This window comes from Streptosporangium sp. NPDC001559 (assembly GCF_042893955.1).
GTDB lineage: Bacteria > Actinomycetota > Actinomycetes > Streptosporangiales > Streptosporangiaceae > Streptosporangium.
This window is the reverse complement of record NZ_JBIAVG010000011.1, coordinates 224016-277370: the sequence shown is the minus strand read 5'-3', so window position 1 is coordinate 277370 and position 53355 is coordinate 224016. Positions and strand designations below refer to the sequence as shown.

The 53355-nt window shown below is 70.3% G+C and carries 60 protein-coding genes and 1 pseudogene (2 of these 61 running past the window's edge); 34 read left to right on the top strand and 27 right to left on the bottom strand.

The annotated features are described in order from the left end of the window. The 4 genes in view from ACFYY8_RS25210 to ACFYY8_RS25195 are tightly spaced (each overlapping or abutting the next) and all read left to right on the top strand, a layout consistent with a single transcriptional unit that may run on beyond the window. Positions 1 to 1048, top strand: the 3' portion of a protein-coding gene (locus ACFYY8_RS25210; protein WP_390044884.1) for an acetyl-CoA carboxylase biotin carboxylase subunit family protein. The gene continues 206 nt to the left of window position 1, outside the view; only the last 1048 of its 1254 coding nucleotides appear in the window; its start codon lies off the left edge, out of view; its stop codon occupies positions 1046 to 1048. Then, entirely contained in the window at positions 1045 to 2874 is a 1830-nt protein-coding gene (locus ACFYY8_RS25205; protein WP_390044882.1) for a phenylacetate--CoA ligase family protein, read from the top strand. Before ACFYY8_RS25210 ends, ACFYY8_RS25205 begins: the two co-directional genes overlap by 4 nt. Then, positions 2871 to 4226, top strand: coding sequence for a hypothetical protein (locus ACFYY8_RS25200; protein ID WP_390044880.1), 1356 nt, complete (start codon positions 2871 to 2873; stop codon positions 4224 to 4226). Before ACFYY8_RS25205 ends, ACFYY8_RS25200 begins: the two co-directional genes overlap by 4 nt. Then, on the top strand, positions 4223 to 5488 hold the full coding sequence (locus ACFYY8_RS25195; RefSeq protein ID WP_390044878.1) for an MFS transporter: 1266 nt from the start codon (positions 4223 to 4225) through the stop codon (positions 5486 to 5488). The genes ACFYY8_RS25200 and ACFYY8_RS25195 overlap by 4 nt, the downstream gene beginning before the upstream one ends. Before the next feature lie 27 nt (positions 5489 to 5515). On the opposite strand, the gene ACFYY8_RS25190 is transcribed toward ACFYY8_RS25195, so the two are convergent. After that, a complete protein-coding gene (locus tag ACFYY8_RS25190; RefSeq protein ID WP_390044876.1) occupies positions 5516 to 6142 on the bottom strand; it encodes a DUF1772 domain-containing protein in 627 nt (208 codons plus the stop codon). 17 nt (positions 6143 to 6159) lie between these two features. Beyond that, positions 6160 to 6987, bottom strand: a complete 828-nt coding sequence (locus tag ACFYY8_RS25185) for an NAD(P)H-binding protein (protein WP_390044874.1) — start codon at positions 6985 to 6987, stop codon at positions 6160 to 6162. Positions 6988 to 7137: 150 nt separating this feature from the next. On the opposite strand from ACFYY8_RS25185, the gene ACFYY8_RS25180 reads away from it, so the two are divergent. Next, positions 7138 to 8034 carry a LysR family transcriptional regulator gene (locus tag ACFYY8_RS25180; protein ID WP_390044872.1) on the top strand — a complete coding sequence of 299 codons (897 nt, stop codon included), beginning with the start codon at positions 7138 to 7140 and terminating at the stop codon, positions 8032 to 8034. A gap of 1 nt (position 8035) precedes the next feature. On the opposite strand, the gene ACFYY8_RS25175 is transcribed toward ACFYY8_RS25180, so the two are convergent. Beyond that, on the bottom strand, positions 8036 to 8716 hold the full coding sequence (locus tag ACFYY8_RS25175) for an FMN-dependent NADH-azoreductase (RefSeq protein WP_390044870.1): 681 nt from the start codon (positions 8714 to 8716) through the stop codon (positions 8036 to 8038). A gap of 78 nt (positions 8717 to 8794) precedes the next feature. On the opposite strand from ACFYY8_RS25175, the gene ACFYY8_RS25170 reads away from it, so the two are divergent. Further along, the gene (locus tag ACFYY8_RS25170; protein WP_390044868.1) at positions 8795 to 9685 is read left to right on the top strand and encodes a sigma-70 family RNA polymerase sigma factor; all 891 of its coding nucleotides are present in this window, start codon (positions 8795 to 8797) and stop codon (positions 9683 to 9685) included. Positions 9686 to 10100: 415 nt separating this feature from the next. Further along, positions 10101 to 11711: an RICIN domain-containing protein gene (locus tag ACFYY8_RS25165; protein ID WP_390044866.1), complete on the top strand. Its 1611-nt coding sequence runs from the start codon at positions 10101 to 10103 to the stop codon at positions 11709 to 11711. A gap of 114 nt (positions 11712 to 11825) precedes the next feature. On the opposite strand, the gene ACFYY8_RS25160 is transcribed toward ACFYY8_RS25165, so the two are convergent. The 4 genes from ACFYY8_RS25160 to ACFYY8_RS25145 all read right to left on the bottom strand — a co-directional run bounded on the left by ACFYY8_RS25160 (position 11826) and on the right by ACFYY8_RS25145 (position 17734). Next, complete coding sequence (locus tag ACFYY8_RS25160; RefSeq protein WP_390044864.1) at positions 11826 to 13004, bottom strand: FAD-dependent monooxygenase; 1179 nt, start codon at positions 13002 to 13004, stop codon at positions 11826 to 11828. A 67-nt stretch (positions 13005 to 13071) separates the two neighbouring features. Then, positions 13072 to 16107, bottom strand: a complete 3036-nt coding sequence (locus ACFYY8_RS25155) for a BTAD domain-containing putative transcriptional regulator (RefSeq protein ID WP_390044862.1) — start codon at positions 16105 to 16107, stop codon at positions 13072 to 13074. A 132-nt stretch (positions 16108 to 16239) separates the two neighbouring features. Then, positions 16240 to 17004 carry an SDR family NAD(P)-dependent oxidoreductase gene (locus ACFYY8_RS25150; RefSeq protein ID WP_390044860.1) on the bottom strand — a complete coding sequence of 255 codons (765 nt, stop codon included), beginning with the start codon at positions 17002 to 17004 and terminating at the stop codon, positions 16240 to 16242. A 169-nt stretch (positions 17005 to 17173) separates the two neighbouring features. Beyond that, the gene (locus tag ACFYY8_RS25145; protein ID WP_390044858.1) at positions 17174 to 17734 is read right to left on the bottom strand and encodes a CGNR zinc finger domain-containing protein; all 561 of its coding nucleotides are present in this window, start codon (positions 17732 to 17734) and stop codon (positions 17174 to 17176) included. A gap of 85 nt (positions 17735 to 17819) precedes the next feature. Here ACFYY8_RS25145 and ACFYY8_RS25140 point away from each other — a divergent pair, with 85 nt between their 5' ends. Together ACFYY8_RS25140 and ACFYY8_RS25135 are read left to right on the top strand one after the other, a co-directional pair. Continuing rightward, a complete protein-coding gene (locus tag ACFYY8_RS25140; RefSeq protein ID WP_390044856.1) occupies positions 17820 to 18695 on the top strand; it encodes an alpha/beta fold hydrolase in 876 nt (291 codons plus the stop codon). Beyond that, entirely contained in the window at positions 18686 to 19486 is an 801-nt protein-coding gene (locus tag ACFYY8_RS25135) for an MFS transporter (RefSeq protein WP_390044854.1), read from the top strand. The genes ACFYY8_RS25140 and ACFYY8_RS25135 overlap by 10 nt, the downstream gene beginning before the upstream one ends. Here the strand turns inward: ACFYY8_RS25135 and ACFYY8_RS25130 are convergent. Then, positions 19416 to 19877, bottom strand: a complete 462-nt coding sequence (locus ACFYY8_RS25130) for a carbamoyltransferase N-terminal domain-containing protein (protein WP_390044850.1) — start codon at positions 19875 to 19877, stop codon at positions 19416 to 19418. The genes ACFYY8_RS25135 and ACFYY8_RS25130 overlap by 71 nt on opposite strands. Before the next feature lie 141 nt (positions 19878 to 20018). Between ACFYY8_RS25130 and ACFYY8_RS25125 the strand changes: the two genes are divergently transcribed. Together ACFYY8_RS25125 and ACFYY8_RS25120 are read left to right on the top strand one after the other, a co-directional pair. Further along, positions 20019 to 20408 carry a hypothetical protein gene (locus tag ACFYY8_RS25125; RefSeq protein ID WP_390044849.1) on the top strand — a complete coding sequence of 130 codons (390 nt, stop codon included), beginning with the start codon at positions 20019 to 20021 and terminating at the stop codon, positions 20406 to 20408. Positions 20409 to 20501: 93 nt separating this feature from the next. Continuing rightward, entirely contained in the window at positions 20502 to 21176 is a 675-nt protein-coding gene (locus ACFYY8_RS25120) for a DUF6766 family protein (RefSeq protein WP_390044847.1), read from the top strand. 5 nt (positions 21177 to 21181) lie between these two features. On the opposite strand, the gene ACFYY8_RS25115 is transcribed toward ACFYY8_RS25120, so the two are convergent. The 5 genes and pseudogenes from ACFYY8_RS25115 to ACFYY8_RS25095 form a co-directional block, all read right to left on the bottom strand. Then, complete coding sequence (locus ACFYY8_RS25115) at positions 21182 to 21340, bottom strand: hypothetical protein (protein WP_390044845.1); 159 nt, start codon at positions 21338 to 21340, stop codon at positions 21182 to 21184. Positions 21341 to 21497: 157 nt separating this feature from the next. Beyond that, positions 21498 to 21950: a DUF6789 family protein gene (locus tag ACFYY8_RS25110; RefSeq protein ID WP_390044843.1), complete on the bottom strand. Its 453-nt coding sequence runs from the start codon at positions 21948 to 21950 to the stop codon at positions 21498 to 21500. After that, positions 21947 to 22900 (bottom strand): LLM class F420-dependent oxidoreductase, encoded by a 954-nt coding sequence (locus ACFYY8_RS25105; protein WP_390044841.1) that lies wholly within the window; start codon positions 22898 to 22900, stop codon positions 21947 to 21949. The genes ACFYY8_RS25110 and ACFYY8_RS25105 overlap by 4 nt, the downstream gene beginning before the upstream one ends. A 121-nt stretch (positions 22901 to 23021) precedes the next feature. Continuing rightward, positions 23022 to 23312, bottom strand: coding sequence for a hypothetical protein (locus ACFYY8_RS25100; protein WP_390044974.1), 291 nt, complete (start codon positions 23310 to 23312; stop codon positions 23022 to 23024). A gap of 118 nt (positions 23313 to 23430) precedes the next feature. After that, positions 23431 to 23691, bottom strand: a pseudogene (locus ACFYY8_RS25095) (MFS transporter); the annotation flags it as partial. A gap of 299 nt (positions 23692 to 23990) precedes the next feature. On the opposite strand from ACFYY8_RS25095, the gene ACFYY8_RS25090 reads away from it, so the two are divergent. Next, positions 23991 to 25286 carry an amidohydrolase family protein gene (locus tag ACFYY8_RS25090; protein WP_390044839.1) on the top strand — a complete coding sequence of 432 codons (1296 nt, stop codon included), beginning with the start codon at positions 23991 to 23993 and terminating at the stop codon, positions 25284 to 25286. A 378-nt stretch (positions 25287 to 25664) separates the two neighbouring features. Beyond that, a complete protein-coding gene (locus ACFYY8_RS25085) occupies positions 25665 to 25871 on the top strand; it encodes a cold-shock protein (protein ID WP_352015001.1) in 207 nt (68 codons plus the stop codon). Between the two features lie 259 nt (positions 25872 to 26130). On the opposite strand, the gene ACFYY8_RS25080 is transcribed toward ACFYY8_RS25085, so the two are convergent. Together ACFYY8_RS25080 and ACFYY8_RS25075 are read right to left on the bottom strand one after the other, a co-directional pair. Then, positions 26131 to 27048, bottom strand: coding sequence for an aminoglycoside phosphotransferase family protein (locus ACFYY8_RS25080; protein WP_390044836.1), 918 nt, complete (start codon positions 27046 to 27048; stop codon positions 26131 to 26133). Between the two features lie 46 nt (positions 27049 to 27094). After that, complete coding sequence (locus ACFYY8_RS25075) at positions 27095 to 27691, bottom strand: CGNR zinc finger domain-containing protein (protein ID WP_390044834.1); 597 nt, start codon at positions 27689 to 27691, stop codon at positions 27095 to 27097. 62 nt (positions 27692 to 27753) lie between these two features. On the opposite strand from ACFYY8_RS25075, the gene ACFYY8_RS25070 reads away from it, so the two are divergent. Then, a complete protein-coding gene (locus tag ACFYY8_RS25070) occupies positions 27754 to 28143 on the top strand; it encodes a RidA family protein (RefSeq protein ID WP_390044832.1) in 390 nt (129 codons plus the stop codon). 6 nt (positions 28144 to 28149) lie between these two features. On the opposite strand, the gene ACFYY8_RS25065 is transcribed toward ACFYY8_RS25070, so the two are convergent. Continuing rightward, the gene (locus ACFYY8_RS25065; protein WP_390044830.1) at positions 28150 to 28917 is read right to left on the bottom strand and encodes a helix-turn-helix domain-containing protein; all 768 of its coding nucleotides are present in this window, start codon (positions 28915 to 28917) and stop codon (positions 28150 to 28152) included. A gap of 130 nt (positions 28918 to 29047) precedes the next feature. Here ACFYY8_RS25065 and ACFYY8_RS25060 point away from each other — a divergent pair, with 130 nt between their 5' ends. From ACFYY8_RS25060 to ACFYY8_RS25045, 4 genes are all read left to right on the top strand, one after another. Further along, on the top strand, positions 29048 to 30220 hold the full coding sequence (locus ACFYY8_RS25060) for an agmatinase family protein (protein ID WP_390044828.1): 1173 nt from the start codon (positions 29048 to 29050) through the stop codon (positions 30218 to 30220). Continuing rightward, the gene (locus tag ACFYY8_RS25055) at positions 30220 to 30777 is read left to right on the top strand and encodes a hypothetical protein (protein WP_390044826.1); all 558 of its coding nucleotides are present in this window, start codon (positions 30220 to 30222) and stop codon (positions 30775 to 30777) included. Before ACFYY8_RS25060 ends, ACFYY8_RS25055 begins: the two co-directional genes overlap by 1 nt. Positions 30778 to 30797: 20 nt before the next feature. Further along, positions 30798 to 31286, top strand: a complete 489-nt coding sequence (locus ACFYY8_RS25050) for a hypothetical protein (protein ID WP_390044824.1) — start codon at positions 30798 to 30800, stop codon at positions 31284 to 31286. A 73-nt stretch (positions 31287 to 31359) separates the two neighbouring features. Then, positions 31360 to 31749, top strand: a complete 390-nt coding sequence (locus ACFYY8_RS25045; protein ID WP_390044822.1) for a nuclear transport factor 2 family protein — start codon at positions 31360 to 31362, stop codon at positions 31747 to 31749. Between the two features lie 27 nt (positions 31750 to 31776). On the opposite strand, the gene ACFYY8_RS25040 is transcribed toward ACFYY8_RS25045, so the two are convergent. From ACFYY8_RS25040 to ACFYY8_RS25030, 3 genes are all read right to left on the bottom strand, one after another. After that, positions 31777 to 32583 (bottom strand): SAM-dependent methyltransferase, encoded by an 807-nt coding sequence (locus tag ACFYY8_RS25040; RefSeq protein WP_390044820.1) that lies wholly within the window; start codon positions 32581 to 32583, stop codon positions 31777 to 31779. 75 nt (positions 32584 to 32658) lie between these two features. Next, entirely contained in the window at positions 32659 to 33126 is a 468-nt protein-coding gene (locus ACFYY8_RS25035) for a hypothetical protein (protein WP_390044818.1), read from the bottom strand. Next, complete coding sequence (locus ACFYY8_RS25030; protein ID WP_390044816.1) at positions 33123 to 33605, bottom strand: cupin domain-containing protein; 483 nt, start codon at positions 33603 to 33605, stop codon at positions 33123 to 33125. Before ACFYY8_RS25030 ends, ACFYY8_RS25035 begins: the two co-directional genes overlap by 4 nt. Positions 33606 to 33735: 130 nt before the next feature. On the opposite strand from ACFYY8_RS25030, the gene ACFYY8_RS25025 reads away from it, so the two are divergent. Then, entirely contained in the window at positions 33736 to 34635 is a 900-nt protein-coding gene (locus ACFYY8_RS25025) for a LysR family transcriptional regulator (protein WP_390044814.1), read from the top strand. A gap of 5 nt (positions 34636 to 34640) precedes the next feature. Here the strand turns inward: ACFYY8_RS25025 and ACFYY8_RS25020 are convergent, their stop codons facing one another. The 8 genes from ACFYY8_RS25020 to ACFYY8_RS24985 form a co-directional block, all read right to left on the bottom strand. Next, entirely contained in the window at positions 34641 to 35396 is a 756-nt protein-coding gene (locus tag ACFYY8_RS25020; protein WP_390044812.1) for a PIG-L deacetylase family protein, read from the bottom strand. A gap of 3 nt (positions 35397 to 35399) precedes the next feature. Next, complete coding sequence (locus ACFYY8_RS25015) at positions 35400 to 36587, bottom strand: ROK family transcriptional regulator (protein WP_390044810.1); 1188 nt, start codon at positions 36585 to 36587, stop codon at positions 35400 to 35402. After that, positions 36587 to 37417: a carbohydrate ABC transporter permease gene (locus ACFYY8_RS25010; protein ID WP_352014991.1), complete on the bottom strand. Its 831-nt coding sequence runs from the start codon at positions 37415 to 37417 to the stop codon at positions 36587 to 36589. Before ACFYY8_RS25010 ends, ACFYY8_RS25015 begins: the two co-directional genes overlap by 1 nt. Position 37418: 1 nt before the next feature. Beyond that, positions 37419 to 38324 (bottom strand): carbohydrate ABC transporter permease, encoded by a 906-nt coding sequence (locus tag ACFYY8_RS25005; protein WP_390044806.1) that lies wholly within the window; start codon positions 38322 to 38324, stop codon positions 37419 to 37421. Positions 38325 to 38327: 3 nt separating this feature from the next. Then, positions 38328 to 39737, bottom strand: a complete 1410-nt coding sequence (gene ngcE, locus ACFYY8_RS25000; protein ID WP_390044804.1) for an N-acetylglucosamine/diacetylchitobiose ABC transporter substrate-binding protein — start codon at positions 39735 to 39737, stop codon at positions 38328 to 38330. Positions 39738 to 39822: 85 nt separating this feature from the next. Beyond that, positions 39823 to 40773 carry an N-acetylglucosamine kinase gene (locus tag ACFYY8_RS24995; protein ID WP_390044802.1) on the bottom strand — a complete coding sequence of 317 codons (951 nt, stop codon included), beginning with the start codon at positions 40771 to 40773 and terminating at the stop codon, positions 39823 to 39825. Next, entirely contained in the window at positions 40767 to 42017 is a 1251-nt protein-coding gene (locus tag ACFYY8_RS24990; RefSeq protein ID WP_390044800.1) for a 6-phospho-beta-glucosidase, read from the bottom strand. The genes ACFYY8_RS24995 and ACFYY8_RS24990 overlap by 7 nt, the downstream gene beginning before the upstream one ends. Before the next feature lie 414 nt (positions 42018 to 42431). Further along, complete coding sequence (locus tag ACFYY8_RS24985) at positions 42432 to 42950, bottom strand: SgcJ/EcaC family oxidoreductase (RefSeq protein ID WP_390044798.1); 519 nt, start codon at positions 42948 to 42950, stop codon at positions 42432 to 42434. A 66-nt stretch (positions 42951 to 43016) separates the two neighbouring features. Between ACFYY8_RS24985 and ACFYY8_RS24980 the strand changes: the two genes are divergently transcribed. The 15 genes from ACFYY8_RS24980 to ACFYY8_RS24910 form a co-directional block, all read left to right on the top strand. Then, a complete protein-coding gene (locus ACFYY8_RS24980; RefSeq protein WP_390044796.1) occupies positions 43017 to 43481 on the top strand; it encodes a MarR family winged helix-turn-helix transcriptional regulator in 465 nt (154 codons plus the stop codon). A 116-nt stretch (positions 43482 to 43597) separates the two neighbouring features. Beyond that, positions 43598 to 44161, top strand: coding sequence for a hypothetical protein (locus tag ACFYY8_RS24975; RefSeq protein WP_390044794.1), 564 nt, complete (start codon positions 43598 to 43600; stop codon positions 44159 to 44161). Positions 44162 to 44510: 349 nt separating this feature from the next. After that, positions 44511 to 45089, top strand: a complete 579-nt coding sequence (locus ACFYY8_RS24970; protein WP_390044792.1) for a TetR/AcrR family transcriptional regulator — start codon at positions 44511 to 44513, stop codon at positions 45087 to 45089. After that, positions 45086 to 46264, top strand: a complete 1179-nt coding sequence (locus ACFYY8_RS24965) for an FAD-dependent monooxygenase (RefSeq protein ID WP_390044790.1) — start codon at positions 45086 to 45088, stop codon at positions 46262 to 46264. Before ACFYY8_RS24970 ends, ACFYY8_RS24965 begins: the two co-directional genes overlap by 4 nt. Before the next feature lie 97 nt (positions 46265 to 46361). Further along, positions 46362 to 46691 (top strand): PadR family transcriptional regulator, encoded by a 330-nt coding sequence (locus tag ACFYY8_RS24960; RefSeq protein ID WP_390044788.1) that lies wholly within the window; start codon positions 46362 to 46364, stop codon positions 46689 to 46691. Between the two features lie 2 nt (positions 46692 to 46693). After that, entirely contained in the window at positions 46694 to 47092 is a 399-nt protein-coding gene (locus ACFYY8_RS24955; protein ID WP_390044786.1) for a DUF1048 domain-containing protein, read from the top strand. Continuing rightward, on the top strand, positions 47092 to 47856 hold the full coding sequence (locus ACFYY8_RS24950) for an ABC transporter ATP-binding protein (RefSeq protein ID WP_390044784.1): 765 nt from the start codon (positions 47092 to 47094) through the stop codon (positions 47854 to 47856). The genes ACFYY8_RS24955 and ACFYY8_RS24950 overlap by 1 nt, the downstream gene beginning before the upstream one ends. Positions 47857 to 47865: 9 nt before the next feature. After that, the gene (locus ACFYY8_RS24945) at positions 47866 to 48627 is read left to right on the top strand and encodes an ABC transporter permease (protein ID WP_390044782.1); all 762 of its coding nucleotides are present in this window, start codon (positions 47866 to 47868) and stop codon (positions 48625 to 48627) included. Positions 48628 to 48983: 356 nt separating this feature from the next. Next, positions 48984 to 50189 (top strand): cytochrome P450, encoded by a 1206-nt coding sequence (locus ACFYY8_RS24940; protein ID WP_390044780.1) that lies wholly within the window; start codon positions 48984 to 48986, stop codon positions 50187 to 50189. Between the two features lie 63 nt (positions 50190 to 50252). Next, the gene (locus ACFYY8_RS24935; RefSeq protein WP_390044778.1) at positions 50253 to 50759 is read left to right on the top strand and encodes a methylated-DNA--[protein]-cysteine S-methyltransferase; all 507 of its coding nucleotides are present in this window, start codon (positions 50253 to 50255) and stop codon (positions 50757 to 50759) included. Positions 50760 to 50769: 10 nt separating this feature from the next. Continuing rightward, on the top strand, positions 50770 to 51261 hold the full coding sequence (locus tag ACFYY8_RS24930) for an RNA polymerase sigma factor (protein WP_390044776.1): 492 nt from the start codon (positions 50770 to 50772) through the stop codon (positions 51259 to 51261). Continuing rightward, on the top strand, positions 51258 to 51857 hold the full coding sequence (locus ACFYY8_RS24925; RefSeq protein ID WP_390044774.1) for a methylated-DNA--[protein]-cysteine S-methyltransferase: 600 nt from the start codon (positions 51258 to 51260) through the stop codon (positions 51855 to 51857). Before ACFYY8_RS24930 ends, ACFYY8_RS24925 begins: the two co-directional genes overlap by 4 nt. Next, positions 51854 to 52573, top strand: coding sequence for a 2OG-Fe(II) oxygenase (locus ACFYY8_RS24920; RefSeq protein ID WP_390044772.1), 720 nt, complete (start codon positions 51854 to 51856; stop codon positions 52571 to 52573). Before ACFYY8_RS24925 ends, ACFYY8_RS24920 begins: the two co-directional genes overlap by 4 nt. After that, positions 52570 to 53019 (top strand): hypothetical protein, encoded by a 450-nt coding sequence (locus ACFYY8_RS24915; protein WP_390044770.1) that lies wholly within the window; start codon positions 52570 to 52572, stop codon positions 53017 to 53019. Before ACFYY8_RS24920 ends, ACFYY8_RS24915 begins: the two co-directional genes overlap by 4 nt. After that, positions 53016 to 53355, top strand: partial view of an alpha-ketoglutarate-dependent dioxygenase AlkB family protein gene (locus ACFYY8_RS24910; protein ID WP_390044768.1) — the 5' portion only. 314 nt of this gene lie beyond the right edge of the window; only the first 340 of its 654 coding nucleotides appear in the window; its start codon is at positions 53016 to 53018; the stop codon falls past the right edge of the window. The genes ACFYY8_RS24915 and ACFYY8_RS24910 overlap by 4 nt, the downstream gene beginning before the upstream one ends.

The following is a 53355-nucleotide window of genomic DNA, read 5'->3' as shown; positions in this document are numbered from 1 at the left end:
GTTCGAGCAGCTGCTGTCGCTGTCGGAGGACGGTGTCCTGCTGGCCTGGCGGGTACGGCGCCACCTCGGGATCGAGGGCCCCTCCCTCGACCGGCTGCGCCGGGTGCGCGACAAGGTCAGCATGAAGGAGGCGCTCGAAGGCTCGGGGGTGCGTCACCCGCGTTTCGTGGCGGCCGACGCCGTATCCGGTTCGCTGCCGTGGAGCGGCAGGACCGTCCTCAAACCCCGGCAGGGCGCCTCAAGTCAGGAGGTCGTCATCCACGAGACGGCCGAGGCGGCGCTGACCGCCTGCCGCGCGCTCGGCGACCCCGGCGGGTTCGAGCTTGAGGAGTACGTGGACGGCGACGTCCTGCACGCCGACGGGCTGGTCCAGGACGGCGAGCTGGTCGACGTCGTGTTCAGCAGGTGCGTGCGGACGCCGCTGGACTTCGCGCAGGGGACGCCGATCGCCTCGCACCAGATCCAGCACGACGAACGCCACCGGGTCTTCGCCGAACGGGCGCTCAAGGCACTGGAGATCGACACCGGCTGCGTCCACCTTGAGTTCTTCGAGACCAAGGAGCAGGAGCTGGTCTTCCTTGAGGTCGCCAACCGGCTCGGCGGCGCGGGCATCGTGACCTCGCACCTGCGCCACACCGGGGTGCACCTGCCCTCGCACGAGATCGCCATCCGCCTCGGCTGGCCCAGGCCGCGACCGAGGCCGGCGAGCGGGCGCTACCACGGCTTCGCCATCTTCCCCGGACACCACCTGAAGCCGGCGGAGGGCTACACGGTGGAGGTGCCCGACCACATCAGGAACCACCCGTGGGTGGACAAGGTGCACAGCCTGGACGGCAGGCAGTCGCTGCCCGACCACATCTCCTACCAGGAGTGGGAGATCCCCGTCTTCATCGAGGCCTCGCACCCCGACCCCGGCGTGCTCAGGCAGATCCTCGGCGAGTTCGTCCTGGCCCCCCTCGTGAGACCGGGAGGCCCTTCCACCGGGCGGGAAGGCCGGCTCGTCAGGCCGGGGGGCGCGGAGCTCGTCAGGCCGGAGGGCGCGCGGTGAGGCACTATCCGACCGACCTGCTGCTGGCCGTCGAACACGCGGAACGCCATCCCGTGGAGGCGCTCGCCGAGCACGGGCTGACCGGCCTGCTGAACGGCACCGCGCTCACCGAGGCCCTCGACGAGTTGTTCGACGGCCTCGGCCGGTATCCGTGGCGGCCCCTGCCCGACGGCGACGTCGAGGAGTTCGCCCCCGTCGGCACGGTGCCGCTGGACGACGAGGAACCGCGGGCCACCCTGCGCGGCCTGCTGTACGGCCTGGCCACCGGCAACCGGGTCGTCGTGCGCACCGGGCGCCGGGACCTGTGGCTCGCGGTGACCGGCCTGCTGACCGGGGCGGGCGTGCCCCTGCCCGACGTCACGGTGACGGACCGGGACGACCGTACGGCGGGGCCGCCCTTCGAGGTCCCGCCGCCCCGGGTCCGGGGCGACTTCCCCACCGAGGCCGCCAGGCAGGCCGCCGAACTGGCCGCCGACGCCAGGGCCGGGTGGGTCGGGCGGCTGTTCACCCGCGACCACCTGGCCGGTGTCTCCCTGGCCGTGGCCCGGGGCCGGGACGTGGCCGAGGAACCAGGACGGATCGGGGCGAAGCTCCGCTACCTGGCTGGGCGGGCCCGCCGTACCCGGTACTACCGGGACCTGCCCGCCGTCACCGGGCGGCAGGACCTGACCCGGCTGCCGATCCTGGACAAGGCGGTTCTCGACGCCCACACGCCGCCGGTCAGCCGGGACATGTCCAGTGACGCGCCGCCGAGCGGCGAGATCCTGCGCAGCGGGGCGACCACCGGGGAGCCGCGCTACATCGTCTACTCCCTCACCGACTGGTCCAACATGGTGCGCGAGGCCGTGCCCATGCTGTACGGCGTCGGCCTGGAGAAGGGGGACCGGCTGGTCAACGCCCTGTTCGGCGGCAGCCTCTACGGAGGCCTGATCACCAGCAGCTGCGAGCTGTCGCGGATGCCGATCGAGTGCTACACGACCGGCCAGCACATCACGGTCGACGACCTGCTCGCGCTGGTGCGGAACTTCTCCGTCAACGCCGTCGTCGGCCAGCCCGCGCTGATCCTGCCCCTGCTGCGTGAGGCCGCGACCCGCGATCCCGGCCTGCGCCTGGAGAAGGTCGTCTACGGCGGCACCGCGATGACCGAGACCGACAAGGCGTGGCTGCGCGAACGGCTCGGGGTCCGGGTGATCTCCAGCATCCTCGCGGCCAACGACGGCGCCCAGCTCGGCTACCAGTGCCCCGGCCTCGACGGCACGCTGCACCACCTGTGCGACGACTACAACCTGATCGAGGTGGTGGACGAGGAGGGTCGCCCGGTGCCGGACGGCGAACCCGGCCACCTGCTCGTCACCGCCCTGCAGAAGTTCGAGGGGCCGCTGATCCGCTACCGGATCGGCGACGTCGGCCGCGTCCTGCCCGGCCGTGACTGCGGCTGCGGGATCCCCGGCAGGATCCTGGAGTATCTCGGCAGGTCGGACGGCCTGATCAAGGTCAAGGCTCGCACGGTGCTGTACGACGAGATCCTCACCGCGCTGGCGGTCTTCCAGGTCTCCCGGCTCCAGGTCGAGATCACCTCGAGCGACGGCACGGACACGGTGGTCGTCCGTACCGAGTCACCGCTCGACCTCGACCCGGAGAAGGTACGGCACCTGCTGGGGAGCGAGTTCGAGGCACTGAGCGACCGGCACGCCTTCGGCGACGGGCTTGAGGTGTTCCGGCTGCTCGTCGAGTGCCATCCCGAGGGAGGCCTGCCGAGGAACCCGGTGAGCGGGAAGGTCAGACCGGTGATCGACCGGCGCGTCGGATCCGGAGCGACCTCATGACCAACCGCGTCACGGAGCTGTACAACGAGGAGCTGTTACGCGGCGGCAGTCCCCTCGCGGAGATCGACCTGCACGACGAGGAGCGCTTCCCGTACCTGGCGGGCATCGACCGTCAGTATCTGAACCGGCCTGTCTTCGTCGGGGAGGGGGAGCTGAACCGGTTCGCCGACGACACGGTCCGCGCCGTGGACATCCTCATGTCGCTGCCAGAACGGCTCTACGACGGAGACCTCGACCGGCTCTGCCGGACTCTGGGCATCGAACCGCGCAGGGCCCGGCTCATGCGCCGGCTCGGCGGGGTCAGGCCGTACCGCTTCGGCCGGATCGACGCCTACCACGACGGCGAGTCGTTCAAGATCCTGGAGTTCAACGCGACCAGCGAGACCGGCGGCCTCGAATGGGTCGGCCCCGCGACCAGGGCCATGCTCGACCACGACGCGCTGCGCGCCTTCGCCGAACGGCACCGCCTCGGCTTCACCGACGCCCCGGAGAAGGTGGCCGAGGCGCTGCGCGAGGCGGGCGCGGCCGTCACCGGGGGCCGGGATCCGGTGGTCGCCCTGATCGAGGGGGAGGGCGGGCTGGCCGACTACGGCGTGGCCTGGCGCCCGCTGCACCGGCTCCTGCGCGACTTCGGCCTCGACTGCCATCTGGGTGAGATCGCCGACCTGAGCTTCGGGAACGGCCGGGTCCTGTTCCGCGGCACCCCGGTCGACGTGGTCTACCGCGTCTTCGAGGTGGACCAGGTCGTCGACCATCCCGAGGGTCTCCGGCTCACCGAGCGGCTCCTGGCCGCGCACGAGGAGGGGAGCGTGGTCGTCTGGACCCCGCTGGAGACGGAGATCTACCGGCAGAAGGCCTGCATGACGCTGCTGTCCGATCCCGGACTCGGGGTACGGCTCTCCGCCGAGGAGCGGGAGCTGATCGACCGGGTGCTGCCCTGGACCCGATCCCTGGGCGCTTCGGACTCGCTCGACGAGTACGTGGAGCGCAGGGAGCGCCTCATCGTCAAACCCAACGACGCCTACAGCGGGCGGGGCATCACCGCGGGCTGGGAGGTCGGCGAACGCGAGTGGCTGCGGGCCCTGCGGGACGGGGCGGAGACGGGCGCGATCGTGCAGGAGCGGGTCGTGCCGCGCCACGAACCGGTCGTCGATCCGGTGACCGGCCGCGTCGAGCCGTGGGAGGCCTGCTGGGGGCTCTACTACACCCCGGCCGGGGGGTACGCGGGCGGCGGCTGCCGCTTCCAGAAGGTCGGCCAGGTGGACATCAGGGCGCTGGGTCCCGGCACGAAGACCAAGGTCGCGGGCGTCTTCACCTACCCCGACGCGGTTGAGGGGGCCGGCTCGTGGTGACCGAGGACACGGCCGTACGGCGGGCCGGAGGGGGTCTGGGCCGCAACTTCAACTACCTCCTGACGGCCTACTCGATCCAGACGCTCGGCGAGGGCGTGGTGATCGCGGCCCTGCCGCTGCTGGCGAGCAAACTCACCGACGACCCCCGGCTCATCTCCTGGGTGCCGCTGGCCACCGAGCTGCCCTGGCTGCTGCTCGCCCTGGTCGGCGGCGTGATCGTCGACCGCTACGACCGGCGCCTGCTGATGATCGGCGCCCAGACGGCGCAGACGCTGCTGCTCGTCGCGGTCGCGCTGATCGTGACGCTGGGCGGCACCAGGATCTGGATGATCTACATCCTGGCGTTCGGGCTGTGCGTCGGCGACATCCTCTTCATGGGGTCGAGCCGGGCGCTGATCCCCACGGTCGTGCGCGGCGCCGACCTGGAGACCGCCAACGGGCGCAACGTGACGGCCGAGACGCTCGGCAGGATGTTCCTGGGGCCCGCGCTCGGTTCGGCGCTGTTCGTACTGTTCATCCCGCTGCCGCTGTGGGTGAACGCCGTGACCTACGTCGTCTCGATCGTGCTGATCTCCCGGATCCGCAACGCGGCCGGTCACTTCAGGGTGGCTCCCGCCCCGGAGGCGGCCGGGGGGCGGCGCGGGGTGGCCGCCGAGATGATGGAGGGCGTGCGCTGGCTGGCCGGGCACCGGGTGCTTCGTATCGTCGTCCTGCTGGCCGCGACCAGCAACTTCAGCGTCTTCATGGCCCAGTCGGTCACCGTGCTCTTCGCCAGGGACGTCCTGGGTGTCGGGGACGCGGGATACGGCGTCCTGGTGGCCGCGATGGCGATCGGCGGGGTCGCCGGAGGCCTGGTCAGCCGTCGGGTCGTCGCCCACTTCGGCGCCCGTTCCGTCGTCATCGGGGTCTCGGTCGCCAGCGCGCTGAGCCTGGTGGCCATCGGCCTGTTCGGCAGGCAGCCCGTGGTGGTGGTCGCGCTGTTCGGCGTCTGGTCCGCGGGACTGTCCGTATGGAACGTGATGGCCCAGTCGCTCAGCCAGCGGCTGGTCCCCAACCGGCTGATGGGCCGGGTCGGCAGCGCGACCAGGATGATCGCCTTCGGCGCGCTCCCGCTCGGCGCCCTCGCCGGAGGTCTGGTCGCCGCCGCCTACGGCCTTACGGCCCCCTGGGTGGTGGGCGGGGTGGTGCACCTGACTGTCGCCCTGCTCACGCTGCCCGCCCTGCTGCGCTGGCCCTCGGTGATCGAGGCGCCCCCGGCCTGACCGGTGCGGACGGCCCCGCCGCCGGTTTCACCGCGCGCCGGGCGCCTGGCCGTACGGCGCGGGTCCGTGGGGGGCCCGGCCGTACGGCGCGGCCGGGTTGTACGGCGCGGCCTGGGTGGCCCCGGCGGCGCCGGGGGCCGGCGTGGGGGCCGGGGCCGCGGTGACCCGGCCGTGCAGGACGAGGGCCCAGATGAGGGCGGCGAAGGCGGCGACGTTCGCGACCGTCCTGACGATGTTCCAGGTGACCCACCGTGCCTCGAAGGCGTGCCGTACGGCGGCCAGGTCGGCGATGTCACCGGGGTGGCCCGCCTTGGCGAGCTGGTCGTTGAGCGGCACGTTGACGGCGCTGGTGACGACGAACATGACCGCGTACAGGACGAGGGCCGCGATGATCCAGGGCAGGAGTTCCCGGCCGGTGTTCAGGTGCAGCACCAGCGCCGCGACGGTGAACGCGAGGCCGCCCAGGAAGCAGACCATGAACCAGCCGTTGACGATGGCCACGTTGATCCGCTGCATCGCCTCGACGAAGGTGCGGTCGTGCGAGCGCGCCAGGCCGGGCATCACCGCGTAGGAGAAGGCGGCGAACAGCCCGGCCATGAGGCCGGTGGTGAGGGTCGCGGCCAGCAGGGAGACCGTCTGCAGGAGCTTGATCATGATGCTGTATCCCTGTCTCAGATGTTCCAGACGCCGGTCGCGGCGGTCGCGCGGGCGTAGTCGGCGAAGTCGCGGGGCCGCCGCCCCAGGGCGCGCCGCACGCCGTCGCTCAGGTGGGCGTTGCGGCCGTCGAGCACGGTGGTGAACAGGTAGGTCAGCAGGTCGACGACCTCGGCGGGGACGCCCTCGGCGAGCATCGCGGCGGCGTGTTCCCTCGCGGAGACCTGGGTCAGGCCGACATGGCGTCCCGACGCGTCGCCGATCTCGGCGACCGCCTCGGCGAAGGTGAGCAGCCTCGGGCCGGTCAGCTCGTAGACCTCACCCACATGCCCGTCCTCGGTGAGCGCGGCGGCGGCGACGTCGGCGATGTCGTCGGCGTCGACGAACGGCTCGGGCACCTGCCCGACCGGCAGCACGACCTGACCGGCCAGCACCGGGTCGAGCAGGTACCCCTCGCTGAAGTTCTGGGCGAACCAGCTCGCCCGCAGGATCGTCCACTCGGCTCCCGACGCCCGCACCGCCTCCTCCGCGGCCTGGGCCTCCTCCTCGCCCCTGCCGGACAGCAGCACCAGCCGCCGCGCGCCCTGGGCGACCGCCAGCTCGGCGAAGGAGCCGACCGCCTCGGGCGCCCCGGGGGCCGCCAGGTCCGGGTGGTAGGACACGTAGACCGCCCGCACCCCCTGCAGAGCGGGAGCCCAGGTCGCCCGGTTCTCCCAGTCGAAGGGAACCCCACCGGAGCGGGAGCCGATCCGCACGGGCAGGTGACGCTCCGTCAGCCGCCGTACGACGCGGCTGCCCGTCTTGCCCGTGCCGCCCAGCACCAGTGTCGGCGTGCGCTCTCCCATGTTCCCCGTCTCCCCGTGGTCTTTTCGGTCTTCCGAAACGTGCTGACCTCTTAAGGATCATTCATCCTGAAACCCGGAACAATGCCGTGTTACGCAACGTTCGTTAACCCGTAGGTTCACGAACGGGGGTCCGCGGTGGAGCGGCGGGACATGGAGATCTTCCTGGAGCTCGGCAGGGAGCTGCACTTCGGGCGGACGGCCGAGAACCTGCGGGTGTCCACGGCCAGGGTCAGCCAGACGATCAGGCAGCTGGAGCGCCGCATCGGGGTCCGGCTGTTCGAACGGACCAGCCGCAGGGTCGAGCTGACCCCGGTCGGCCGCCGCCTGCACGAGGACCTGGCCCCCGCCTACCAGCAGATCCTGGACGGCGTGGCCAGGGCGGTCGCCGCGGGGCGGGGCCTCGACGGAGTGCTGACCGTCGGGTTCATCGGCACCGCCGTCGGCCGGTTCGTCTACGAGGTCGCCGACGTCTTCCACACCCGCAACCCCACCTGCCAGGTCCAGGTCAGGGAGAACGCCTACAGCGACGGCACGACCCTCCTCGACGAGGGGAGGATCGACCTCCTGGTCGCCGTGCTCTCGCCTCAGGAGGGCTCGGGGCTCGGCGCCAGCCCGGTCCTGTTCCGGGAGGAACCGCTGCTCGCGGTCTCCGCCCGTCATCCCCTCGCCCGCCGTGACGCGGTCACGCTCGACGATCTCGCCCACGAGAACGTCCTGCGTCCCCGACTGCTGCCCGACTTCGCCGACGAGGCCCTGGTGCCGCGCCGTACGCCCAGCGGCGCGCTCATCGAGCGCGGACCGGACTTCAGCACCATCCAGGAGATGTGCGCGCTCGTCGGCGCGGGCAAGGGTGTCTTCCCCGTCCCCACCCACGCCGCGGAGTACGACGCGCGGCCGGACGTCGCCTACGTTCCGCTCACCGACGGGGCCGTCTTCGAGTGGCGGTTGCTGTGGCGCGCCGGGGCGGAGTCCAACCGCGTCCGCGCCTTCGTCCAGGCGGCCCAGGACTATGTGGCCGGCAGGCGGGACCCGCTCATCAACCGGTGACTCAACCGGTGACCAGGGCGGTCAGTGTGGCCGTGGCCTCGGCCAGGGACTCCTCCGCGAACGGCTGGAACCGGGCCAGTTCCGGGAGCCTGTCCGCCAGCGTCATCTCGGCGCGGACGAGGTGCAGGCGCTCCCCGGCCACCCCGAGCTCGCCGAAGTAGGCCCGCAGGTAGGGCTCCTGGAAGTCGAAGGCCTCCCTGGGCGTGCCCGGTCCGTAGGCGCCACCCCGCGCGACGACCACAACGACCCTCGTCCCGGCCAGGCTCCCCTCGGGGAAGGCGCCGGGGAAGGAGACCCGGTCGATCCACGCCTTCAGCGCGGCGGGAACCGCGAAGTTGTACATCGGCACGCCGAGCAGCACCGTGTCGGCCGCCAGGACTTCGGTGATCAACGGCAGCGTCAGCGCCCACTCCCGTTCCTCCTCCGCGTTCTCCACCAGGGCGCCGACCTCCCAGGACGGGACGGACCCCTTGACCTCGACCCGCCTGCCCAGGACGCAGTAGGCCGAGGAGATCGGCGGCACCGGCTCGACGGCCAGGTCCCGGTGGCGGTACCCGGTGGCACCGTGTCGTTCGCACCACAGGTCGGCGAACAGCGTGGTCAGCCGCCTGCTGACGGACTCGCCGGAGTCGTCGGCACTTGAGTCGATCCGCAGCAGGAACGGTCGCGCGTTGACGGTCATCGGTTTCTCCCCGTGTCACCTTGTTCGTGTCGTGTTCGTCATGGAACTGACGAGGGGGAGCGAGCGAAGGTGACCGGGATGGACAGGAACGACGAACTCGCGGAGCGGTTCGAGGCGCACCGGGACCACCTGAGGGCCGTGGCCTACCGGATGCTCGGCTCGTCGGCGGAGGCGGACGACGCCGTACAGGAGGCGTGGCTACGGCTCGGCCGCGTCGACGCCGGGGAGATCGCCAACCTCGCCGGATGGCTGACCACGGTCGTCTCCCGCGTATGTCTCGACATGTTGCGCTCCCGCGCGGCCCGCAGGGAGGACCCGCTCGGGCAGCCGGTTCTCGAACAGCCGGGCGACGGGGGGAGCGACCCTGAGCGGGAGGCCCTGCTGGCCGAGTCGGTCGGCCGGGCGCTGCTGGTGGTGCTGGACACCCTGGCCCCCGCGGAACGCGTCGCGTTCGTGCTCCACGACCTGTTCGCCGTGCCGTTCGACCGGATCGCGCCGGTCGTCGGACGCACCACGGTCACCACGAAGAAGCTCGCCAGCCGGGCCCGCCACAAGGTCGCGCCGCCCAGGATCTCCGGTTCGGCGTCTTCCGCCGACCGGCAGGTCGTCGAGGCGTTCCTGGCCGCCTCCCGTGAGGGGGACATGGAGGCCCTCCTGGCGGTGCTCGCCCCCGGGGTGGTGCGCCGCGCCGACCCCGCGACCCTGCCGCCGGGCGTCCCGGCCGTCTCCCGTGGCGCGCGGGCCGTCGCGGGGGAGGTCCTCGTTCTCGGCGGACGGGCCAGGTACGCCGAACCGGCTCTCGTGGACGGGACAGTGGGCGCGGTGGTCGCTCCGTACGGCCGTCTCCTGCTCGTTCTCACGTTCATGATCGAGGAAGGAATGATCACCGAATACGAGGTGATCGCCGATCCCGCCCGTCTCCGCGCCCTATCCCTCTCCCCATTCCTTTCGCAGAAACATGAAAAATAGAAGAAGGAAAGGTTTGTCCCGGGAGAACTGTTCGTTTCGTACGGCGTGCGGTAGCGGTGGCTCACTTTCCCGATGCGCAGAGTGTTCCTGAGCTGGAAAGGGCCGTCTTACCTCCTCGTATCCCGAAGGGAATCGTTCGCGGTCCGTTCGCTTGACAGTCCGATGGATTTGTGAATCGAATCGCATTTAACATGCGTCACATTTTCCCCGTCTGTAAAGTTTCTTTTCCGTTATCGTTTGACGGTTCCCCAACGATCGGACGCGGGTTATCGTGGCGATCGCGCCAACAGGGCGAAATCCCCCACAAAACGCGACCGGTGAATCCGGCCAGTCGTCGATTTCATTCGCCATGGACACACGAGTGCTTTCGGCGTGCGCGCGGAACCACCGGAAGTCGCGGAGAGGTTGAGGTCCGATGTCATCGAAGCGTGTGAGGCGAGGTTTATGGGCGCGGGCGGTCGCCGTCGTGGTGCCCGCCCTCGTCATGGTAGGCCTGGCCCCCGCGACGCCCGCCGCGGCGAGCGTCCCCGTCGTCTCGCAGGTGCACTGCGTCGGTGACGGAACCAGTGGTCACCGCGTCAAGCTCATCTACGCGTACGAGCCGGGTTCCAACCGGTTCACCGAGAAGGAACCGCTGATCCGGCAGGCCGCGTGGGTCACCCAGGAGAACGTGAACGACAGCGCCCGCCGGGACGGCGCCGAGCGCTGGGTCCGCTTCGAGACCACCGGCTCGACCGGCTGTGACGTGGACATCGACTCCGTCGAGGTGCCCACCGGAACCGCCGACGGTGACTGGACCGGGGCGCTGCAGACGCTCGGGTACACCGACACCGACCACATCTACATCGCCTACTTCGAGAACAGCACCGGCTGCGGCGGCACGGTCGGCGACGGCCGGATCAACGACGACGCCACCTCGGGGAGCGGGAACCTCCACAACTCCTACGGCGCCCTGATCAGCCTGTCGCCGGGCTGCGCCACCGGGCACGAGATGACCCACGAACTCGCGCACGCCCTGGGCGGAACCCTGTCGGGCTCGCCCAACCACACCTCCGGGGGTCACTGCAGCGACTCCAACGAGACCCTCTGCCAGGGCGGTTCGAGCCTGGTCTGCTCCGACCCGCTCGACGTCCGGCTGCTGGACTGCGGCAAGGACGACTACTTCGGCGTCACCCCGGTCGGCACCTACCTGTCCACCCACTGGAACGCCGCCAACGACAGCGCCTACCTGGAGCACGGCTCCTCGGTCCCGGCCATCACCACGGTTCCGCCGCTGGCGCCACAGCTGTTCGGGGCCGTGGACGTGGAGGGAACCGAGATCGTCTTCACCTACGTGCCGAGCACCACGGTCCACGGTTCCGGCGTCACCCGTGAGGCCCAGGTGCTGCGCAACGGCACGGTGGTCGCCACCGTCCCGATCTGGCAGCGCTCGGTCCGGGTGACGGGCCTGATGACCAACACCAGCGCGACCTACACGATCCGGGAGAAGATCACCTACGGCGGCGTCTCCCGCACCTCCGCGCCCTCCGACGGGCTGATCGTCCTGACCGGTTCCGGCAGCAACCCCGCGGGCGCCGTCGACAACGGGATCACCACGGTTTTCACCAACGACGTCGTCGACTCCACCGGCCCGAACCAGGCCATGGACCTGTACGCCTTCAGCACCGCGGACAACGCCTCCATCGTGGAGTGGCCGCAGAACAGCCTGAAGAACCAGCAGTGGAAGCTGGCCGCGGCCGGCGGCAGCTCCTACACGATCACCAGCGCGCACAGCGCCAAGTGCCTGAGCCCGCTGGCCGGCAGCGGCACCGCGGGGACGTCCATCGTCCAGGTCCCCTGCACCGGCGCGACCGCGCAGAAGTGGACGTTCCCCTCGATCTCCGGGATCACCTACCAGATCAAGGCGAGCGTCGGCACCAACCAGTGCGTCGGGGCGAGCGGCACCAGCGGCGGGACCGCCCTGGTCCTGGCCACCTGCAACTCCTCCGACTCGACTCAGCGCTGGACCAGCAACCAGGTCGGCTGACCCTCCCCGACCGCCGAGCCGTACGACCAACCCCCCGGTCGTGCGGCTCGGCCACGCACACCCCGTCGAACCTGTGTACGAACCTGTGGAAACTGTGGATAACTCGTTCGATGCCTAGTTCCCGTAGTCACGGAGGACGACGTTCTCGGCGACCTTGCGCGTCTTCTTGACCATCATCTGCTTGCCCGGCAGGTACGGCATGATCTTGTAGTACCGGTGGAGGAACGCGGTCAGAAGGCGGCTCTCCGGGACCATGTACCCGGCCACGCCCTCTCCCATCTTCTGGCAGCCCTTGGCGTACTCCCGCATCGTCTCCTCGTAGCGGGCGAAGGCCGTCCGGTGGTCGCCACGCGCGACGGCCAGCTCACCGGCCAGGACGTACGCGCCGACGAGGGCGAGCCCGGAGCCCATGCCCGAGAGTGAGGAGGGGCAGTAGGCGGCGTCACCGACCAGGGCGACCCGGCTCTTGGTCCATCGGTCCATGTGGACCTGTCCGACCGAGTCGAAGTAGAAGTCGGGAGCGTGACGCATCTCCCGCAGCAGCCGGTCACTCTCCCAGCCGTTGCCCGCGAAACGCTCGGCCAGCACGGCCTGCTGCCGCTCCACGTTCCTGCGGACGCCCTCCAGCAACGGTGAGGCGAAGTAGAAGACGGCCCTGGCCTCGGCGTTGCCGTTGGAGCTGTACATCGCCACCAGCTTGCCCGAGGTCAGGTAGGCGTGCCCGGTGCGGTCGAGACCCAGGTGGTTGCCGGTGGTGAAGATCGCGCAGTAGACGCCCAGGTGCTTGACGTAGTCCTCCTCCGGCCCGAAGGCCAGGCGGCGGGTGTTCGAGTGCAGCCCGTCGGCGCCGATCACCAGGTCGAACCTGCGCGGCGCGCCACGTTCGAAGGTCACGTCGACCCCGTCGCCCTTCTCGGTCATCGAGGTGATGGAGTCCCCGAAGACGTACTCGGCCCGGTCCCTGGTCGCCTCGTAGAGGATGCGGGCCAGGTCACCGCGGAGGATCTCGACGTCTCCGGAGAACAGGTCGTCGGGCATCCTGGTCTGCGGCCTGCCCGTGCCGTCGACGTACCACGTGGAGGTGATGTCGGTCTGGACGGCTTCGAGGTCGGTGAGCACCCCCATCCGGCGCAGGATCGACAGGTGCGCCTTCCCTCGGAAGTCGACGGCGTAGCCCCCCTCACGCAGCGCCGGGGCACGCTCGACGATCGTGACCTTGAAACCGTGGTGGGAGAGCCAGTAGGCGAGCGCGGGACCGGCGACCGAGGCACCGGAGATCAGGACGTTTCTCATGTCGCACAGCCTCACGCGACACGCTCACCGCGGGCTCACCGCGAACTCACCGCCGCCGTCCCGAGGCTCACACGACGTTTCCGGGAGCCGCCCTGGCTCCGGAGCTCACCGCCTCCACGAGGCTCTCCGGCAGGCCGATCAGGCGCAGCGCGTCCGCCCCGGGGGCCCCGGTCACGGCCGTCGCGGACTCGGCGGCCTGCCGGAAGCGTGCTCCGGCCGTGGCCCGGTCGCCACGCGTCTCGGCGAGGCGGCCGAGTCCGGCGAGCAGCCGTACCCGGTTGCCCACGCTCCTGATCCAGAGCGGGTCGATCAGCTCAAGCGCCTCGGTGTAGTGGCGCTCCGCCCCGGCGAGGTCGCCGTCCTCCAGGGCGATGTCCCCCAGTCCGCGCAGGGCGGCCCCGACGTAGTTCGAACTGCCCGCCCTCCGGGCCAGGGCGGCGGCCCTGTCGTAGTCGGCGCGGGCCGCGGCCTGGTCGGTCTCGACGAGCTGGTCACCCCGGTTGACCAGCAGGTCGGCGGCATCCTCCAGGGCCCCGAGCTGGTCGGTGAGGTCGAGCGCCTCGTCGATCAGTGCGACCGCCCGGGTACGGTCGCCGCGTGCGACCGCCAGACCGGCGAGCGCGTCCAGGGCCAGTGCGGTACCCCACCGATCGCCGAACGCGCGGAACTCCTCAACGGCCCCCTCCCAGACACGCGCGGCCTCCGCCATACCGGGCAGGCCGCTCTCCCCGAGGGAGTCGCCCTCGCCGAAGAACTCCCCCAGGGCGCCGAACCCCAGCACGTACCGGGCGACCGCCCGCGCCCACCCATGAGGGCAGTCACGTTGGGCGGTGATCAGCGCGAACGTCTCCAGCGCGCCCTCCCCGCCCGTGTTGTGCATCATCCACAGCAGCAGGACGGCCGGATACCGCCCCGGCCGGTCACCCGGCCACGCGGTGGCCAGCGCCCGCCCCGCCGCCGCGCGGTGCCGCCGCCACACCTCCCGTCCCCCGGGACCGGAGGAGGCCAGCAGCACGCACACCGCGTACTCCTCGCCGAGCCCGGCGGGCGGCCGTTCACCCACCACGTCGAGCAGCGCGGCGGCGTACGGCGCGACGGAGGGGGAGACGCCGCGAATCCACAGGTAGGTCGAGGCCGTGGCGAGCAGCTCAAGGCCCACGGCCACATCCGAGGACTCAACGGCCCAGCGCACCGCCGCGGGCAGGTCGCCGTGCTCACGCGCCAGGACCCCAAGCCATTCCAGCTGCCGTGTCCGCAGCAGGTGCGGGGCGGCGGTCCTGAACAGGTCGAGGACGTCGCGCGCGTGGGCACGCCGTACGGGTTCGGCCTCCCCGGCCGCGTTGAGCTGTTCCGCACCGTAGGCGCGGACGGTCTCCAACATCCGGTAACGCCCGCCGACGACCTCAAGAAGAGACTTGTCGACCAGGGATTCCAGCGTCTCGCCGTCGATGCCGCACACCCGTGACGCGGCCTCGGCGCTCGCGCCCCCGGTGAAGACGGTGAAACGCCGCGCGGCCCGCTGCTCGGCCTCCGGCAGCAGGTCCCAGCTCCACGCCACCACCGACCGCAGGGTCCTGTGCCGCTCCTGAGCGGTACGGCTGCCGCGCGCCGCGACGGCGAGCCGGTCGTCGAGCCGCCCCGCGAGGTCGTCGAGTTCCAGGGTGCGCAGCCTGGCCGCCGTGAGCTCGATGGCCAGCGGCAGATTGTCGAGGGCCGCACAGATCCGCCGCACGACCCGTCCGGTACCACCGTCGGCGGTCGTGACGTCGTCGGCCGTGCCGGGGGCCGGGGTGACGGCGAAGCCACGCCGTACGGCACGGGCCCGGTCGGTGAACAGCCGTACGGCCGCGTCGTCGTCGAGGGGCCGTACCTGCCACAGGTGCTCCCCGGTGATCCCGAGCGGTTCCCTGCTCGTCGCCAGCACCCGCAGCCGGGGGCAGGCGGCCAGCAGCCGGGCCGCCAGCGGAGCCACCTCCTCGACGAGGTGCTCGCAGTTGTCCAGGACGAGCAGGAGCACCCGGTCGGCGAGCGCCGCGATCAGGCGGTCGACCGGCCGTCGCTCACCGACCTCCAGACGCAGGCCGTTCTCCCGCAGGCCGAGCGCGCCCAGCAACGCCTGCGGCAACTCGGCGCCGTCCCGCAGCGCGGCGAGCTCGACGAAGCACACGTCGTCGGCGGCCCTCCCCGAGGACCTGGCGCCTCCGGTGGGTCCGGCGACCCCCGGAGCCCCGGCTACCTCGACCGAGAGCCGTGTCTTGCCGACGCCGCCGGGGCCGACCAGGGTGACCAGCCGGGATGTCCGCAGCAACTCGGCGACCTCGGCCACCTCCCCGGACCGGCCGACGAAGGACGTCAGCTGGGCGGGCGGGGCGACGGGCGGAGGGGACGGGTCGGCGGCCAGCAGTTCCCGGTGCAGCGCGAGAAGTTCGGCCGAGGGGTCGGCGCCCAGTTCGTCGGCCAGGTGCCGCCTGGTCTCCTCGAACGCCGCCAGCGCCGCGGCCTGCCCGCCCTCGGCGAACAGCGCGCGCATCAGCAGCCCCGCCAGCCGTTCCCGCAGCGGGTGACGGCCGGCCAGTTCCCGCAGTTCGGGCACGAGCGCGCGGTGCCCGCCGAGCCGCAGCTCACCCTCCACCCGGTCCTCAAGCGCCGTGAGCCGTAGCTCCTCAAGACGGACGGCGGCCGGACTGTCGGTGAGGTCGGCCAGCGCGGGCCCCCGCCACAGCGCCAGCGCCTCCCGAAGGAGTGCCACCGCGCGTTCGGCGTCCTCCTCCCGCAGCGCCGCCCGCCCCTCACGTGCCAGCCGTTCGAACCGGAAGGCGTCCACGTCGTCGCGGACGACCACGATCCGGTAGCCCGCCCCGGCCCGTTCGATCGTCGCCGCCGTGCCGAGAGCCGTACGCAACCGGGACACCTGCGACTGCAGGGCGTGCGCGGACAGCGCCTCATCGGGGTTGACCTCGTCGGCCAGCCGATCGGCGGAGACCACCTCACCGGGGTTCACCAGCAACAGCGCGAGCAACCCGCGACGGGCGGGACCTCCGAGCGGAATCTCACTCCCGTCGTCGCGCCACGCACAGGTCTGCCCAAGGAGCCCAAACCGCATATACGTGATTATCCCCGTTACCGCCCTCCGCGCTCGCTCGCCGTGGTCACGCGGGACCACGGCCGGAGAACGGCCGGTCATCCCGGTGCGTCCCGGGGGACGACCCGGACCGCGACCGGGGCAGAAGGACGGTCACATGAGGGGGCCGAGGTAGGTTCCGCCGGAGACGTCGACGGTCTGGCCGGTCACCCAGCGGCCCTGGGGGCTCGCCAGGAAGGCGACGACGTCGGCGACGTCCTCGGGCTCGCCGAGCCGTCCCAGCGCGGTGATCGCCTCGAACGCGGCGACCACCTCGGGGATGGACGTGTGACCCGCGGTCATGTCGGTCCGCACCACACCGGGCGCGACCGTGTTCACGGTGATCCCGCGCCTGCCCAGCTCGTTGGCCAGGGACGGCGCCATCGCCTCGATCGCCGCCTTGCTGACGGTGTAGCCGATCTGCATGGAGACCGCGATCCTGCTGGCCGTCGAGCCCATGTTGACGATGCGGCCCCCGTCGTTCAGCAGCGGCAGCGCGCGCTGGATCACGAAGAACGGCGTGCTCACGTTGACCGCGAGCAGCCGTTCGAACTCCTCGGGGGTGACCTGGGAGATGGGGTTGCCCGACCCGATGCCCGCGTTGTTGACCAGGATGTCCAGGCCACGCCCGGCCAGCCCCTCGGTCAGCCCCTCGAACAGCCGGTCGATCGCGCCCGGCTCACCGAACCGGGCCTGCACGGCGAACGCCCGGCCGCCCTCCTTCTCGATCCGCGCCACCGTCTCACGGGCCGCCGCGTCGTCGCCGCCGTAGTGGACGGCGACAAGGGCACCCTCGGCCGCCAGCCGTACCGCCACCGCCCTGCCGATGCCCCGCGAACCACCCGTCACCAGCGCCGTCTTGCCGGCGAGAACACCCATCAGAACTCCTCGATCTCGGCCGGCCCTCGGTGTGGTCCCGGCGACCCCCGAACCATGACGCCCACCCCTCACCGCGCCCTCACCCCCGGCTCACCGGCTCCGCCGTGCTGCGGATGATCGTGGAAGGCGCCTCTCGCCGGGGAACGGGCTCACGCGCGGCGAAGACGGGTCAAGCGTGCTTGTGACGCCGATAGTGGCGGGCCACACGGACGCGGTTGCCGCAGCGGGCCGCCGAGCACCACCGGCGGCGCGGGTGGGTGGGCAGGAACAGCATGACGCAGTCGGCGGCCTCGCACTGGCGGACGTTGGTCACCGCCGGATCTGTCAGCAGGTCCGCCACGGCTTCGGCCAGCCACGCGGCCAGTCGCTCCCCGGGCGTGCCGGTGCGGTGCCGGGTGGCCGTGACGGCCTCGCCGTTCCAGGTCAGCTCGCTGATGGCGGGCGCGCCGCGCTGAGCCTGGTTGAGCGCCTCCAGAGCGGCCGCCGACGGCCGCGCGCCGACGCGGACCCGCTCCAGGGCATGCGCGGCGTGCTCGCGCAGATCGCGTACGGCGGTCAGGTCGGCGGCGGTCAGGTCGAGGTGCCGGCGAGCCTCGGCGAACCGGTCGGCCTGGAGGTTCAGCCAGGCGTGCAGTCGCTCGGGCGTGGTCAGCAGATCGCCGTCGGCCGTGCGGGTGTTGACCAGGTCCAGGGCCAGGGGTTCCCCGACCAGGGGGCCGAGATCACTCATGTAGCTAATGGTACTCCGGGCGGTTGACACGTTAGATACGGTCTGGCTATAACTAACGCATTATTTCCTAATAAAGGCATTAGTTATGACGTTTCCTCTGACAGCGCGCACCGTCCATCGCCACCTCGACGTCGACGGCGTCCGGGTCTTCTACCGCGAGTCACTGCCCGAGCGGGCCGACGCGCCGGTCCTGCTGCTCCTGCACGGTTTCCCGTCGGCCTCGCATCAGTTCCGCCGCCTCATCGACGTGCTGGGCGCCCGCTACCGGCTGATCGCACCCGACTACCCCGGCTTCGGCCACACCGTGGCCCCCGCCGACTTCACCTACTCCTTCGAGCGGCTCGCCGACGTCACCGAGGGCTTCGTCCAGCGGCTGGCCCTGACCCGCTTCGTGATGTACGTCTTCGACTTCGGCGCGCCCATCGGCTTCCGGCTCGCCGGGCGGCACCCCGAGTGGATCGCAGGCCTGGTGGTGCAGAACGGCAACGCCTACGCCGAGGGCCTGTCGGACGGAGCCCGCGACTTCATCGCCCTGCGTCCCGGCGTCCCCGGCGCCGAGGACGCCGTCCGTGGCCTGCTCACCCTGTCCGGCACGCGCGGCCAGTACGAGACCGGCGTCGCCGACCCCGAGCTGGTCGCCCCCGACGGCTGGACCCTCGACCAGCACTTCCTCGACCAGCCGGGCCGTAAGGAGGCCCAGGTGGCACTGGCGTTCGACTACCACTCCAACGTCGAGCTCTACGGCGAGTGGCAGGCATGGCTGCGCACGCACACCCCGCCCACCCTCATCACCTGGGGGGTCGACGACCCGTTCTTCCCCGGGCCCGGCGCTCACGCCTACCTGCGCGACCTGCCCGACGCCGAGCTCCACCTGATGAACACCGGCCATTTCGCCCTGGAGGACCACCTGCCCCAAATCGCCCCGCTCGTCGCCGACTTCCTGGACCGTGTGTGGCACTGACGGTGTTGTTCTCGGTGGCGTTGATCACCATCACCACCGAGACGCTCCCGATGGGCCTGCTGCCGGAGATGAGCCACGGCCTCGGGGTTCCGCAGGACTGGATCGGCTGGCTGGTGGGCGGCTACTCGCTGATCATCATCGTGGCGACCATGCCTCTCATGACGATGACCGCACGACTGGACCGCCGCCGGCTGCTGGTGGTGATCATGGGACTGTTCGCCGTGGGGAACGCGTTGCTGGCCGTCGCCCCGAACTACCCCATCGCCCTGCTGGCCCGCCTGGTGACCGCCGTCGAGCACGGGGTGCTGTGGTCGTCCATGGCCGGGTACGCCGCCTCGCTGGTCACCCATGACAGGGCGGGACGGGCGGTGGCCGTGGTGTTCGCCGGTAACTCCGCAGCGCTGACCGCGGGGGTTCCGCTGGGCACCCTCCTGGGCCAGGCGCTCGGATGGCGCACCGGCTTCGCCGTGTTGAGCGGCCTGTCCGCCCTGCTCCTGGTCGCCGTGAGAGTCCTGCTGCCCGAACGGCCCGCGACTCCCGCCCCCAGCGGGCTGCGGGGCGCACTGCGGCTGCCCTCGGTATGGATCGTCACGGCGGCCACGGCCCTGGTCATGCTGGGGCAGTTCACCCTCCACACCTATCTGATGCCCTACCTCGGCGAAACCGATCAGAGCGGTACGGCCACCGCGGTCGCGGTGCTTCCGGCCACCGGCGGCGTGGTCACCGTCGCCGCGGGGCTCCGCCGAGCGCGCGGGCCGCTCCCGCCGGCGCACGCCGATCCCGGCGCGTGACCACAGCGGAGACCGGGTCCGGATCGCTCACGCGGCCGTTCGCAGCGGTCGGCCAGGCGCGGGCCGGTACCGAGGCCCCCGGGTGCTCCAGCAGCGACCGCCGGCACGTGCGCCGCCCGCAGGCCGGTTCGAGCAGCACCTCCTCAAGCCGGGTCTGCGCACCGGCCGCCGGGTCCGCGTGCTCCTCGCCCCAGTCGTGTCCCGGCCGCAACGCCTTGGCGTACGCCGCCCAGTCGATCGGCTCGACGCGGAACCCGCCGTCCCCGGTGGTGTGGATCAGCTCCCGCGGCTCGTCCAGGAAACGAGGCATGCCGTAGGAGGCGAGCGCCATCATCTTGTACTCGTCGCTGGACCGCATGAACCCCAGGTGCCCGGTGACCGCCTCGTACATCGGTTAATTGGGGCTTGTCGTCAAAAATGGTGAACGGCGAGGCGTTCTTCGGGAAAGCGCCGGGAACGATAGCCCGTGTCGGACGGTGATCACCGACGGAGCGACGGGTGAGGTGGGGGAAAGCCCGGGTAGGGGGGTCGGGTGAACGTCCGAGCCGTACCGGTGATCGCGCTGGCCCTCACGCTGGGCCTGTCGGGATGCGCCATGGAGGGGAAGAGCGCCGCGGAGCGGACCGTCGAGCGCTTCTACACCGCCGTCCGCGACCACGACGGGCAGCGCGCCTGCACTCTGCTCGCCCCCGACGCGGTCGAAGGACTGCGCACCGGCGGCGAGGTCTGCGCCAAGGCCGTTCTCGACCTCGACCTGCCCGGCGGGCAGGTCCGCGAGACCGCCGTCTGGGGGGACGAGGCCCAGGTACGGCTCACGCACGACACCGTCTTCCTGCACCGCTTCCCCCTGGGCTGGCTGGTGCGGGCGGCGGGGTGCAGGTCACGGGGCGACCTGCCGTACAGCTGCGAGGTGAAGACCTGAGATGCGCGCCATGTTCGTCGTCACGATGACCGTCATCACGGCCGGGTTGGTCTACTTCTTCGTCATCGGCCTGCTGCAGCGTTAGGGGGCTCCGTGAGACGTTTCGTGCGGGACAACGCGTTGAGCCTGTTCTTCCTGGTGGCCTTCCTGCTGGCGGTCGTCGGCCAGTCCGTCGCGGGGGTGGCGGACGTCAACGCCGACCAGCTCGCCAACGGCGGGTCGGCCGTCTCCTGGTGGCAGTACGTCACCTCCTCCGACTTCGCCGTCGACGTGGCGGAGAACTGGCAGTCGGAGTACCTCCAGTTCCTGCTGTTCATCGTCATCACCGTCTGGCTGGTGCAGCGGGGCTCACCCGAGTCGAAGAAACCCGGTGAGGAGGGCACGGGAAGCGACGCCGAGCAGAAGGTCGGGCGGCACGCCGTCCCCGGCAGTCCCGAATGGGCCGGGGCGACCGGACTGCGCCAGACGCTGTACGGAAACTCCCTCGGCCTGCTGATGGGGACGATCTTCGTGCTGTCCTGGCTGGCCCAGGCGGTCGCGGGCACCGCGAGCTACAACCGCCGCCAGTTGTCGCAGCTGCAGGACCCGGTGAGCCTGGGAGGGTATGTCGCCTCCCCCGATTTCTGGAACCGTACGCTGCAGAACTGGCAGTCGGAGCTGCTGGCCGTACTGTCGATGGTGGTGCTCTCGATCTACCTGCGTCAGCGTGGCTCACCGGAGTCCAAGCCCGTGGGCACCCCGCACGAGGAGACCTCCACGGAGAACTGAGCGTCTCAGGGCTTGGGCGTGCCCTTCCGGTCGTCGGGGAGGTTCGGTTCGGGGCCTTCGGGATCGATGCCGACCGGCGCGTCCGCGCCCTCGGCGTTCTCCCGGTCGTCCGGCACCTGGGCCGGAGGCTGCGGCGAGGTGTCCTCGGGATCCGTCTCGGTCATCTTGATTTCTCCGTTCCGCTTTGCGACCTTCCATTGCCGGGCGATCGAAATGTTGTCCGGCGGTCGATCTCCGGGGTTTTCGACGGCACGGCGCAGCCATCGATACCCCGACATATACGCATTTCGCATATGTCGCTATGAAATAGTGGGAAAAGTTCTAACGATCGTTTCGGTCACGGAACCTGTTCAGCACCGCCGCGAGAGTGATGCCGTAGACCACGTGCCCGACGGCCATGACCGCCGGACGCCCCGGCCGGTCCGCGGAGATCGGCGGCAGGGCCGTCACCCCCGGCACCCACCCCTGGTAACTGGCCAGCCAGATCGCCAGGCCGTACCCGATCCCGACCGGCACCGGAGTCCGGTGCCCTCTGCTGACCAGGCGGAACAGCGTCCCGGCCGTCATCCCGAAGCCGAAGTGGGCCAGGGCGCCCAGCACGCCCTCACCCGGTTTCCTGCGGTGCGGGTGGCCGGGCAGGGCGGCGCGGACGATGTGCTTGGGCGGCTGGTCCGCCATCAGTCCCGCCCGGCTGCCCGCCAGCATCACCGCGCTCATCGCGGCGGTGGCCAGCGCGCCGCCGACCCCGCCTTCGAGCAGCCCCCGCCCGTTCATGTCAGCTCCGGCAGGACCTTGGCGGCGTAGAAGTCGAAGAAGGCGTCCTGGTCGGGGCCGATCTGGTTGACGTAGACCTCGTCGAACCCGGCGTCGACGTACTGGCGGATGGCGGCCAGGTGCCGTCGAGGGTCGGGCCCGCAGGGAGAGGAGGCGACCGCGTCGTCCTCCCCGACCATCTCGGCGAGCTGCGCGAAGTGCCGGGGCAGCGGCAGCAGCTGCGACGCCTCCCCCTTGATGCCCTGGGTCGGCCACAGCCGGTGCACGTGCGAGCGGGCCTGCGCCTCGTCGGAGGCGTAACAGACCTTCAGCCCGCCCTGCGTCGTCTTGCCCGCGCCCCCCGACTTGTGGAACGTCTCCACCAGGTCGGCGCTGGGGCCGGTGGTGATGAAGCCGTCGCCGATCCGCCCGGCCAGCTCGGCGGCGTGCTCGCCGAGACCGGACACGTAGACCTGGGGTGGCTCGTCGGGCAGCGTGTAGAGCCTGGCGGTGTCCACCTCGTAGTACTGGCCGCGATGGGTGACCAGTTCGCCGCTCCACAGCCACCGCATGAGTTCGACGGCCTCCGCGAGCATCTCCATCCGTACGGCCGCGGGCGGCCACCGGTCGCCGAGGATGTGCTCGTTGAGCGCCTCGCCGGTCCCCACACCGAGCCGGAACCGGCCCTCGGTGAGCACGGCGCTGGTGGCGGCGGCCTGGGCGACGACCGCCGGGTGGATCCGCACCAGGGGACAGGTGACGGCGGTGGTGATCGGCAGCGAGACGGCCTGGGAGAGGGCGCCGATCACACTCCACACGAACGGGCTCTGACCCTGCTCATCGAGCCACGGGTGATAGTGGTCGGAGATCCACAGGGCCTGGAATCCGGCCTGCTCGGCCAGCTTGGCCTGCCGTACCAACTCCTTCGGATCGTGTTCCTCACAGCTCAGGAAATAGCCGAACCTGGTCATTGCCGGCTCCCTTCGACGGGGTGATTCTTCCCCTACCCCGCCCGTCAGGGCGAAACAGATCGGCCGGTGAATAGGCTCTGGTGGCATGTACCCGAGTTCCGCCCTTGGTGAGTTCCTCCGTTCACGCCGGGCCGGGCTCAGGCCGCAGGACGTGGGACTGAGCGCCGGAGTGAGGAACCGGCGGGTCGCGGGGCGCGGAGACGCCGTAGACCAGGGCGAACAGCCCTCCGCTCGCCAGGATCGCGCCGGGGACGTCAAGCCTGGTCCGGACCGGGACCGTCGTCTCACGGACCACGGTGATCGCGCCGAGCATCACCAGGACGCCGATGCCGAACAGGATGAGCATGGTCCACCGCCAGTTCAGGCCGCTGGTGATGAGGCCGCCGCCGATCGTCCCGATGACGAACCCCAGCGAGAGCAGGGCGCCGTTGACCCCCAGGGCCCTGGTGTGCCGCGGCCCCTCGGGGAAGGCGGCGGGTCATCAGCGCCAGGGCGGTCGGACCGATCATGGCCGCCGCGACGCCCTGCCCCGCCCGTGCCGCCACGAGCGACCCGGGGCTCGGCGCGAGTCCGGCGAGCAGCGATAACGCGGTGAAGGCCGCCACCCCGACGATGAACGACCTGCGCCTGCCGAGCATGTCGGAGGCCCGTCCGAACAGCGGCATCAGCGCGGCCGTGGGCAGCAGGCACGCGGTGACCACCCACTGCAGGGCCGAGGCGCCGGAGAAGTGCAGGTCCCGGCCGATCTCCGGAAGCGCGACCGTGATGACCGAGTAGTCCAGCCCGGTCATGAACGTGGCCCCGCACAGGGTGATGAGAATGAGCCGGCCGCGAAGCCCCAGCCTCGCGTCGGGAGGTGTCGTCGTCATGGCGATCAGACTGCGGTCGCCGCGAACGATCAACCAGAGCCCCGCCGAAGGTACACCTGTCAGGTGCAGGCAAGCCATACGGACTCCACATGATCGTGGCCCAGGGGTGGTGGTGGGCCAATATTGAGGCGCCACTGACTGCGGCCAGGGTCCGTGTGCTGGACCGGGCCGGTATACCTCCTGGTGAACGCGGGTTTCTTCCGGTTTTCGTGGGGGTTTTCGTGAGCGGTGAGTATGGCCGGGTGCCGATCCTGATCAAGGATGTGCGGGTGTTCGACGGGGTGTCCGACGGGCTCAGCGAGCCTCGGTCGGTGTACATCCGGGACGGCAGGATCGCTCAGGTACGGGACGCGCCCGGCCTGGACGCGGTGGTGATCGACGGGGACGGGCGGACGCTCATGCCCGGCCTGACCGACGCGCACGTGCACGTGTTCGCGGCCGGGAGCACGCACGCGGACCTGATGACGGGCAGCACCGGCGTGGGGTACTACAACGCGGTGGCCGAGGCCGGGCGGATGCTCATGCGGGGCTTCACCGCGGTGCGGGACATGGCGGGAGACGTCGCCTCGCTGCGCCTCGCCCTGGACGCGGGCGTCCTGCCCGGACCCCGCATCTATCCGAGCCAGGCGGCCATCTCCCAGACGTGTGGCCACGGTGACTTCTCCGACGTGCACAACGACGCGACGATCTTCGGAGGGCCGGGTTCCCGCGCGGAGGAGATCGGGTTCATGCGGGTCGCCGACGGCCGGGACCGGGTGCTCGCGGCGGTCCGCGAGCAGTTCAAGCGCGGCGCCAGCCAGATCAAGGTGATGGCCGGAGGCGGGGTGACCTCCACCTACGACCCGCTGGACGTCGTCCAGTACACCGGAGACGAACTGCGCGCGGCGGTCGAGGCGGCCGCCGACTGGGGCACGTACGTGTCCGCGCACGTCTACAACGACACCGGCATCCGCCGTGCCATCAAGGCCGGGATCAAGGCCATCGAGCACGGCCATCTGGCCGCCGACCAGGACACCCTCGCCCGGATGGCCAAGTACGGCGTCTGGCTCAGCACCCAGCCCTTCCTCGAAAGCGACCACGTCTACACCGACCCCGTCTCGACGGAGAAGAACAAGGAGGTGTGCGAAGGCGTGGCCCGGACGTACGAGTGGGCGCGCGAGTGCGGCACGAAGATCGCCTTCGGTACCGACCTGCTGCTGAACCCCGCCGAGAGCGACCGGCAGAGCGAGATGTTCACCCGTCTGACCACGCACTTCGGGTTCACGCCGGTCGAGGCCTTGAAGATGGCCACCTCAGGCAACGCCGAGCTGTTCCGTCTGTCGGGCGAACGCGACCCCTACCGGCAGGCGCGCTTCGGCGTGATCGAACCCGGTGCCTGGGCCGACGTCCTGGTCGTCGAGGGCGACCCGACCCATGACCTGAGCCTCCTCTCCGACCCCGGCAAGAACCTGGCCGTCATCGTCAAGGACGGCCGTATCTACAAGAACCGTCTCGCCACCACCGGCCACGGCGGATAGCGCCTTCCGGTGCAGCCTCCACCGCTCAGGCCGGTGGAGGCTGCACCGTGGAGACCGTACGGCGTGCCTTCGGCGAATCGGCAGAGGCCACGCCGCTGGAGGCCTGATCGACGTCGACCGCTGACGGTTCCCAACGGCCGGAGGCCGGGCCGGCCATCCTTGAGCCATGTTCGCCCGGAGACGTGGACATCCCCGCACCTGTGATACGTTGACGGTAGTTGCAGTTTTGGTACCCATGATGAACTTGTGTGCACCTGACGGTTTGTAGCCTCGGGTGCATTTTTTGTTTACCGGTCTTCTCCGGTGTGGGCCTATTGCGGCGACGCGAGATCCATATCAGGACGGATTTCGGCTTTACACCTACAAGAGGAGATCAATATGGCTTCCGGCACCGTGAAGTGGTTCAACGCGGAAAAGGGCTTCGGCTTCATCGAGCAGGACGGCGGCGGCGCCGACGTCTTCGCCCACTACTCCAACATCGTCGGCCAGGGCGGCTACCGTGAGCTGCGCGAGGGCCAGAAGGTGACCTTCGACGTCACGCAGGGCCAGAAGGGCCCGCAGGCCGAGAACATCGTCGCCTCCTGACGACGAACACCAGGGATCAGGGCTCGCGCCTTCACGGCGCGGGCTCTTTTTCCTTTTCCTCCGGGAAACGTCCGGTCTGGCCGGGAAACGTCTGGGAAACCTGACCAGGAGGGGCGACGGCGGTTCGCCCGTCCGGATCACCGGTCACGGCGGATCTGACGCGACTTCGCCGCCGGGAACTCGTGACACGACCCCGTCGAGGCCCGCCGGTCGTCTCGGCTCCTGAGGAATGAGGACCGGGGCGGGCCAGGGGACGAGATCACGGGCCGGTCAGCGACTCCGCGATCACGACGGAGGACGAGGCGAGAGCGGTCTCACCGTCCTCGATGTCCCAGAGCGCGTTCTGCAGCAGCCGTCCGAGCGTCCAGCCGGTCGCGCGGGCGCGGTCCAGGCCGAGGACCTCGGTGAGCAGGTCGAAGCGGCGCCGTACCACGCGCGGAGCGTCGCCCTTCATGACGACGTCGTCCCACCTGCTGTCCAGGGCGGGCCAGAGGTCGAAGCCGGGGTCTCCGGCGAGCGGCTCGGGGTCGATGGCGAGCCACGGTTCACGATCGGCGGCCAGGACGTTGTCGTAGTGCAGATCCCAGTGCAGCATCCGGTCTCCGGGCTCGTCGGCCAGCTCGGCGACCGCGGACGCCCAGCCGCGCAGGAGCCGCCGCTCCGCCGCGTCGGCCAGAGCCGGGACCGCCTCGGGGACCTGCTCCAGCATCTCGGCGGCGATGTCGCCGAGGCCTCGCAGCTCCGGCGGAGCGGGAACGCTCACCAGCCGGGCCTGAAGCCCGGCGAGGACGCCCATCGCGACGTCGTCGTCCTCGACGGAGGCCAGCGTGCGGGTGGTGTCCAGCCGTTCCAGGAGCACGGCGCCGCTTTCCGGATCGTGGTCCAGCAGCCGCACCATCCCCTCGCCGTTCCAGGCGCGCAGCCCGATGAGCGCGGCGGTCGTCTCCTGCCTGGGCATCTGCAGCTTCAGCACCGCGCGTTCGCCGTGCTCACGCAGCACCGGCAGCACCAGCGAGGCCTCCCCGGATGCGGCCGCGCCGTCCCGTTCCAGCCCCCAGCGGTCCAGGAGCTCCGCGGCGAGGGCCGGCAGCCCGGCGATCCAGGCCCTTCCCCGCTCGCCGAAGCCCCTGGCGTACGACGCCGCCAGGGACCGCGGGACCTCGACTGCTTCCGGCATGCTCACATCCTGTTCTTCTTCAACGGAATCGCACTTCCCACCGAGGTCATGTCGTACGGCGGGCACGCAGGGCCCGGACCTTGTGGCGGTTGCCGCAGCGCTCCATCGAGCACCAGCGCCGGGCACCGGGCCGGGAGGAGTCGACGAAGACCAGCGGGCAGGTCTCGCTGGCGCACTCACGGAAGCGCTCGGCCAGCGGCCCGGACAGCAGCTCGATCATCTCCCGGGCCATCGTGGACAGCGCCTGGGTGGCCAGAACCGGCACCGCCCACCCGGTGTCCATACCGTTCTCGGCGAGTTCGGGGACCAGTGGCGGCGCGGCGGCGGCCCGGTTGACGGCCTCGACCGCCTCGGCGGGCAGCGGACGGTGCGCCGCCCTGGCCCGTGCCGCGTTCCAGATCGCCCGCCGGAGGGCCTTGGCCGCGACCAGGTCCTCAGCCGTCACGGGGACCGTGACGACCGCGCCCAACGGCGGCTGGGCCAGCCATTCGCCCAGGTCGGCGGGCTCGTGGAGGGTCTCGAACACCGCGTAGCGGCCTTCGCCCCCGCTGTGGGCGAAATCCAGGCAGACGGCGCCCGCGTCGAAGCGGAACGACCCGCCCCTGAAGTCGTGTAACACCCGTCCGGTTGCGTTCGTGCGCATGAAACCACTATAACTGGTGTCAGTCGAAACCGGTATTACCGGTGTCATGCAGGAGGAAGAACATGGGCGTCCGGCACATCAATCCCGAGGGTCTCCACCGCAGCCCGGCCTTCAGCCAGGCCGTCGTGGTCGAGCAGCCGACGAAGACCATCTACATCGGCGGCCAGAACGGCGTCGGCCCCGACGGCAAGGTCGTCGGCCCCACGGTCGGGGAGCAGGCCGTGCAGATCTTCCACAACCTCCTGACCATCCTGGAGAGCGAGGGGGCGACCCTGGCGAACATCGTGCACTGGACCATCGCCGTGGTCGACGGGCACTCCTTCGACGAGGGCGTGGCCGCCTTCCGCCAGGCCTGGAACCTCGACGCGCCGCCGCCCGCCATCACGGTCCACGTCGTCGCCGGCCTGAACCCCGGCTGTCTCGTGGAGATCGACGCCGTCGCCGTCGTGTGACCCCGGTCAGGCGCCGAGGCCGGTGAAGTAGGCGGCGGTCTCCGCGTCCGCCGGGTAGTACGACTCGATCGAGACCTCCTCCAGCGTGATGTCCAGCGGGGTGCCGAACGTGGTGACGGTCGAGAACAGCCGTAGTTCCCGGCCGTCGAAACGGAAGATCATCGGAGTGGCGACCTCGGACTCGACCCGATGGGACACCTCCTCACCCCCGGGGGCCAGCAGCTCCTCGTGGAGCGCGGCCAGCCCGGGGTCGGGGGCGACCGCGAGCTGACGGGAGATCCGGACACGCAGCAGCGAACGCACCTCCGCCAGGTTCACGATGAACGGGGCGAGCCCACGCGGATCCAGCCCCAGCCGCAGCATGTTGACCGGCGGACGCAGCAGCTCGGGGGCGACGCGCGCGAGAAACGGGGCGAGGGCGCGGTTGGTCAGCACGATGTCCCACCGGCGGTCGACGACCAGCGCGGGGTACGGCTCGTGCGCGCGCAACACCCTTTCGACCGCCTCCCGAGCCGCGGGCAGCGCGTCCCCGTCGAGCGGTCGTTCCGGGTAACGGGGGGCGAAGCCGGCGGCGAGCAGCAGCCGGTTGCGCTCACGCAACGGCACGTCGAGCTGCTCGGCGAGCCGGATGATCATATCGGCGCTCGGGCGGGATTTCCCGGTCTCCACCAGACTGACGTGCCGGGCCGAGACGTCGGCGGCGATCGACAGATCGAGCTGGCTGAGCCCGCGGCGGTGCCGCCACCGCCGCAACAGTTCCCCGACCGTGCGCATGGCCGCCGATCATAGTGCGCCGACCGAAAACCTCGTCCGACGGTGCCCGCTCTCCCGGTCGTGGAAAGCTTTCCCCACTCCATGCGTGCCCGCGCGTTGCCCTTGTACGGTTCGCGCTCAGATCCACCCCATGGGCATCGATCCGAAAGACCTGCACGGCGAAAAGGCGAAACGCTTCGAGGCCGAGCTGACCGACCGGAAGTACCAGGAGGAACTGCGGCGGACGCACCGCCTGGGCCTGCCTCCGGCCGACTCCATCGAGGACAAGGAACTGGCCTCGACGTTCCAGCGGGGTGAGATCCCGCACTTCTCGGGCATCAAGACGTTTCTCAAGGCGCCGTACCTGGAGGACGTCAACCTGGTCGGCGAACACGAGGTCGCGGTGGTCGGTGTGCCACTCGACACCGGGACCACGTACCGGCCGGGACCGCGTTTCGGACCGGAGGGCATGCGCAGCATCTCCTCGCTCTACTCGCCCTACTACTACGAGCAGGGCGTGGACCTGCGGGAACAGCTCGACATCGTGGACGTGGGCGATATCTTCATCACCCCCGCGAACATCGAGAAGGCCTTCGACCAGATCACCAAGGGCATCGAGCACATCGTGTCCAACGGTGTGTTCCCGGTCATCCTCGGCGGGGACCACTCGATCGGGTTCCCCACCGCCAGAGGCGTGATGAACGCGTTCGGCAAGAAGATCGGCGTCATCCACTTCGACCGCCACCTGGACACCCAGAAACGCGACCTCGACGAACGCATGCACACCACGCCGTGGTACTGGGCGGCCCACGAGCTGCATTTCGACATGGGCAACCTCGTGCAGATCGGCATCGGCGGCTGGCAGGTTCCCCGGCCAGGAGTCGAGGAGGCCCGCAAGGGCGGCACGGTGGTGATCACCGTCGAGGACATCGAGGAGCACGGCCTGAACGCGGTCGCCGACCTGGCGCTGGAGGTCGCCTGGAGCAACGGCGCCGAAGGCGTGTTCCTGTCCTTCGACATCGACGCCGTCGACCCCGGCTTCGCCCCGGGCACCGGCTGGCCGGAGCCCGGCGGCCTCTACCCGCGTGAGGCGCTCAAGCTGGTGCGCCGTTTCGCCGAGGAGGGACTGCTCGGCATGGAGGTGGTGGAGGTGTCACCGCCGTACGACACCTCGGATGTGACGTCGCTGCTCGGGGTCCGGCTGATCTGCGACGTGCTGGCGGCCTCCGTCAAGGCGGGCAAACTCGGGCGTACCAGGAGCGGTGATCCGCAGACCGCCCGGGCCCGGGAGATCGACGAACGAGACGGGGACGACGGCGCGTAGTGTTCGACGCCATCCTCGCCGCGCTCGGCATGTGCGCGGACGGGCTCGGCGAGGGTCTCTACGCCGTACGCAAGGGGTTCAGAGGCCGTGCGATGGCGCTGGGATTCGCCGTCGCGGCGGTGCTGACGGCCCTGACCAGGATCGTCACACCGCTGAACTTCACCGTGGAGTCCGTGGCCGTCACGACCCAGGGCGTCAAACGGGCGCCCCAGATCTACTGGGTCGTGGTCCTGTCGGCCGTGCCCACCGTCGTGCTCGGTCTCCTCGGCCTGTACGAGCCGCTCATCGGGCTGTTCGACAAGGGCGTGATCGCCGGGACCATCGCCGGAGTCGGCATCATGCTGGCCGCCACCGGTGTGGACTACATCCGCGCCAGGAAGGCCACGGGCATCGCCTCGACCGTGGCCGGGGTCGGCGCGTTCCTGCTCACCGGGGACCTGGCCATCACCGTCGTCGCGGCGATCCTGGCAGGCGCGCTGGTGGCCCGTTTCCTGGGCCGAGGCTGGGCGACGAGCCGGAGGAGGCGGAGACGCCCGAGATCGAGAAGCCGCGGTTGATACCGTTCCGGTGGCGCGAGATGGTGTCGCGGCCGGTGCTGGTGGGGGCGCTTTCGCTGTTCGCGCTGCGGGTCGGCACCGTGGTCGCCTACGACTCGGTCAACTCGGAACTGGCCGGGACCGAGCCGAGACTGAACCAGGTCTTCCTCACCGACGGTGTCGCGAGCCTGGCCGCGGGCCTGTTCGGCGGTGCCCCGATGGAGCCCACCCCGTCACCGACCGCGGCGACCGGGATGCCGGTCTTCTCGGCGGTGCTGTTCCTCGGCCTGATGGCGGTCATCTCGGGCCTCGGGCTGGTCGAGCGGATGGGACGCTGGGTCCCGCTGGAGTCCGTGGCCGGATTCCTCATCGTGATCGGCATGTTCGTGGTGCTGCCGGACAACATCGGCAACGTCAACCGGCTCCCGGACGCGGTCGCGATGGCGGTGACCGCGTTCAGCAACCCGTTCTACGGGATCGTGGCGGGCGAGGCGATCGCCCTGCTGGAGCAGCTGCTGCCCGGCGTGTGAGCGGGAGCGGGCCGTACGCCATGAAACGGCATTTCATCGACAACCCCGGCGGGGGTGGGAACACTGGCGACCCATGACCACAGGTAACAAAGGCGTTGTGGAACGGGCACTGTCGGCCCTGGTCGCGACCGGAGACGTCGACGCGCTCGCGCCGCTGCTGAGCGACGACTTCGTCCACCATCGGCCGGACGCGACCTCGAAGACCAAGACGGAGTGGCTCGCCGCCGTCGGCGCCGCGCTCGGCCCGCTCACCGGCATGCGGGTCGAGGTCCGGCACCTGCTGGAGTCCGGCGACCACGTTGTGATGCACTCGCTGCGCCGGCTTCCCGGCACCGGGCCGGAGATCGCCGTCGTCGACATCTGGCGCCTCGACGACGGGCTGATCGCCGAGGCGTGGGAGATCATCGAACCGTTGTCCCAGGCCGCGGCCAACCTGACCTGGTGGGCGCCGGCCGGCCGTTGACCGCCGTACGAGCGGGTTGGGCCGGGTCTACGGTTTGCGGCCCACCGCGGCGTACATGTTGGTCGCGGTGTCCGGGAGGGGCCGCTCGCCGGGGGCGGGGTGCCAGTTGGGCATCGGGACGATCCCTGGGTCGAGCAGTTCCAGGCCGGAGAACAGCCGCTCCACCTCGGCACGGCCGCGCAGATACATGGGGATGCCGCGCTCGGTGTACTCGCGGGCGAGCCGTTCGGACTCGGGGGCCAGCTCGCCGGTCGGGATGGTGATGGCGAGGTGGCTGCCCGGGGCGAGAGGTTCGAGGAGCGACTCCACCACCCCCTGGGCGTCCTCGACGAACTGGAGCATCGCGATCAGGGTGAGCGCGACCGGCTGGGAGAAGTCGATCACCTCGTGGAGCGTGGCGTCGCTGAGAAGCGCCTCGGGGGTGCGCATGTCGGCCTGGATGTAGGCGATGCGCCCCTCGGGCGTGCCGGTCAGCAGGGCACGCGCGTGCAACAGCACGATGAGGTCGTTGTCGACGTAGACGACACGCGCGTCCGGCGCGGACTCCTGGACCACCTGGTGCAGGTTCGGCGAGGAGGGGATGCCGGTGCCGATGTCGACGAACTGCCGCACGCCCAGGCCGGTGAGGTGACGGGCCATCCGGTGCATGCAGGCCCGGTTGGCCAGCATCGAGGTGCGCAGTCCGGGCCAGTCGGCCAGTACCTTGGCCGCGGTCTCCCGGTCAGGGGCGAAGTTGTCCTTGCCGCCCATGATGTAGTCGTAGACCCGGGCCGAGTGCGGCCGGTTGGTCTGCAGATCGACCGAGGTGATCCGGTCCCGGGGGGCGTCTGACATCTGTGACCACTGCCTTCCACTCGCTCCTGCCATAGTGTCATGATCGCGCACTCAAGATCCTCTTTCGTCCACGAATCACGACTCACCCCTTCGTATCCCACCTTTCCCTCCTTCTGGGAAGGGGAATTCGGGTGAAGATCGAATGACGACGGCCAGCGCCGCGGCGACCAGTGGAAAGACCGCGACGACCACCAGCGCGCCGGACAGGCCCATCGTCTGCGCCAACGCCCCGGCGACGGCGGAGCCGACCCCGCCCCCCACGAAGAACGTCAGGTTGAGCAGGCCCATCCCGGCACCGCGCAGCGGAGGGGACAGCCGCGCCGACACGTCACCGGTGACGACGACCTGGGTGGCGGCCGCCGCGAAGACCGCCATGAGCGTGCCGTACCCCGTGAGCGCGCGGGGGCGGTCGGCGGAGTCGACGCCCGCGAGCAGCGCCACGGCGGCGGCCGTGACACCGAAGACCACCGGGCCGAACAGTCCCCCGAGCCGAAGAGCCGTCGACAGCGTCCCCAACCGCGGCCCGGCCGCGAGGGCGCTCATCGGGCGTCCCGACCGGTGTCGTCGACGAAGTGGACGTCGTAGCGTTCCTGCTCGGACAGCAGACCGTCGAAGGGCTCCAGCCCGTGCTGGACGCGTCCCAGCCGCCGGAAGTATCCGAAGCGTTCGACCCCCGGCGTCAGAACGGACAGCACGTCGGCCTCGGACCCGGGCGCCGCGCCGAACGCGTGAGGAAGCCACGGCGGCACGACGACCAGCCCGCCCGCGGAGACCGTCACCCGCTCATCCCCCAGGAGGAACTCCATATCCCCGGCCAGGACGTGGAACAGCTCGGTGGAGAGGGAGTGGAAATGGAGGCGGGCGCCGGCACGTCCCCTCCCCAGCCTCAGCCGGTTGGCGCCGAGCGCGCCCGCGGTGTGGCTCGCGTCGGCGAGCAGCGTGAACGCGCCACCCGCGGGGAGATCGACGACCTCCGCGGCGTCGGCGGGCATGACGAAGGCGGGTGTTCCGGTGACGGTCATGTGGACTCCTGGTGAGTTCTCCCGGAACAGGGGCCGGGATCGGAATCCATTGGAGTCCAGGAAGAAGCCGTGAACCAGAAGCGGTTATGACGTGCAGTGATCACCGATCGAGATGAATCAGAGGGCACGGATGGAGCTGCGGCAGCTGGAGTACTTCGTGGCGGTCGCCGAGGAGGGCGGGTTCGGCCGGGCGGCCGAGCGGCTCAGCATCGTGCAGTCGGCGGTCAGCCAGCAGATCCGCCGCCTCGAACGCGAACTCGGTGTGCCGCTGTTCGACCGCTCCACCCGGCACGTGCACCTGTCCGGCGCCGGGGAACGCCTGCTGCCCGAGGCGCGTGCCGTACTCGCCGCCGTGAGCCGCACACGTCAGGTGGCCGCCGACATCGGCGCGGGCGTCGACGGCGTCCTGCGCCTCGGGATCGTGCAGGGCCCCGGCGACCGGGTCTTCCGCACCCTGAACGAGCTGGCCGCCGTCGCGCCGCGGCTACAGGTCCGGCTGCGCCGGCTCCCCCTGCTCGCCCGGCTGGCCGGGGTCCGCACCGGCGAGCTCGACGCCGCCCTGGTCAGGGCGCTCACCGAGGCGCCCGGCCTCGAACTGCTTCCTGTCTGGACGGATCCGCTGTACGTGGCGCTGCCCGCCGCGCATCGGCTGGCGCGCTCGGCCGAGCTGAGGCTCCGGGATCTGGCGAAACTTCCGCTCCGGCTCTCCTCGCGTGAGGACAATCCGCCCTTCCATGACCTGGTCACCGGAGCCTGCCGGGACGCCGGGGTGGCGCCGCCGCCGGGACCGCCGTTCACCACCCTCCAGGAGACCCTCGCCCACATCGGAGCCGGAGCCCCGTCCTGGACCGTCTTCTACGAGGTGGCGGGGCTGCCGGAGTTCCCCAGGGTCGCCATCCGCCCGCTGGCCGGACCACGGTTGACCACCTCGCTGGCCGTCCCCCCTGGCTCACCGACTCCCGCCCTGCGCCACCTGCTGCACAGCCTGACCCGCGTCGCACACGACGAGGGGACGGACAACGCCGGTTGAAGGGGTCAGAGGTTCTGGACGAACGGCAGCAGCCGCCGCAGTTCGGCCTCGTCGGCCCGTCTGCCGTACGGGGCGAACTGGAAGGTCTCCGTCGACAGGTGGCCCGGCCAGTACTCGCCGACGAAGGCGCGGCAGGCGTCCACGTCGTCGGCCGGGGGGACCCGGTCCAGGAGACCGCGCTGGAACGGGCCGAACTCCAGGAACTGGGAGGCGTGCGCGAGGCAGGCGTCCACCTTGGCCTGCGCGACCGGCGTCACGTCGACCACCACGTCGTCCCGGTGCACCGGGTCGGAGGCGTAGTCGGTCATCAACAGGCAGACCGGCTGCCGCTCCAGCGGGGGCTTGCCGCACTCGACGTTGCGCACGGTGACAAGTTCGACGGCCTGCTCGACGAGCTTCCCGGCGGCCCGGTTGTCCGGGTGGCCGGAGCCGTCGGCGTGCAGGGCGATCACCAGGTCGGGCCGCCAGGCACGGATCTCCCGCATCACCTGAAGACGCAGCTCAACGGTCGGCTCAAGAAGGCCGTCATGCACGTCGAAGATCTCGTAGTTGACCACGCCGAGGGCGTCGGCCGCACGCCAGCCCTCCTCCGCCCTGCGGCGGGCCAGCGGAGCCCGTTCGAGCTCGTGGTGCCCGGCGTCGCCGTTGGTGAGCGTCAGGAACTTCACCGCGTGCCCGGCCTTGGACAGCAGCGCGGAGATGCCACCGGCGTAGAGCTCGGGTTCGTCGGGGTGGGCGGCGATCACCAGGGTGCGCAACATTTCTCAGCTTTCGTTGACGGGTCCGGTACGGCCTGCCGTACCGGCGTGGAAGACCTGCTGACGAGCCAGGTCGAGGGCGTGACGGACGGCGCCTTCCAGTACGGCGTTGCCGCTGACGCGGCTGACGGCGACGGTGACGGGCGCCAGACCGGTGGGGACCAGGAGTTCGGCGACACGGGAGCGCAGCGGTTCCCCGGCCGCCGTGCAGATGGGGCCGCCGAGGACGACGTAGCCGGGGTCGAGCACGCCGACGGCCGCGGTCACGCCGAGCGCGACCCGCTTGGCGACGTCGTCGAGGAACCCGGCGGGGGGTTCGGCGCGGAGCAGTTCGGTGACCGCGCGCAGGGTGGGTTCGACCTCCAGCCCGTGCGCTCCGGCCAGTTCGGCGAGCGGGGCCGTACCGAGCAGCGCGCCGAGCGGGCCGCCGTCGGGGCCGTAGAGCCGCCCGCGGCTGACCGGGTCGGGCACGGTCACCGAGCCGACCTCGCCGCCGCGCCCGGTGACGCCGCGCCACAGGACGTCGTTGAGCACGACTCCGGCGCCGACTCCGCTTCCCACCCAGAAGAGGACGAAGCTACTGCCCTTGTGCTCCTCAAGCTCGCGGATCGCGACGAGGTTGACGTCGTTCTCCAGCCGGAAACGTTCGGTGCCCAGCTGTTCGCGCAGGTCACCGAGGTCGTCGAGGTGCGACCAGCCGGACAGCTGCACCGCCTGGCTCAGCCGGTGGCCCCCGGCCTCGACGACGCCGGGGACACCCAGCACGATCTGGTCGAGGTCGTCGAGGGTGACCCCGGCGTCGTGGGCCGCGGCCTGCACGGCTTCGGTCAGGAACGCCACCGCGTCGGTGCCCTCGCCGGGGGCCTCGGCCTGGTGGCCGCCCCGGACCTCACCCGTGAGGTCGGAGACCGACACCTCGACGGCGCGTGCCGTCAGGTCCAGGCCCGCGACCCAGGAGGCCGAGCCGTTCAACTCCCAGAGCTGGGCGGCGGGGCCCGCGTTGCCGGGCTTGGTGCCGGCCTTGCGCGCCAGGCGCCCGTTCTCCAGGCGGCGCAGCACCTCGGCGGCGGAGGCCTTGGAGAGCCCGGTGTGGAACTCCAGCTCGGCGCGGGTGAGGGAGCCGTGCCGGAGCAGCAGCTCCAGGGCCGCCCGCTCGTTGAGGGTTCTGAAGACGGTGGGGTTCCCGGTGGACACTACTTCACTGCTCCTGACGTCAGCCCGGACTGGATGTGCCGCTGGAAGACGATATAGGCCACGACCACCGGCAGAACGGTCATGCTGAGCGCCGCGAACAGGGCAGGCCAGTCCGCCTCATATCCGGCGATGGTGGAGATGTCGGCGATGCCCTGGGTGATGACCCAGTTGCTCTTGTCTCCGGGAAGCAGCACCAGGGGTAGGAGGTACTGGTTCCACTGGCCGAGCACGTTGAAGATGGTCAGGCTGACCATCCCGGGCTTGGCCATCGGCAGCATGACCTGGAAGAAGGTCCGGGTGTAGGAGGCGCCGTCGATCATCGCCGCCTCGGCGACCGCGTCGGGCAGCCCCCGGAAGAAGGAGGTGAGGAAGAAGATCGTGAAGGGCAGCGAGTAGGCGATGTAGACCAGGACCAGCCCGACGTGCGTGTTGAGCAGCCCGAGCCCGTCGACCACGAAGAACAGCGGCACCAGGGCGAGGAAGACCGGGAAGGCCATGCCTGACACGAACAGGAAGTAGATCAGCCGGTTGCCGGGGAACTTGAACCTCGCCAGCACGTAGGCGGCCATGGAGCTGAGCAGCATGGTGCCCGCGACGCCGAAGAAGACGACGATCACCGTGTTGAGCAGGTACCGGCCGACGTTGGCCCGCTCCCAGGCCCGCGCCCAGTTGTCCCAGCGCAGCTCGCCCGGCAGCTGGAGGGCGTCGCCGAAGATCTCGCCGTTGCTCTTGAAGGAGGCCAGCAGCGTCCAGATCAGCGGAGCGATGATGAGCAGGGCCCACACCGCGAGGATGGCCTGCGAAAGACCTCCGAAGAGTTTGCGGCCCATGTCAGTAGACGATCCTCTCGCGCCTGGTGACCCGCATCGTCAGTGCGGCGAAGGTGAGGGTCAGGAAGAACAGCGCCACACCGAGCGCCGAGGCGTAGCCGAACCGCGAGTAGCCGAAGGCGTTCTTGTAGATCTCCGTGGCCAGCACCGTGGTCGCGCCGTCGGGCCCGCCCTGCTCGATGGAGAGCACGTTGACCAGGGCGAAGCCGTCGAAGGCCGCGATCCCGAGATAGATCCAGCCGACCTGGACGGTGTCCCAGAGCAGCGGCAGGGTGATGGAGAAGAACAACCGGGTACGGCTCGCGCCGTCCAGGGAGGCCGCCTCGAAGACGTCCTTCGGGATGGCGGCCATCCCCGCCGAGAAGAGGACGACGTAGAAACCGACCGCCTGCCAGACCATGACGGCGATGATCGACCAGAGCGCGAGTCGCTGGTCGGTCAGCCACCCGATCGGTTCCATGCCCAGCTTGACGAGGGCGCCGTTGACCACGCCGCTGGCGTCGGGGCGGTAGACGGCCTTGAACAGCACGCCGACCACCGCCACCGCGAGCACCTGCGGCAGGAAGAAGACGACCCGGTAGAAACCGGAGCCCTTGACCCCGGTCATCGTGCCGCCGCGTGAGCCACCCGCCACGTTCAGCAGGTAGGCGAACAGCAGCGCGAGGAGAACCGTGACCAGCGGCATGGCGACGAGCAGGACCGCGTGGTTGCGGATCGCCTGCCAGAAGGTCTCGTTGCCGAACATCCGCCGGAAGTTGTCCAGCCCGACGAAGTTGAGCTTGGCCGAGACCCCCCGCCAGTCGGTCAGCGCGATCTGGAACGCCTGCACGTACGGGCTGATGACGAAGACGCCGTAGAGAACGACGGGAAGGAGCAGGAATCCCGCGACGAAGCCGTGCCGCCTCATAGGTCAGACGGTCCGGTTCTGCTTGGCGATGGAGGAGTCGGCCTTGAGCTCGTCGGCCTTCTTCTGCATGTTCTCGCAGAACTGGTCGGCGGTGACGCGACCGGCCATGACCGAGTTGGTCTGGGTCTGGCCGTGGTCGAACAGCTCCTTGTACCAGGTCTCGAAGCGGGCGTCGGTGATGGTGTTCTTCCCGGCGGCCTCCTGGGCCTTGGCGGCGCTGTTGACCGCCGAGGTGAGCTGCAGACCGTCCACCAGGCCGTTGACGATGGTGAGGTTCTTGGTCATCTCGGTGTAGCCGCGCGCGCCCTCCCTGGAGAGCATCATGCGCAGGTAGTCCAGGCCGCCCTGCGGGTTCTTGCCCTTGGCCGCGACGAAGAAGGCCTCGGAGACCCCGATCATGATCGCCTCGTACGGCAGGGCGTCCGCGGCGGTGATGCTCGGCACCGGGGCGATGGCGTACTCGAAGGTGTCCGGCTTGTCCTTGGCCATCTCGTTCTCCAGCCAGGAGCCGCACGGGTAGAACAGGACCTTGTCCTGCAGGTGCTTGATCTGGGTCTGGGTGTGGTCGAGACCGAAGTAGGCCTTGTCGCCGTAGTCCTTCTGGATCTGCGCCCAGGCGGCGACGGCCTGCCGGACCGGCTCGGCGGTCCAGGCGCCGTCGGCCAGGTTGTCGATGTCGATGATGACCTTGTTGCCGCCGACCTTGGCGGCGCTGTAGACGAGGTTCCACAGCTGGTAGAACGGTCCGACCTGGCCGGGGTAGGCGAACAGGGTGATCCCGGCCTTCTTCGCCTCCTCGCCGAGGGCGTTGAACTCCGCCCAGGTCTTGGGAACGTTCCAGCCCTTGGCCTCGAAGAGTTTGGCGTTGTACCAGAGGGCGCGGTGGGCCACGGTGTACTGCAGGACCCTCGGCACGCCGTCGATCAGCGAGTTCTCGTAGGCGCCGCCGACGAGGGTGTCCTTGACCTTCTTGTCGGGGAAGGCCAGGGAGGGGGCCTCGAAGAGCGGGGTGAGGTCGGCCAGGTGTCCCTCCTGGACCAGCGACTGCAGGTCGAGCGCCTCGGGGCCCGAGTTGTTGACCACGTCGGGCACGTCACCGGCGATGAAGCGGGGGCGCAGCTGGGTGCCGACCTTCTGCGTGGCGACGTGCTTGATCTCGGCCTTCGGGTAGGCCTTGCGGTAGGCGGCCTCGTGCAGGTCCACGGCGTACTTGTCGCCGTTGCCACCGCTGAAGATGACGACTTCGAGGCGCCGGGTGGCGTCCACGCCGAGCGGGTTGTTCGTTGAGGTCGCGGCGGCGGAGGCGGTGGGGCTGGTGGCGGCTTCGCGACCGGTGGTCGCGCAGGCGGCGAGAGGGGTGGCGAGCGCGGCGAGACCGAGCCCGCGCAGAACTTCGCGGCGGCTGAGGGACATGCTTCCTCCTGGCGCTAACCGTCCGGATACCTTCCAGACGGTTAGCGGCCGACTATAGGTCGCCTCTCCTCAACCCGTCAAGAGTTCAGAACCGCCCAAGCAATCGGGCTTTCGCGTCCTCACCTGCGCCGATGTGGTCCAGGGCGCTCAACGCCGCGCCCACTATGGGCGGCAGTTCGGCGACGACCCGCTCTGCCAGCGGCATGCGGGCCGCGAACCGTTCGTCGAGCAGCGCGGTGAGCAGCGGATCGCGGGCACGCAGCACGCCCCCGCCCAGGACCACCTCGGTCGGGGTGCCGAGCAGGTCGAGCCGGGTGAGGCAGACCTGGGCCATCGTGGCGATCTCGTCGGCCAGCCGCGAGACCAGCCCGCGGGCGATCTCGTCGCCGTCCGCGGCCACCCTGAACAGCCCCGGCGTCAGTTCAAGCAGCCGTTCCCGCTCCAGGACGCCGAGGTGCAGGTCGATCACCACCCGCTCGACCGTGTCCGCGCCGAAGTGCGACCTGACCAGCTCGGCGAGCCTGGTCGGGGCACCCCTGCCGTCCTCGGCGCGGGCCGCGTGCCAGAGCGTCTCCGACGACAGGCCGAGGCCGCCGCCCCAGTCGCCGCTGATCGCCCCCAGGGACAGGAATCGGGCGACGCGCCCCGACGGCGCGACGCCGACCGCGTTGATCCCCGCGCCGCAGACCACCGCGACCCCCCACGGGCCGGACGCCCCCGACCGCAGGAGGGCGAAGGTGTCGTTGCGCACCACGACGTCCCTGGCCAGCGCGCGTCCCGAGATCTCGGCCTCGATCGCCCGCTCCTCCTCGGGCAGGTCCACCCCGGCCAGGAAGGTGACCAGGTGGTCGGCCCGGCCGGTGAACCCGATCGCCTGCCGTACCACGTTCTCGATGACGTCGGTCGCGGGTCCGACCCCCTCGCTCTGCGGCGCGAAGGGGCCGCCCCGGCCACGGGCGAGGATCTCGCCGAGCTCGTTCAGCAGCACCACATCGGTCTTGCTGTTGCCGCCGTCGACGGCCAGCACGTTCACCACGACAGGTACCCGCTGTTCTTCTCCAGCAGCAGCCCGGTCAGCTCTGCGGCGATCGCCTCCTGCCCGACCAGCGGGTGCGCGAGAAGCGCGTTGCGCACCCGGTCCGCCCCGCCGTACAGCGCCGCCTGCAGGGCCAGTTCCTCGTAGGCGGAGACGCCCGCGATCAGGCCCGCGTAGAGCGGCTCGACCGGCTCGACCGGCAACGGTACGGCTCCCGCCGCGGTGACCTTCGCGGGCACCTCGATGACCGCGTCGTCGGACAGGAAGGGCAGCGTGCCGTTGTTGCGGGTGTTGACCACCTGCACGTCGCCACGGTCGCCGAGCAGTGAGGCGATGAGCGCCACGGCCGCCTCGGAGTAGAAGGCCCCGCCGCGCTTGGCCAGCTGCTCGGGCTTGGTGTCGACGGAGGGGTCGGCGTAGAGCCTGAGCAGCTGCTCCTCAAGCGCCGCGACCTCCGAGGCCCGGGAGGGCCGGGTCCGCTGCTCCTCGACCACCAGGTCGTGGGCGTAGAAGTAGCGCAGGTAGTAGGAGGGCACGACCTGGAGACGTTCGATGAGCTCCAGCGGCAGGCGCAGGTCGTCGGCGATGGCCTGCCCGTGCTCGGCGATCAGCCTGGGCAGCACGTTCTCGCCGTCCACGTGGACGGCGCGTTCCCAGGTCAGGTGGTTGAGCCCGACGTGGCCGAGCTGGACCCGCTCGGGGGCCAGGCCGAGGTGGGCGGCGAAGCGGCGCTGGAAGCCGATCGCCACGTTGCACAGCCCGATCGCGCGATGCCCGTCGTCCAGCAGTGCCCTTGTCACGATGCCGACGGGGTTGGTGAAGTCGACGATCCAGGCCTCGGGGGCGTACTCCCTGACCTTGGCCGCCAGGTCGCGTACGACCGGTACCGTGCGCAGGGCCTTGGCCAGGCCTCCGGCGCCGGTGGTCTCCTGCCCGACGCAGCCGCACGCCAGCGGGAACGTCTCGTCGACGTCGCGCGCCGCCTGGCCGCCCACCCTGAGCTGGAAGAGTACGGCCTGCGCGCCCTCGACGCCCCGCTGGACGTCGGAGGTGGCGACGACCTCGGCGGGGTGCCCGGCCCGGGCGAGCATGCGGCGGGAGACCCCCGCGACCAGCTCAAGGCGGGAGGCGTCGGGGTCGACGAGTGCGATCTCGGTCAGCGGGAGCTCGTCACGCAGGCGGGCGAACCCGTCGATCAGCTCCGGCGTGTAGGTCGAACCGCCTCCGACAACGGCGAGTTTCACTGGCGTCCTTCCGATCTTCCTGTCCATAGGTTAGGAAACTTTCCTAACTTTTGGACAAATCTAGAAAGAAGGGGAGCATCCAGTCAATACACGACATCGGCTTCCGGGGGGTCGATGCCGCCGGCCGGTGATCCACATCCCCGGGTCGCCGCGCCGCGGGGCCGATGGTCCACGTTCGGGCGGTCACACCGCGGGAGAAAGCCGGTCCGTCCTTTTCCGCCCGCGGAATGAGGGCGTGATCGAAAATCGAGAGAATCCCGCCGAGGGCGTCTCCACCGAGCCCTCTCCAGGATCTTTCAGGCCTTCTCCGGGCTTTCCCCGGAGTTCATCCGAGTTTTCCAGCACTCGGCGCGTGTTCGCCGACGGCTCCGCGCTAATTGCTCTGACCGGCGGAAACACGATCGTTGCGCGAGTTCAGCTCCGGCCGATGCCGAATCGGCGTGCGAAACGCGACATCAGCCGGGACATCCTTGAGGGAAACGCGTCGGGCTCGGGAACGGCGATGGGGCGGACACGGCCGTTGTGAATGGCGCCGATTCTCCAGCCGGTTTCCGTCCGCACCACGACGACGGTCTGCCGCGACAGCCGCCGCCTGGGGAGGGTGGACCGCCACGGCATCAGGACGGAGGCCGTACCGTGCACGACCGCCACGTCCGGGGTGAGGTAGCGGATCGACTCCAGGTCGCCGACCAGCGCGGAACCGGCCAGGACGCCGCGGAAGAGCTTGTCATGGTTGTGCTGGTGGGCCCGGCGGCCGCGGGCGACGGTCCCGTCGTAGGAGACGTAGTCGGAGTCGTCGGTGAACAGCGCGCCGAACGCCTGGGCGTCGCCCGCCGTCCAGGCCGCGAGGAAGTCGGCGAAGAGCCTCTCGATCCGGGCGGTGTCGTCGGTTCGCGGGCTGGAGGCGGTGCCGGTGAGGATGGTCGAGCGCATGGGGGTTCCTCCGTACGTGATATCGTCATTTCGACGAACGAAATGTACGATATCAGAAAGCTTCGAATGTCGAAACGAGATGTCATTGGAGAGATCGCGACGGAGCTACGGCGGCTGCAGCAGAGCTTCGACGCCTTCGACGAGGCGGCTGCCGCCCGGCTTCGTCTCAACCGCACCGACCTGCGCTGCCTCGACGTGGTGCTCGCCGAAGGCCCGGTGCCCGCGGGCGCGCTCAGTCTCGCGCTGAAGCTCAGCCCGGCGGCCACCACCACGGTCATCGACCGGCTGGAGCGCGCCGGAATGGTGACCCGCTCCACGGATCCGGAGAACCGCCGTCGGGTCCTGGTCTCCGCGACCGACGCCGCCCGCTCGGCCGAGGCTGAGATCTTCGTTCCGGTCGGCCGGGCGGGCGCCCGGGCGCTGGGGGAGTACGAGCCGGACCAGCTGGCCGTCATCCTCGATTTCCTGCGTACCGCCAGAAGGGCCCAGGAGGATCAGACCGCCCGGGTCGGGGCCCTCACCTTCCGGTGAGTCATGTCTGCCCGTGAGGGATCAGCCCTCTGTTCCGGAGGGCCCGTTGTGATCGGACCTTCGTTGTTGGAACGATGTCACCCTCCGAAGTTGATCGACTACAGAGAGGGAGTGGCATGGGAAGGACCTACCGGACCCGTGGCGGGCGTGGCCTCGCAAGGATGGCGGTGGCCGCGATGCTGTTGCTCGGCTCCTGGGCGATGAGCAGCCTGGGCGCCACCGCCAACGCCACCGCGGACGGCACCCAGCCCCTGGCCGCCGCCGCGAACACCTACCGGATCGTCAACACGGCCTCCCACAGTTCACTGCGGGCCTACAACGAGGGCGCCCCGGTCTTCGTCTCCAGCACCCGGGAGAACCCGGGGCCGTTCGAGCTGTGGGAGATCACCCGGGTCCAGGGCGGATTCACGATCAAGAACGTCGGCCTGAGTCTTGTCCGTCACTCCAACGTCTACGCCTCGGTGTCACGGTCGGAGGAGGGAGAGCCGGTCATCACCGACCGCCAGCCGACCACCTGGTCCGTGGAACCGGCGGGCCACGGCACCTTCGTCGTCAAGGCGCCCAACGAGGACCTGCTGTGGAACGTCGAGCCCCCGGTGGTTCCACGAGGCGATGTGGCGCTGCGCGGCGCGAACGGGTCCGACACCCAGCGCTGGCAGTTCGTGCCCGTGAACGAGTAGGACCCGCAGGACTCCCCTCCTGAGGAGGGTGAAACGGCCCGCTTCCTGATTTTCCGCAGCGCATTACACGCGTGAGCGAGGAGGCGGGCCGTTGTCGTCGCGGTGCTCGGCGCGCAGCCGTCGGGGAACGCCCGTACGGCGACGCGATCGAGGCTTTCCGGCCACCGGCCCCGCGGAGGGCCGGGTGGGGCCGGGCCGGAAGTGACGGAACCCGGGCCGTACGCGGCCCGGGTTCCCTGGCGTCATGGCGATCGCGCGGGCGGCGAAGGGTCGTGTTATTTTTGGGCAACTGTCCAAGTCGATTGTCCAAGGCATATGTCCAGAGGAGTGGGAGACGGTGGAGAAATCGGTGGAACGAGGTCGGGCGACCAGGCAGCGGCTGTTCGACGCGGCGGTGGCGTTGATCGGTGAGGTCGGTTGGGGCGGCGTCACCACGCGGATGGTCGCCGAGCGCGCCGGGGTGGCCCCCGGCGTGGTGCACTACCACTTCGCGTCGGTGACGGACCTGCTGGTCGAGGCCTCGACCACGTTCGCCGGCGCGTTGTTCGGTGAGGTCGCGCACCGGCTGGCCGAACAGCCGGACATCGAGAGCGGCCTCGACTGGCTGCTGGGCGAACTGTCCGGTTACACCGGCACGGACCCCGCCTCGCTGTTGATCGTGGAGACGCACCTGGCCTCCGGCAGGCTTCCCGAGCTCCGCGCCCGGCTCCACGACATGATCGACGACTTCCGCGCGTGTGTGGTCACCTGGCTGCGCGCCCGCGGCCACACCGGTGACGCCGAGGCCGCCGCCGTCCTGCTCGCGGCGACCCTGGACGGCCTGGTGCTGCACCACAGTCTCGATCCCGCCATGGACGTCGCCGCGCTCGCCGGCCCCCTGCGGGCCATGCTGCGGGCGGACGGGCACGAGGGGGGCGAGGGGCGATGAGGGCGCTCATCTGCGGCGCGGGAATCGCCGGGCTCACCCTGGCCTGGCACCTGGAGCGCGTGGGGTGGCAGGTCGAGGTGGTCGAACGCGCCCCCGCCCTCCGGGACGGCGGATACATGATCGACTTCTACGGACCGGGATACGAGGTGGCCGAGCGGATGGGCCTGGCCCCTCGCCTGCTTGAGGCCCGATACCCGGTCAACGAGCTCAGCTACGTCGACCGTGTCGGGCGGCGGACCAGCCGCCTGGTCATGCCCGAGTCCTTCAACCGGGTGGTGAGCCTGCTCCGCACCGACCTGATCCGTGCCGTGCACGACGGCGTGCGCGCCCCGGTGACGTACGGCACCAGCGTCGCGGGCGTCGAGCAGGACGGCGAAGGCGTCACCGTGGAGCTGACCGACGGCACGCGGCGTGAGGTGGATCTCCTCGTGGGCGCGGACGGAGCGCACTCCCAGGTCAGAAAACTGGCCTTCGGCGCCGAGAGCGGGTTCGTGCGTTACCTCGGCCACCGGGTCGCCGCCTACGTCGTCGACGACGAGGCGCTCAGCGGGAAGATCGGCACGCGCTACCAGATGCTGACCGTGCCGGGGCGGATGGCCGGTGCCTACGCGCTGCGCGGAGACCGGCTCGCGCTGCTGTTCCTGTGCCGAGAGCCCGACCCCACCCTGCCCGAAGACCCGGCCGCGTGGCTACGGCACACCTACGGCGATCTCGGCTGGATCCTGCCGGAGGCGCTCTCCCGCTGCCCGGACCCCGCCGAGATCTACTGCGACCAGGTGACCCAGATCGACATGGAGCACTGGAGCACCGGACGGGTGGCCCTGCTCGGGGACGCCTGCCAGGCGGTTTCCCTGTTCGCCGGGCACGGCGCGTCCATGGCGATGGCCGGGGCGTGGGTGCTCGCCGACGAACTGGCGACGGCCGGAGCGGGTGGTGTCCCGGCCGCGCTGGCCGCCTACCAGAGACGGGTACGGCCGGCCATCGAGGAGGTGCAGGCGTTCGGTCGCCGGTTCATCCAGTGGATGGCGCCCTCCAGCGGGCTGCGCATCACCGCACGCGACTGGATGCTCCGTCTGGCCTCCCTGCCGGGCGCCGACCGGCTGTTTCTCAACTCGCTCACCGCCGGTGGACACGGGCTCATCGTCACCCGCGCCGGAGACGGTCCGCGGAGGTGACCACGGTCTGAGCTATTTGGTGTTGCTAAGTACCGGTAGTCAGTGTTACTTTCTACCAGTAGCTAGCAGCACCAAGTAGCTGAAAGGGGGGCACTCCATGGGAAAACAGGCCACGGAGATGCTCAAGGGAACACTGGAGGGCATCGTCCTGGCGATCCTCTCCACCCGGGCCGCCTACGGCTACGAGATCACAGCATGGCTGCGTGAACAGGGCTTCTCCGACATCGCCGAGGGCACCATCTACGCACTGCTGGTCAGGATCGAACAACGCGGCCTGGTCGATGTGGCGAAGGTCCCCTCGGAGAAGGGGCCGCCCCGCAAGGTGTACTCCCTGAACGCCCAGGGGCGGGAGTACCTGGAGGAGTTCTGGAGAACCTGGGCCTTCCTCGCCGAAAGGCTCGAACAACTCCGCGAAGGGAGCAACTAGACATGACCAAAGAACCGGACGAGTCGAAGAGCCGCTACCTGAAGTACCTGGAGGTCGTCACCGGGTCGCTGGACGAGAAGAAGCGCTACCGGCAGTACAAGGCACGGATCAAGCAGCTTCCCGAGAACTACCGCGTCGCGGTCGAGGCGCTGGAGCGTTACCTCATGCACTTCGGCCCGGTCGACGGCGCGGGCGCGATGGAGATGTACGAGGACCTGGCCGACCTGTTCGAACAGAGCGTGTCGGACGGAACCCCGATCCGCGATGTCTTCGGCGACGACCCCGTGGAGTTCGTCGAGGCCTTCATCCAGAACTACCCGGCCGGGCAGTACCGGGCCCGCGAGCGCGACCGTTTCACCGACGCCATCGCCCGCGCCGCGGGTGAGGAGGGGACCGTCTGATGAGGACCCAACAAACCCCCGCCATCCAGGTGCGGGACCTGCGGAAGTCCTACAAGGACCTGCACGTCCTGCGCGGCGTGGACTTCGAGGTGGCGCGGGGCAGCGTCTTCGCGCTGCTCGGCTCCAACGGCGCGGGCAAGACCACCGCCGTGAGGATCATGTCCACCCTGCTCAAGCCCGACGCCGGAGTCGTCCGCGTCAACGGCTTCGACGTCACCACCCAGGCGGCGAACGTCCGCGAGTCGATCAGCCTGACCGGGCAGTTCGCCGCGGTCGACGAGATCCTCACCGGCCGGGAGAACCTCATGCTGGTCGCCCGCCTGCGCCACCTCGCCAACCCCGCCCAGGTCGCCGACGACCTGCTGCGCCGCTTCTCCCTGACCGACGCCGCGGGACGCAGGGCGGCCACCTACTCCGGCGGCATGCGCCGCCGCCTCGACATCGCGATGAGCCTGATCGGTGACCCGCCGATCATCTTCCTCGACGAGCCCACCACCGGCCTGGACCCCCAGGCCCGCCTGGAGGTCTGGCAGACCGTCAGGGACCTCACCGCCCAGGGCACCACGGTCCTGCTCACCACCCAGTACCTCGACGAGGCCGAACACCTCGCCGACCGGATCGCGATCCTCCACCAGGGCCGCATCATCGTCGACGGCACCCTCGCCGACCTCAAGCGGCTGCTGCCGCCCGCCAAGGTCGAATACGTGGAGAAGCAGCCGACCCTGGAGGAGATCTTCCTCACCCTCGTTGGCACGAACACCTAGGAACCCCCCATGACCAGGCACTTCCTCGGCGACACCGCCGTTCTGCTGGGACGATCCCTGCGCCACGTCACCCGGAGCGTGGACACCATCATCACCACCGCGATCATGCCGGTCGCCATGATGATCATGTTCGTCTACGTGTTCGGCGGCGCGATCAAGACCGGCACCGACTCCTACGTCAACTACCTGCTGCCCGGCATCCTGCTCATCACGGTCGCCTCGGGCATCGCCTACACCGCCTTCCGGATCTTCATGGACCTCAAGAGCGGCATCTTCGAACGCTTCCAGTCCATGCCCACCGCCCGGTCGTCCGTCCTGTGGGCGCACGTGCTGACCTCCCTGGCCGCCAACATCATCTCCCTGGCCATCGTCATACTCGTCGCCCTGGCCATGGGGTTCCGCTCCAGCGCCCCCGTGACGGCCTGGCTCGCCGTCGCCGGGATCCTCATCCTGTTCACCCTGGCCCTGACCTGGATCGCCGTCATCCCCGGACTGTCCGCGAAGACCGTGGAGGGCGCCAGCGCCTTCTCCTATCCGCTGATCTTTCTGCCCTTCCTCAGCTCGGCCTTCGTCCCCACCGCCACCATGCCCGGCCCGCTGCGCTTCTTCGCCGAACACCAGCCGGTGACCTCCATCGTCAACGCCATCCGCGCCCTGTTCACCGAGCAGCCGGTCGGCACGGACATCTGGACCGCCCTGGGCTGGTGCGTGGGCATTCTCGCCGTGGCCTACCTCTTCGCGATGAACACCTACCGCCGCAAGATCGCCTAGGTCGTGTCCACGACAGGAAGGAGGGCCGCGACGCGGTTCCCCTGAGCGGGAAACAGCACCTCCCCGGCGCGTCTCGCGCCGCCGGCCAGAGAACCTCGGAAGATTCGCGCGAGACGAACACCAGGCTGTGAACAGGTCCCCCGGAGCAGGATCCCTGCCCGTGTGAGTGACGAACGGCCCCCCGCAGAAGGCGTCGATGACTCCGCCGGATGCCGATATCTCCCTCGACGTTGTGCGCCAGGCCGCCACCGGCCGGGCAGAGCACGCCCTTTCTCGCACCACACCCCTGAATCGCACCACACGCCCGAATCGCACCGCACCCCTGGAATCGCACCGCACCCCTGGAAGGAAAGATCATGTCCGAGTCCCTGCACACCGTCACGACGATGCCGGCCGCGCGTCAGGCCGGCTGCCCGTTCGACCCGCCCAAGGAGCTGACCGAGGCCCGCGAGCAGAGCCCCATCAGCCGCCTCACCTTCGCCGACGGGCACCAGGGCTGGCTGGTCACCGGCTACGACCTGGCCCGGTCCATCCTGGGCGACACGCGCTTCAGCTCCCGCAAGGAGCTCATGGCCCACCACCCGCTGATCGACTACGGCGACGTCGAGGTCCCCCCGGCGGCGCCCGGCGAGTTCATCCTCATGGACGAGCCCCTGCACGGCCGCTACCGCAAGCCGCTGGTGGGCAAGTTCACCGTACGGCGGATGCGTCAGCTCACCGAGCGCGTCGAGCAGATCACCGCCGACCACCTGGACGCCATGGAACAGGCCGGGACGACGGCCGACCTGGTGACCGCGTTCGCCAAGCCCGTCCCCGCCATCGTGATCTGCGAGCTCCTCGGCGTGCCGTACGAGGACCGGGACTTCTTCCAGGAGCACATCGACAACTTCCTCAGCGGAGAGGCCGACGACGAGCAACTGCTCGCGTCCTACCTCGCGGTCCAGCGGTACCTCGCGGAACTGGTGGCCGCCAAGCGTGCCAACCCCACCGACGACGTGCTCAGCGACCTCCTCGACGGCGACCTGACCGACGAGGAGCTGAAGGGGATGGCCCTGATCCTGCTGTCGGCCGGCTTCGACACCACCGCGAACATGCTGGCGCTCGGCACCTTCGCGCTGCTGCAGAACCCGGAGCAGCTGGCCGCGCTGCGCGCCGATCCCACGCTCGTCGACCAGGCCGTCGAGGAGCTGCTGCGTTACCTCAGCGTCATCAAGCAGTTCTACCGGGTCGCCCTTGAGGACGTCGAGGTGGGCGGCCACACCATCACGGCGGGCACCATGGTCATCCTGAGCCTCAACACCGCCAACCGTGACCCCGAGCGTTTCCCCGACCCCCACAGGCTGGACCTCCGGCGGCAGGACGGCGGGCACCTGGCCTTCAGCCACGGCATCCACCAGTGCCTGGGCCAGCAGCTCGCCCGTGTCGAGATGCGTGTCGCCTTCCCCGCCCTGCTCAACCGCTTCCCCGCACTGCGCCTGGCCGTACCGGCGGAGGAGGTCGCCCTGCGCTCGGAGATCGCGGACGTCTACGGGGTGAAGAGCCTCCCGGTCACCTGGTCGTAGAACCGCCGTCTCACGTTCGGGGCACCCCGGACGTCTGCAGGGTAGAGAGCGAAAGGAGCCGGTATGAACACGCGACACACCGTGGTGGACACCACCCTGGGGCCGGTCACGATCGTCGCCGAGGGTGACGCGGTCACCGGCCTGTACTTTCAGCACCACACCCGCCGTCCGGCGCAGGAGACGTTCGGCGCCGTGGCCACCGGTGACGCCCTGCTCATCGAGGCCGCCGCACAGGTGGGGGACTACCTCGCCGGTCGCAGGCAGGGGTTCGCCCTGCCGCTGCGGGCGGACGGGGACGCGTTCCAGCAGGCGGTGTGGAGCGTCCTGAACGAGATCCCGTACGGTGAGACGACGACCTACGGCCGTGTCGCGGAGCGACTCGGCGACCGTGGCCTGGCGTACCGCGTCGGCCAGGCGGTCGGCGCGAACCCGCTGTGCGTTCTCGTGCCCTGCCACCGCGTGCTCGGTGCGAACGGGAACCTCACCGGGTACGCCGGGGGACTGAGGCGCAAGCAGGCCCTGCTGGAGCTGGAGGAGCCCGCCCAGGTCAGAGCGGGACGCCTGTTCTGATGGGATCGAGATGAAACAGCCGTTCGAGAAGGTGGTCGCGCGGCACGGGGTGACCGTGCTGCGCGTCTGCCGCGCCCTCCTGGGCGTGCACGACGCCGACGACGCGTGGTCGGAGACCTTCCTGTCGGCCCTGCGCGCCTATCCCGACCTGCCGGAGACGGCGAACGTGGAGGCCTGGCTCGTCACCATCGCGCGGCGCAAGGCGATCGACGTCCACCGGGCCGCGAAGCGGAACGCGGTCGCCGTCGGAGATCTTCCCGAGACGCCGAGCGATCTCGGTGTCCCCGGCGGTGACGCCATGGATCTGTGGGACGCGGTGGTGAAGCTGCCGGACAAGCAGCGCCAGGCCATCACCTACCGGTACCTCGCCGGGATGTCGCACGCGGAGATCGCGGCCATCCTCGGCGGCACCGCCGACGCGGCGCGCAGAGCCGCGGCCGACGGGCTGAACACCCTCAGGAAGAGCTACCCGGGCGCTCACGCGAAAGGAGCATCCTCATGAACGACATCCTTGGCGTGCTGTCGGCGCCCGTCGACCCCGAGACGATGGCACGGCTGCACGCCCGGCTCGCGCGTGAGGCGGTGACCGAAGGGCTCGTGGACGTCGCCTACACCGTCGTCGACTCCCCGGTCGGGAGGCTGTTGCTCGCGGCGACCCCGAAGGGTCTCGTCCGGGTGGCCTACCAGAACGAGGACCACGACCGGGTGCTGGAGACGCTGGCGAGCAGACTCAGCCCCCGCGTCCTGCACGCCCCCCAGCGGCTTGAGGCCGCCGCGCGGGAGATCGACGAGTACTTCGGCCGCCGCAGGAGGACGTTCGACCTGCCCCTGGACCTGTCGTTGTCGCGTGGGTTCCGGCAGCTCGTGCAGAGGCATCTGCCGGAGATCGGCTACGGGCGGACCCTCAGCTACCGGCAGGTCGCCGAACTCGTCGGCAGTCCCAAGGCCGTCCGCGCCGTCGGCACCGCCTGCGCGACCAACCCCCTCCCCGTCGTCGTCCCCTGCCACCGGGTGCTCCGCACCGACGGCTCCCTCGGCGGCTACATCGGCGGTCTCGACGCCAAGACCACCCTGCTGAACCTGGAGGCCGCGGCATGACGCGGGTCGATCCGTGGCGCGAGCGCGTCGACGCCGCCGACTGGGCCGCCGTCACGGCCGAGATCGACGAGTACGGCGGAGCCCTGCTGCCGCGACTCCTCACCCCGGAGGAGGCCGCCGGGTTCTGCGAGATGTTCGACCGGGACGACCTGTTCCGTAGCACGATCGACATGGGCCGGTACCGCTTCGGCGAGGGGCGGTACCGGTACTTCGCGGCGCCGTACCCGGAACCGATCGAGCGCTTGAAGCAGGCGCTCTACCCGCGGCTGCTGCCCATCGCGCGTGACTGGTGGGCCAAACTCGGCCGCCCCGCGCCGTGGCCCGACACGCTCGACGAATGGCTCGCGATGTGTCACGAGGCCGGGCAGACCAAGTCGACGGCGATCCTGCTGCGATACCGCGAGAAGGACTGGAACGCGCTGCACCGCGATCTCTACGGCGACCTCGTCTTCCCCCTACAGGTCGTGATCAACCTCAACCGGCCCGGCGTCGACCACACGGGAGGCGAGTTCCTGCTGATGGAACAGCGTCCCCGCGCGCAGTCACGGGGGACGGCGACGCTCCTGCCGCACGGACACGGCTACCTCTTCACCACCCGAGACCGTCCCGTCCGGTCGAGCCGAGGATGGTCGGCGGCACCGGTCCGTCATGGTGTGTCCGCCGTCCGCTCCGGCCTGCGCCACACCCTGGCCCTCGTCTTCCACGACGCCGCGTGAGCGCCGTGACGCGGCAGGAGCTCGTCGCCCTGCGTGATCTCGCCCACGCCCGGAGAGGGAGGTGGGTGGCGATCGGCGGCGGCAGGACGCCGGAGGCGGTCGCGTTCGCCGACGCGTTCGCGTCCCTCTGGGAGGAAACCGGCGGAGAGGTCGTCGAGACGGTCGCGTGGCCGGAGACGGCCGCGTCGTGGCTGCGCCACGCGAGGCGCTTCGCGGAAACGGACGTGGACCTCTGGATCATGACAGGCCCCCCGGCCGGGTGGGCGCGGATGGTCCGGAGGCTGCTGCGCTCAACCCGGTGGCGGCCGGAACGCACTCTCGTCACCTCGGACATCGGTGATCGCGCGGTCCTGGAACTCGCCGGTGCGGACGACCTCGACGGTCTCGCCGGTGCGGACGCCCTAGGGGCATCATGGTTCGTCGAAGCAGGAAAAATCGTACGGTGATCCCGTTCGTTCCCTCTGTTCCTGAGCTGGGGCCGGGCGCGAGGTTGGTGCCCGGCTGGCTGACACTCGACCAGCAGGCGTGGATCGTCCGGCGGTTCCGGTCGTGGGCGCGGGGGCCGGTTCCGATCCGCGCCGCGAAGGTCCGTGGCCACGAGATGTCGGTACGCACGGTCTGTCTCGGCTGGCACTGGCAGCCCTACCGGTACACGCGAGAGGCGACGGACGTCAACGGCGCCCGCGTGCTGCCCTTCCCCGACTGGATGGGGAGGCTCGGCAGGCGCGCGCTCCGCGAAGCCGGGTACCCGGAAGAGGAGGCCGCGGGTTACGCGCCCGACA

Excerpts from the sequence above, each read along its gene's own strand:
- ACFYY8_RS25200 (WP_390044880.1), top strand. The coding sequence starts at position 2,871 with ATGACCAACCGCGTCACGGAGCTGTACAACGAGGAGCTGTTACGCGGC.
- ACFYY8_RS25190 (WP_390044876.1), bottom strand. The coding sequence starts at position 6,142 with ATGATCAAGCTCCTGCAGACGGTCTCCCTGCTGGCCGCGACCCTCACC.
- ACFYY8_RS25185 (WP_390044874.1), bottom strand. The coding sequence starts at position 6,987 with ATGGGAGAGCGCACGCCGACACTGGTGCTGGGCGGCACGGGCAAGACG.
- ACFYY8_RS25180 (WP_390044872.1), top strand. The coding sequence starts at position 7,138 with ATGGAGATCTTCCTGGAGCTCGGCAGGGAGCTGCACTTCGGGCGGACG.
- ACFYY8_RS25175 (WP_390044870.1), bottom strand. The coding sequence starts at position 8,716 with ATGACCGTCAACGCGCGACCGTTCCTGCTGCGGATCGACTCAAGTGCC.
- ACFYY8_RS25170 (WP_390044868.1), top strand. The coding sequence starts at position 8,795 with ATGGACAGGAACGACGAACTCGCGGAGCGGTTCGAGGCGCACCGGGAC.
- ACFYY8_RS25165 (WP_390044866.1), top strand. The coding sequence starts at position 10,101 with ATGTCATCGAAGCGTGTGAGGCGAGGTTTATGGGCGCGGGCGGTCGCC.
- ACFYY8_RS25160 (WP_390044864.1), bottom strand. The coding sequence starts at position 13,004 with ATGAGAAACGTCCTGATCTCCGGTGCCTCGGTCGCCGGTCCCGCGCTC.
- ACFYY8_RS25155 (WP_390044862.1), bottom strand. The coding sequence starts at position 16,107 with ATGCGGTTTGGGCTCCTTGGGCAGACCTGTGCGTGGCGCGACGACGGG.
- ACFYY8_RS25150 (WP_390044860.1), bottom strand. The coding sequence starts at position 17,004 with ATGGGTGTTCTCGCCGGCAAGACGGCGCTGGTGACGGGTGGTTCGCGG.
- ACFYY8_RS25145 (WP_390044858.1), bottom strand. The coding sequence starts at position 17,734 with ATGAGTGATCTCGGCCCCCTGGTCGGGGAACCCCTGGCCCTGGACCTG.
- ACFYY8_RS25140 (WP_390044856.1), top strand. The coding sequence starts at position 17,820 with ATGACGTTTCCTCTGACAGCGCGCACCGTCCATCGCCACCTCGACGTC.
- ACFYY8_RS25130 (WP_390044850.1), bottom strand. The coding sequence starts at position 19,877 with ATGTACGAGGCGGTCACCGGGCACCTGGGGTTCATGCGGTCCAGCGAC.
- ACFYY8_RS25115 (WP_390044845.1), bottom strand. The coding sequence starts at position 21,340 with ATGACCGAGACGGATCCCGAGGACACCTCGCCGCAGCCTCCGGCCCAG.
- ACFYY8_RS25110 (WP_390044843.1), bottom strand. The coding sequence starts at position 21,950 with ATGAACGGGCGGGGGCTGCTCGAAGGCGGGGTCGGCGGCGCGCTGGCC.
- ACFYY8_RS25105 (WP_390044841.1), bottom strand. The coding sequence starts at position 22,900 with ATGACCAGGTTCGGCTATTTCCTGAGCTGTGAGGAACACGATCCGAAG.
- ACFYY8_RS25085 (WP_352015001.1), top strand. The coding sequence starts at position 25,665 with ATGGCTTCCGGCACCGTGAAGTGGTTCAACGCGGAAAAGGGCTTCGGC.
- ACFYY8_RS25080 (WP_390044836.1), bottom strand. The coding sequence starts at position 27,048 with ATGCCGGAAGCAGTCGAGGTCCCGCGGTCCCTGGCGGCGTCGTACGCC.
- ACFYY8_RS25075 (WP_390044834.1), bottom strand. The coding sequence starts at position 27,691 with ATGCGCACGAACGCAACCGGACGGGTGTTACACGACTTCAGGGGCGGG.
- ACFYY8_RS25070 (WP_390044832.1), top strand. The coding sequence starts at position 27,754 with ATGGGCGTCCGGCACATCAATCCCGAGGGTCTCCACCGCAGCCCGGCC.
- ACFYY8_RS25065 (WP_390044830.1), bottom strand. The coding sequence starts at position 28,917 with ATGCGCACGGTCGGGGAACTGTTGCGGCGGTGGCGGCACCGCCGCGGG.
- ACFYY8_RS25060 (WP_390044828.1), top strand. The coding sequence starts at position 29,048 with ATGGGCATCGATCCGAAAGACCTGCACGGCGAAAAGGCGAAACGCTTC.
- ACFYY8_RS25050 (WP_390044824.1), top strand. The coding sequence starts at position 30,798 with ATGGTGTCGCGGCCGGTGCTGGTGGGGGCGCTTTCGCTGTTCGCGCTG.
- ACFYY8_RS25045 (WP_390044822.1), top strand. The coding sequence starts at position 31,360 with ATGACCACAGGTAACAAAGGCGTTGTGGAACGGGCACTGTCGGCCCTG.
- ACFYY8_RS25040 (WP_390044820.1), bottom strand. The coding sequence starts at position 32,583 with ATGTCAGACGCCCCCCGGGACCGGATCACCTCGGTCGATCTGCAGACC.
- ACFYY8_RS25035 (WP_390044818.1), bottom strand. The coding sequence starts at position 33,126 with ATGAGCGCCCTCGCGGCCGGGCCGCGGTTGGGGACGCTGTCGACGGCT.
- ACFYY8_RS25030 (WP_390044816.1), bottom strand. The coding sequence starts at position 33,605 with ATGACCGTCACCGGAACACCCGCCTTCGTCATGCCCGCCGACGCCGCG.
- ACFYY8_RS25025 (WP_390044814.1), top strand. The coding sequence starts at position 33,736 with ATGGAGCTGCGGCAGCTGGAGTACTTCGTGGCGGTCGCCGAGGAGGGC.
- ACFYY8_RS25020 (WP_390044812.1), bottom strand. The coding sequence starts at position 35,396 with ATGTTGCGCACCCTGGTGATCGCCGCCCACCCCGACGAACCCGAGCTC.
- ACFYY8_RS25010 (WP_352014991.1), bottom strand. The coding sequence starts at position 37,417 with ATGGGCCGCAAACTCTTCGGAGGTCTTTCGCAGGCCATCCTCGCGGTG.
- ACFYY8_RS25005 (WP_390044806.1), bottom strand. The coding sequence starts at position 38,324 with ATGAGGCGGCACGGCTTCGTCGCGGGATTCCTGCTCCTTCCCGTCGTT.
- ngcE (WP_390044804.1), bottom strand. The coding sequence starts at position 39,737 with ATGTCCCTCAGCCGCCGCGAAGTTCTGCGCGGGCTCGGTCTCGCCGCG.
- ACFYY8_RS24985 (WP_390044798.1), bottom strand. The coding sequence starts at position 42,950 with ATGCGCTCGACCATCCTCACCGGCACCGCCTCCAGCCCGCGAACCGAC.
- ACFYY8_RS24980 (WP_390044796.1), top strand. The coding sequence starts at position 43,017 with ATGTCGAAACGAGATGTCATTGGAGAGATCGCGACGGAGCTACGGCGG.
- ACFYY8_RS24975 (WP_390044794.1), top strand. The coding sequence starts at position 43,598 with ATGGGAAGGACCTACCGGACCCGTGGCGGGCGTGGCCTCGCAAGGATG.
- ACFYY8_RS24965 (WP_390044790.1), top strand. The coding sequence starts at position 45,086 with ATGAGGGCGCTCATCTGCGGCGCGGGAATCGCCGGGCTCACCCTGGCC.
- ACFYY8_RS24960 (WP_390044788.1), top strand. The coding sequence starts at position 46,362 with ATGGGAAAACAGGCCACGGAGATGCTCAAGGGAACACTGGAGGGCATC.
- ACFYY8_RS24955 (WP_390044786.1), top strand. The coding sequence starts at position 46,694 with ATGACCAAAGAACCGGACGAGTCGAAGAGCCGCTACCTGAAGTACCTG.
- ACFYY8_RS24950 (WP_390044784.1), top strand. The coding sequence starts at position 47,092 with ATGAGGACCCAACAAACCCCCGCCATCCAGGTGCGGGACCTGCGGAAG.
- ACFYY8_RS24945 (WP_390044782.1), top strand. The coding sequence starts at position 47,866 with ATGACCAGGCACTTCCTCGGCGACACCGCCGTTCTGCTGGGACGATCC.
- ACFYY8_RS24940 (WP_390044780.1), top strand. The coding sequence starts at position 48,984 with ATGTCCGAGTCCCTGCACACCGTCACGACGATGCCGGCCGCGCGTCAG.
- ACFYY8_RS24935 (WP_390044778.1), top strand. The coding sequence starts at position 50,253 with ATGAACACGCGACACACCGTGGTGGACACCACCCTGGGGCCGGTCACG.
- ACFYY8_RS24930 (WP_390044776.1), top strand. The coding sequence starts at position 50,770 with ATGAAACAGCCGTTCGAGAAGGTGGTCGCGCGGCACGGGGTGACCGTG.
- ACFYY8_RS24925 (WP_390044774.1), top strand. The coding sequence starts at position 51,258 with ATGAACGACATCCTTGGCGTGCTGTCGGCGCCCGTCGACCCCGAGACG.
- ACFYY8_RS24920 (WP_390044772.1), top strand. The coding sequence starts at position 51,854 with ATGACGCGGGTCGATCCGTGGCGCGAGCGCGTCGACGCCGCCGACTGG.